Source organism: Streptomyces boetiae (genome assembly GCF_031845405.1).
Classification (GTDB): domain Bacteria; phylum Actinomycetota; class Actinomycetes; order Streptomycetales; family Streptomycetaceae; genus Streptomyces; species Streptomyces boetiae.
The window spans coordinates 1-57074 of the sequence record NZ_JAVREN010000023.1 but is presented as its reverse complement, the minus strand read 5'-3'; the positions used below and the strand labels follow the sequence as shown (position 1 = coordinate 57074).

The window sequence follows — 57074 nt, the reverse complement described above, 5'->3', positions numbered from 1 at the left end:
CCGAGACCGACAGCGAGGTCGTGGCGCACCTGCTGGCCGAGGCCTTCTCCTCCTGCGCGGACCTGGCCGAGGCGATGCGGCAGGTGTGCCGGGCGCTGCGCGGGGCGTTCGCCGTGGCGGCCGTCCACGCGGATCAGCCGGAGACGGTGGTCGGGGCCTGCCGGGGGCTGCCGCTGGCCGTGGGGATCGGGGAGGAGGAGTCGTTCCTGGCCTCGGACCCGGCGGCCTTCGACGGGCAGGACCTGGCCGAGGTGGTGGAGTGCGGGGCGGCCGGGCGGGGCGAGCGGGTGGTGGCGCTGCGGCGGGAGTGGGACGAGGTGCGCTGCGAGATCACGGACGCCGAGGGGGGCGTGGTGCGGGCGTGATCCTGGGGGTGGGCATCGACGTCGCGGAGATCGACCGCTTCGCGCGGTCGCTGGAGCGCACCCCGGAGCTGGCGGGCCGGCTGTTCGTCGACGCGGAGCTGTGGCTGCCGAGCGGGGAGCGCCGGGGGACGGCCTCCCTGGCCGCGCGGTTCGCGGCCAAGGAGGCGCTGGCCAAGGCGCTGGGCGCGCCGCCGGGACTGCGCTGGACGGACGCCGAGGTGGTCAGCGCCGAGGACGGCCGCCCGCGCCTTGAGGTGCGCGGGACGGTGGCGGCGGCGGCCGAGCGCCTTGGGGTGCGCTCCTGGCACCTGTCACTCAGTCACGACGCGGGCGTGGCCTCCGCGGTGGTCATCGCGGAGGGCTAGGGCCAGCGCGCTCAGGGGGCGGCCGGGCGCAGGGGCGGCAGGAGGCGGGCCCAGACGGCGGGCAGGGCCTCGGTGACGGTGGAGGCCATCGGGGGAGCGGCGGCCAGCCGCCCCGCCAGGCCGTGGAGGTAGGCCCCGGCCGAGGCCGCGTCCAGCGGGTCCAGGCCCGCCGCGAGCAGCGCCCCGATCAGGCCCGAGAGAACGTCCCCGCTGCCGGCCGTGGCCAGCCAGGGTGTCCCGGTGGGGTTGGCCCGCACGGGCCCGGTGGCGTTGGCGATCAGGGTTGTGGAGCCCTTCAGCAGGACGGTGGCGCCGAATCGTCCGGCCAGCTCCCGCACCGCGGCCAGCCGCGCGGCCTCCACCCGGTCCCGGCCGGTGCCCAGCAGGGCCGCGGCCTCTCCGGCGTGCGGGGTCAGGACGGTGGGTGCCGGGCGTTCCCGCACCCGGCCGGGGTCCAGCAGCCGCAGGCCGTCCGCGTCCACCAGCACCGGCACGCCGGAGTCCAGCACCTGCGCGACCGCCTCCCGGGCCTCGGGGCCGTCCCCGAGGCCGGGGCCGATCACCCAGGACTGGACGCGGCCCGCCCCGGCCGGGGGCCCGTCGCTCACCAGCGTCTCGGGGTAGCGGGCCAGCACCATCGCGCCGGCCGGGCCCGCGTAGCGCACCGCGCCCGAGCCGCCGCGCAGCGCCCCGCCCACCGCCAGCACGGCCGCGCCGGGGTAGCGGGCCGATCCGGCGACGACGCCGACCACCCCGCGCCGGTACTTGTCGGACTCGGCGCCGGGGCGCGGCAGCAGCGCGGCCACGTCCGCGTCCTCCAGGGCCACCAGGTCGGGCTCGGGCGGGAGTCGGGGCCCCAGGCCGATGTCCACCAGGTGCACCCGCCCGGCGCGCTCGCGGGCCGGGTCCACCAGCAGGCCGGGCTTGAACGCGCCGAAGGTGACCGTCAGTGCGGCCCGCACCGCGTCGCCCGCGATCTCGCCGGTGTCCGCGTCCACGCCGCTGGGCAGGTCCACGGCCACCACCGGCACCCCGCCGGCGGCGGCGGCGCGGGCCAGCCCGGCGGCCCGGGGGCGCAGCCCGCCGCGCCCGCCGATGCCGGTGATGCCGTCCACCACCAGCCGGGCGCGCGCGATCAGCGCCTCGGCACCCTCGGGGGGCGCGGTCCGCCCGCCAGCGGCCCGCAGCGCGGCCAGCCCGCCGGGGTGCGCCCGGTCGGGCGAGAGGAGCACCGCCGTGACCGCCACGCCCCGCCGGGCCAGGCGCGCGCCGGCGTACAGGGCGTCCCCGCCGTTGTCCCCGCTGCCGACCAGGAGCACCACCCGCGCACCCGAGCGGCGCGCGCCCCGCGCCCCGCCTCCGCCCTGCCCGCCGCGCCCGCCCCGCTCGTCCAGCAGGCGGGAGCAGGCCGCCGCCAGGCCCGCGGCGGCGCGCGCCATCAGCGTTCCCCCGGGCAGGCGTTCCATCAGCACGCGCTCGGCGGCCCGGACGGTCTCCACGCGGTAAGCAGTCCTCATGAGACCAGTCTGGCCGGTGCCCGCACGGCCTTCCTGCGACACTGGGGGGTGATGAACGACCATGCACGAGTCTCGGACTGGCGACCGCGCGCCGACATCGACCTGGACGCGCTGCGCGCCAACGTGCGCGCGCTCCTGGAGCGCACCACCGGCGGGGCCCGGCTGATGGCGGTGGTGAAGGCGGACGCCTACGGGCACGGCATGCTCCCGTGCGCCCGCGCGGCGCGCGAGGCGGGCGCCGCCTGGCTGGGCACCGCGACCCCCGAGGAGGCCCTGGCGCTGCGCGCGGCCGGGGACACCGGGCCGGTGCTGTGCTGGGTGTGGACGCCGGGCGGCCCGTGGCGGGAGGCCGTCGAGGCGGGCGTGGACGTCTCGGTCAGCGCGGGCTGGGCCCTGGAGGCCGCCGCCGCCGCGGGGCGCGCGGCCGGGCGCCCCGCGCGGGTGCACCTGAAGGCCGACACCGGCCTGGGGCGCAACGGCAGCCCGCCCGCCGAGTGGCCCGGCCTGGTGGCCGCCGCCCGCGCCGCCGAGGAGGCGGGCGCGGTCCGCGTCACCGGCCTGTGGTCGCACTTCGCCTGCGCCGACGAGCCGGGGCACCCCTCGATCGCCCGTCAGCAGGCCGCGTTCTCCTGGGCGCTGGAGGAGGCCGAGCGCGCCGGGCTCGTCCCCGAGGTGCGCCACCTGGCCAACTCCCCGGCCACGCTGACCCTCCCCGAGTCCCACTACGACCTGGTGCGCACGGGCGTCGCCGTCTACGGCCTCTCGCCCTCGCCCGAGATCGGCGCGCCCGAGGACTTCGGGCTGCGGCCGGTGATGACGCTGCGCGCCCCGCTCGCCGCCGTCAAGCGCGTCCCCGGCGGTCACGGCGTCAGCTACGGCCACCACTACACGACCCCCGGCGAGACCACGCTCGCGCTGATCGCCGCCGGGTACGCCGACGGAGTTCCCCGGCACGCCTCGGGCACCGGCCCGGTGCTGGTGGCCGGGAAGTGGCGGACGGTCGCGGGGCGGGTGGCGATGGACCAGTTCGTCGTGGACCTCGGCGGGGACACCGCGGCGGCCGGGGACGAGGCCGTCCTCTTCGGGCCCGGGGACGGCGGCGAGCCCACCGCCGAGGACTGGGCGCGGGCCTGCGGGACCATCGGCTACGAGATCGTCACCCGCGTCGGCCCCCGCGTGCCCCGGGTCTACCACGGCGAACGCCCGTGGGAGACGTGGACCGGGACGCCTCCCGGTCCCGGGGCCGAGCCCGGCGAACGCCCGCGGGAGACGGCGTGAACGAGTGGGCGCGGCGCCTCGGGGTGGCCGGGGCCGCGGTGGGCGCGGTCGCGGCCGGGGTGGCGGTGGACCGGCTGACGGTCAGCCGCTCGGTGCGCCGCCAGGCGCTGCTGGCGCTGGACGCCGCCGGACCCTTCGGGTCGCTGCGCGGCACGCCCGGCACGGCCCTCGCCGAGGACGGCACGGAGCTGTACTACGAGGTCGACGACGTGGACGAGCTGGACCCCGGCGAGGAAGGCGCGGACGGCGAGGACGCCGAGGGCGCCCGCCCGGTGGCCGCCGAGCCCCGGGCGGGGGAGCGCGAACGAGCGCGCCTGCCCCGGGCGTTGCGCCGCGCCCGGCGGCCGTCCCCCGCGCCGGTGCCCACCGTGGTCTTCAGCCACGGGTTCTGCCTGGCCCAGGACGTGTGGCACTTCCAGCGGGCCGCGCTGCGCGGCGTCGTGCGGGCCGTCTACTGGGACCAGCGCGGCCACGGCAGGTCCGGGCGCGGGCGCGGCCCGGTCACCGTCGGGCAGCTCGGCCGGGACCTGAAGGCGGTGCTGGACGCGGCCGTTCCCGAGGGGCCGGTCGTCCTGGCCGGGCACTCCATGGGCGGGATGACCGTGCTGGCCCTGGCCGCGCAGTACGAGGACTGGCTGGTGCGGCGGCTGGCGGGCGTCGCGCTGCTGGCCACCTCCTCCGGCGGCCTGGACGGGGTGACCTACGGCTTCCCGGCCCCGGCCGTCCGCGCGGTGCGGACCGTGCTGCCGGGCGTGCTGCGGGCGCTGGGCACCCAGCCGGGGCTGGTGGACCGCGGGCGGCGCGCGGCCGGGGAGCTGTACGCGCAGGCCGTGCGGCGGTACGCCTTCGGCGCCCCGGACGAGGTGGACCCGGGGGTGGCGCGGTTCGCGGAGCGGCTGATCACGGCGGTGCCGATGGACGTGGTCGCCTCCTTCTACCCGGCCTTCGGCGCGCTGTCCCTGGCCCCGGGGCTGCGGGTGCTCGGCGGCCTGGAGCGCGACCTGCCCACGCTGGTTGTCGCGGGCGAGCGGGACGCGGTCACCCCGGCCGCGCACGGCGAGCGGATCGCGGCGGCCCTGCCGGGCTCGGAGTGCGCGGTGCTGCCGGGCGCCGGGCACCTGCTGCTGCTGGAGCGGCCGGACGCGGTCAACGAGCACCTGGCGCGGCTGGTGGCGCGTAGCATCCGGTTCCATGAGCCGGCCGACTGAGCACACGGAGCACACGGAACGCGGGGCGCACGGGGCGACGACGGGGGAGGCGGCGGTGGAGCTCACCGTCCCGGACGCCGATCGGATGCGGGAGCTGGGGCGGCGGCTGGCCGCGTTCCTGCGCGCCGGGGACCTGGTGCTGCTCACCGGGGAGCTGGGCGCGGGGAAGACCACCCTCACCCGGGGGCTCGGGGAGGGGCTGAAGGTCCGGGGCGCGGTGACCTCGCCGACGTTCGTGATCGCCCGGGTCCACCCCTCGCTGGGCTCGGGGCCGCCGCTGGTGCACGTGGACGCCTACCGGCTGGGCGGGGGCCTGGAGGAGATGGAGGACCTCGACCTCGACGTGGCGCTGCCGGAGTCCGTGGTCGTGGTCGAGTGGGGCGAGGGCCGCGTCGAGGAGCTGGCCGAGGACCGCCTGCACGTCGTCATCCGCCGCGGCGCGGGGGACACCCCGGAGGGCTCGGCCGACCCCCGGTCGGTCACCGTCACGGGCGTCGGCCCCCGCTGGCGCGGCGCGGGGCTGGCGGCGCTGGCCGAGGACGTTGCCCCGCCGTCCTGAACGGCCGCCCGCGGGCGCGCCCTAGGGGACCACGACGACGGCAACCCCCGTCGTGGCGAAGAGCCACATCGCGTCGCCGTCCTCGCGGCTCTGGCGGATGCCGCCCGTGGAGCCCCCGGCGGAGGGGTCGGGCGTGGAGCCGTCCAGCGCGGCCGAGAAGCCGAAGACGACGCCCTCCGGCGAGACGTGGAAGACCACCGCGTGCTCCATCGGCACTCCGTCCGAGCCGGTGCCCTGCGCGGTGCGCGAGGTGACCTCGTACGTCCCCGGCGGCGGGCTGACCGCGCTGGGGTACACGCGGTAGGACTCGGCGATCACCTCGCCCGGCCCGTCCTCCGCCGGCTCCACCAGCCACACCCGCCGCTGCTCCAGCGCGTACACCACGCGCCGGCCCTCGCCCGACTCGGCCGGCAGCGGCAAAGGCCCCTCCTCGCCGCCGCCCGGTTCCGTCCCCTCCGGGGTCGCGGAGCCCGGGGCGGCCGGGGGGTCCGCGCCGAGGCGGTCGTCGGCGGAGGCGGCCTGGTACGCGAAGAAGGCGACGACGGCGAGCGCCGCGGCCGTTATCCCGGCCACGAAGCCCCCCGCGCGGGGGGCCGGGGAATGGCGCGCCATGGAAACGCCCCCGCCTTTCTCGGACTTGTCGGTGCCCGCGTTCTCCTGGAGTACCGCCGCCGACGCTACCAGCAGGCCGGGCACCCCCCGGGGCGCCGTACCCTTGCTCCCGTGCTGCTGCTCGCCCTGGACACCGCAACGCCCGCCGTCACCGCCGCGCTCCACGACGGCACGCGGGTGCTGGCCGCCGCCCGGGAGGTTGACGCGCGCCGCCACGGCGAGCTGCTGCTGCCGGCCGTGGACCGGGTGCTGGCCGAGGCCGGGCGGGAGCTTGTGGAGGTGACCGCCCTGGTGGTGGGCACCGGGCCCGGCCCCTACACGGGGCTGCGGGTCGGCCTGGCCACCGCCGCCGCGCTGGGCGCGGCGCTGGCCGTTCCGGTGCACGGGGTGTGCACGCTGGACGCGCTGGCCTGGGAGGCCGCGGAGTCGGGGCTCGCGGGCCTCGCCGGGCCGTTCCTGGTCGCCACGGACGCCCGCCGCAAGGAGGTCTACTGGGCGCGCTACGCCGACGGCCGGACCAGGACCGGCGGGCCCGCCGTGGACCGGCCCGCCGGCCTCCCCGCCGAGGCGGCCGGGCTGCCGGCGGTGGGCGCGGGGGCGCTGCTGTACCCCGAGGCGTTCCCGGGGGCACGCGAGGACGGGCCGCTGCACGCCTCGGCCGCCGCGCTCGCGGGGCTGGCGGCGGAGCGCCTGGCCGCCGGGGCGGCGCTGGAGGCGCCCGTCCCGCTCTACCTGCGCCGCCCGGACGCCCGCGTCCCCGCCGGGTACAAGGCGGTCACGCGGGGATGACCGTGCTGCGGGAGATGCGCTGGTGGGACCTGGAGGGCGTGCTCGCGCTGGAGGCCGAGCTGTTCCCCGACGACGCGTGGCCGGCGGCGACGTACTGGGCCGAGCTGGCCCGCGCCCGCGGCCCGGAGCGCGACCGCGCCTACCTGGTGGCCGAGGAGCCGGGCGGCCGGCTGGTCGGCTACGGCGGCCTGGGCGTGGCGGGCGGCACGGGCGACGTGATGACCATCGGCGTCACCCGGGACCGGCAGGGCACCGGCCTGGGCGCCCGCCTGCTGGCCGCTCTCCTGGACGCGGCCCGCGCCCTCGGCTGCCACGAGGTCCTGCTGGAGGTACGCGTCGACAACCTCCCGGCCCAGCGCCTCTACAAGCGCTTCGCCTTCACCCGCATCGGCATCCGCCGCGGCTACTACCAGCCGGGCAACCGCGACGCGCTGGTCCTGCGCCGCGACCTCGCGGCCGGCGCCCCGGAGACGGAGGCCCCTCCGGCGCGGGACGCTCCCCCCGGCGGCGCCCCGGCGGCGAACGCCTTGGGCGGACCCGCTGCGACCCGACCCGCGCCGGGGACGAACGCCCCACAGGAGACCGCCCTGTCCGGTCCCGCCCCAGGGGCGAGCGCTTCGCCGGAGGCCGCCGGGCCGGGTTCCGCCTCGTCCGGGCCTGCGCCGGGGACCGCGCCGTCCGGGGCCGACCCGGTAGCGGGCGCCCGCGCCGCGCGTTCCGGGCCGGAGGACCGGCGCGATCGCGCAGCGGGCCCCCGCGACCCCGGGGCCGGAGCAGCCTCGGGGGCGCACGCCACGGCCGGGAGCCGTCCGCCGGAGGGCCTCGCCGAGCCGGCAGGCGGTTCCGCCGCCGGTGCCACCGGCGTTTCTTCCGGGCGGGACCCGGGCGAGCCGGATGCGCCTTCCGGGAAGCCCGGCGGGATGCAAGACGCGCCTCCCGGCGCACGCGGCGCCGCCCGGGGCTTTCCCCGCGGGGAGCGCCCCGAAAGCTCCGGCGGGCCCGGTGGTGAGCCGGGCGGCGGCGAGCCGCACCCGCATTCCGATCAGCCCGGCGGGAAGCCGGGTTCGCGTTCCGGAGGGACCGTGCATGGCTGACGAACCGCTGGTGCTGGGTATCGAGACCTCCTGCGACGAGACCGGCGTCGGCATCGTGCGCGGGCACACGCTGCTCGCCGACGCCGTCGCCTCCAGCGTCGACGACCACGCTCGCTACGGCGGGGTCGTCCCCGAGATCGCCAGCCGTGCGCACCTGGAGGCGATGGTCCCCACCATCGAGCGGGCGCTGGCCCAGGCCCGCGTGTCCGCCCGCGACCTGGACGCCGTGGCCGTCACCGCCGGGCCGGGGCTGGCCGGCGCGCTGCTGGTGGGCGTGGCCGCCGCCAAGGCGTACGCCTACGCCCTGGGCAAGCCGCTGTACGGGGTCAACCACCTCGCCTCCCACGTCTGCGTGGACCAGCTCGAGCACGGGCCGCTGCCGGAGCCGACGATGGCCCTGCTGGTCTCCGGCGGGCACTCCTCGCTGCTGCTCGCCCCGGACATCACCTCCGACGTCCGCCCGCTGGGCGCCACCATCGACGACGCGGCGGGCGAGGCGTTCGACAAGGTGGCCCGCGTGCTCGGGCTCGGCTTCCCCGGCGGGCCCGTCATCGACCGGCTGGCCCGCGAGGGCGACCCGGCGGCCATCGCCTTCCCGCGCGGCCTGACCGGCCCGAGGGACGCGCCGTACGACTTCTCCTTCTCCGGCCTGAAGACGGCCGTGGCCCGCTGGGTCGAGGCCCGGCGGCGGGCGGGCGAGGAGGTGCCGGTCGCGGACGTGGCCGCGTCCTTCCAGGAGGCGGTCACCGACGTGCTGACCCGCAAGGCGATCCGCGCCTGCCGCGAGGAGGGCGTGGACCACCTGATGATCGGCGGCGGCGTCGCGGCGAACTCGCGGCTGCGGTCCCTGGCGGAGGAACGCTGCGCCGCGGCCGGCATCCGGCTGCGGGTGCCGCGCCCGGGGCTGTGCACGGACAACGGCGCGATGGTGGCGGCGCTCGGCGCGGAAATGGTCGCGCGGGGGCGCGCGCCCTCGGCGCTCGACCTGCCCGCGGACTCCTCGCTGCCGGTGACCGAGCCGCACGTCCCGGCGGGGCACCTCTGATGGCGGGCGGCGGGCCCGTGGCCCTGATGTGGGAGGCGCGCGCCCGGGAGGGGCGCGGCGCGGAGCTGCTGGCGTGGGCGCGCGGCCGGGCGCTGGAGCCGGCGCCGGAGCGGCGGGAGACGTTCACGGCCGCGGGCGAGCGGGTGCTGGTGATCACCTGGTGGCCCGAGGGGGCCGAGGCGCCACCCGAACTGCCGGAGCCGCCGGGGGAGTTGCTGCAACGCCCGGTCCACCGCTGGCGTTTCACCCCGGTCCCGGACTGAGCCCTACGCCCCGCCCTCCGCCCCGCCCTCCGCGAGGGGGTGCCCCAGCAGCATCGTGGGCGCCCCGGCGACCCGGGTGAGGAACACGGTGCACGAGGCCGGGCCCGACAGGCGCATCCGGGCCCGCAGCTCCTCGGGAACGACCGCCGAGCCGCGCTTCTTGACGGTCAGGGTGCCCACGCCGCGCTCGCGCAGCAGCGCCCGCAGCCGCTTGAGCTGGAACGGCAGCACGTCCGTGATCTCGTACCCGGTGGCGAACGCGGTGGGCCGGGGCCGGTCGGCGGCGATGTAGGCGATGGCGGGGTCGAGCAGGCGGCCCTCCAGGGCCTCGGCCACGTCCGCGACCAGCCCGGCGCGGATCACGGCGCCGTCCGGCTCGTAGAGATAACGGCCTGGCGGGCCGTCGGGGGCCTGGCGGGGGTTGCCGGCCAGCGTGGGCGGGCCGGGGGCGCCCTCGTGCGGTCCGGGGAGCAGGGTGGCGCGGCGGGGCGCGTCGGGCGGCTCGGGTCCGAACCACAGCACGGCCTCCTTGACCTCCCCGCGGTGGGAGACCCACTCGGCCTCGGCCTGGGGCGGGATGACCTCGTGAGGCAGGCCGGGGGCGGTCTTCAGCACGGTGTGCGGGACGCGGACCGCCAGCCCCAGGGCCCAGCTCAGGGGCGGGGAGTACGCCTCGGGGTCGAAGACGCGGCCACCGCCCGCGCCCCGGCGGCGGGCGGGGTCCGCGAAGGCGGCGTCGCAGCCCTCGGCCCGCGGGTCCACCTCCTGGGCCGCGGCCCGGCGGACGGTGACGCGCGAGGAGAGGCCCAGGGCCTCGGCGTTGGCGGCGGCCACGGCGCAGGCCAGGGCCGAGCGGTCCACGGCCAGGACGTCGAGCCCGGCCCGGGCCAGGGCCAGGGCGTCCCCGCCGATGCCGCAGCCGAGGTCGGCCACCCGGCGGGCGCCGCGGGCGGCGAGGCGGGCGGCGCGCCAGTCCGCGACGGGGGCGCGGGTGGCCTGTTCGAGGCCGTCGCGCGTGAAGTACATCCGCCCGGCCTCGGGGCCGAACTTGGCGGCGGCGCGCTGCCGCAGCAGGGCCTGGGCGAGCGCGGCGGCGACCAGCCGGGGCGGGTGCTCGCGGCGCAGCCGGGTGGCCTCGGCCAGCTCGCGGGCGGGTTCGACGCCGCGCACCTCCTCCAGCAGCCGCTGCCCGCGCGGGGTCAGCAGGGCGCGGAACTCCTCGGCCTCCGCCTCGTCCCGGGCGTCGGCGTCCCCGCCGCCGGCGCTGCCGGCGTTGCCCCTGGCGTTCGTCTCTCCGGTGCGTGCGGCCACACGGGTCATTCTGCCCGGCGGCCCGGAGGGGCGCGTCCGGGTCCGGGGCGGGGGGTGGCAGCATCCCGAGCCGTGAGGATTATCAGACAAGTAAGACAAAATGACTGGAGGGTGCGAGGGAAGGCGCGGCGCTGCGGCACCCTCGGCGGCGCGGCGATACTCGCCCTGATCTGTTCGGGCGCCGGGCTCCCCCCGCCCCTGGCCGCCCCCGGCCCCTCCCCGCAGCCCTGGGGCCCGTCCTCCACGGTTGACGCCAACCCCCCGCGCGCGGGCGCGAGCGCCGCACTGCTCGGCGTCTCGCAGCAGACCCAGGCGCGCACGGTCGCCAAGGCGCTGGAGGCGTACGCCACTTCGCTGAAACGCGCCGAGGCCCGCCGCCTCGCCGCGGTCAAGACCTGGAAGCTGCGCCGCGCGCCCCTGCGCGCCCCCGCGCCCCCGGCCGACAAGCCCGAGGTGACCAGCGAGCGCGGCCACCTCTCCGGGGCCGGCCTGCCGCCCGTCCTGGTGCGGGTGCCCACCGACGAGAAGGTCGTCTTCCTGACCATCGACGACGGCGCCGAGAAGGACCCGGACCTGCTGCGGATGCTGAACGACCTGCGGATCCCCTGGTCCGGCTTCCTCTCCGACCACGTGGCCCGGGACGACTACGGCTACTTCCGCGAGGCCCACCGGCAGGGCGCGGGCGTGCACAACCACTCCATCAGCCACCCCGAACTCCCCGCGCTCTCCTACCGCGAGCAGCGCGAGGAGATCTGCGAGCAGCAGGACATCCTGGAGGAGGAGATCGGCGAGCGCCCCACCCTCTTCCGCCCGCCCTACGGCGCCTACGACCGCGACACTCTGCGCGCCGCCGCCTCCTGCGGGGTGCGGGCCGTGCCGCTGTGGGCCGAGGAGGCGTTCCCCGACCGGATCGAATGGGGGCGCGAGGACCGGAAATTCCACCCCGGTGACATCATCCTGACCCACTTCCGCGGCGAGGCGGAGTGGGACGGCAGCATGACGGACATGGTCCGGCGGGTACTGGACACGGCGACCCGCCAGGGCTTCGCCGTCGCCCGGCTGGAGGACTACCTCTAGCCCGCCCGGGAGCCCTCCCGGCACGCGCCCGGCGGGGCGTTGGCACTCTAGTTGACTGAGTGCTAACGGCGGCCTAGTCTCGGAGCCGACGCTGGCACTCTCACCGTAGGAGTGCCAGCCACCCCGCGACAGGCGGATCCGGCACCCGCGACGACGGGTCCACCAGGTCGCAGTCCAGCCATTTCCATGACCCCGCGAGATCTCCGAAGGGGGAGGTCGGATCGTGACGACCGTCAGCTCCAAGGTTGCCATCAAGCCGCTCGAGGACCGCATCGTGGTCCAGCCGCTCGACGCCGAGCAGACCACGGCCTCGGGCCTGGTCATTCCGGACACCGCCAAGGAGAAGCCCCAGGAGGGCACCGTCCTGGCCGTGGGCCCGGGCCGCTTCGAGGACGGCAACCGGCTTCCGCTCGACGTCAAGGTCGGCGATGTCGTGCTCTACAGCAAGTACGGCGGCACCGAGGTGAAGTACAACAACGAGGAGTACCTCGTCCTCTCCGCCCGTGACGTGCTGGCGATCATCGAGAAGTGACCGGCGACTAGTCGAGTTGCACGCCGCGCCCCGGGACCGGATCGTCTCCGGGGCGCGGTGACGTTCCCGGACGATTCGAAAAAAGACAGAGGGACATCCACACCCATGGCGAAGACTCTGAAGTTCGACGAGGACGCCCGTCGCGCCCTCGAGCGCGGCGTCAACAAGCTCGCGGACGCGGTCAAGGTCACCATTGGTCCCAAGGGCCGCAACGTCGTCATCGACAAGAAGTTCGGCGCGCCCACCATCACCAACGACGGCGTCACCATCGCCCGCGAGGTCGAGGCCGAGGACCCCTACGAGAACCTGGGCGCCCAGCTCGTCAAGGAGGTGGCGACCAAGACCAACGACATCGCGGGCGACGGCACCACCACCGCCACCGTGCTGGCCCAGGCGCTGGTCCGCGAGGGCCTGCGCAACGTCGCCGCCGGCGCCTCCCCGGCCGGCCTGAAGCGCGGCATCGACGCCGCCGTCGAGGCCGTGGCCGAGGACCTGCGCGCCTCCGCCCGCCCCATCGACTCCAAGGAGGACATCGCCGCCGTGGCCGCGCTGTCCGCCCAGGACAAGCAGGTCGGCGAGCTGATCGCCGAGGCGATGGACAAGGTCGGCAAGGACGGCGTCATCACCGTCGAGGAGTCCCAGACCTTCGGCCTGGAGCTGGACTTCACCGAGGGCATGGCCTTCGACAAGGGCTACCTCTCGCACTACATGGTCACCGACCAGGAGCGCATGGAGGCCGTCCTCGACGACCCCTACATCCTCATCCACCAGGGCAAGATCTCCTCCATCCAGGACCTGCTGCCGCTGCTGGAGAAGATCATGCAGGCCGGCGGCTCCCACCCGCTGCTCGTGATCGCCGAGGACGTCGAGGGCGAGGCCCTGTCCACCCTCGTGGTCAACAAGATCCGCGGCACCTTCAACTCGGTGGCCGTCAAGGCCCCCGGCTTCGGAGACCGCCGCAAGGCGATGCTCGGCGACATGGCCACCCTCACCGGCGGCACCGTGATCTCCGAGGAGGTCGGCCTCAAGCTCGACCAGGCCGGTCTGGACGTCCTGGGCCGCGCCCGCCGCGTGACCATCACCAAGGACGACACCACCATCGTGGACGGCGCGGGCCGCCAGGAGGACATCGCGGGCCGGGTCGCGCAGATCAAGGCCGAGATCGAGACCACCGACTCCGACTGGGACCGCGAGAAGCTCCAGGAGCGCCTGGCCAAGCTGGCCGGCGGCGTGTGCGTCATCCGCGTCGGCGCCGCCACCGAGGTGGAGCTGAAGGAGAAGAAGCACCGCCTGGAGGACGCCATCTCCGCCACCCGCGCGGCGGTCGAGGAGGGCATCGTCCCCGGCGGCGGCGCCTCCCTGGTCCACTCCGCCAAGGTCCTGGAGGGCGACCTCGGCAAGACCGGCGACGAGGCCACCGGCGTGTCCATCGTCCGCCGCGCCGCCGTCGAGCCGCTGCGCTGGATCGCGGAGAACGCCGGCCTGGAGGGCTACGTCATCACCTCCAAGGTGGCCGACCTCGACAAGGGCCAGGGCTACAACGCCGCCACCGGCACCTACGGCGACCTGGTGAAGGACGGGGTCATCGACCCGGTCAAGGTCACCCGCTCCGCGCTGCAGAACGCCGCCTCCATCGCCGCCCTGCTCCTGACCACCGAGACCCTGGTGGTGGAGAAGAAGGAGGAGGAGCCGGAGACCGGCGGCGGCCACAGCCACGGCCACTCCCACTGACGCGGTCCCCGGGGCGCCCCTCGCGCCCCGCGGTCCCGCAGCAACGCACCCGGGCCCCGTCCCGCCCCCGCACAGGGGCGCGGCGGGGCCCGGTGGCGTTCACCCACGCCCGTGGTGTTCACCCCACGGCCGGGCCCGGCCGGCGCCGCTCACGCCTCCGGCTCGCCCCGGCGCGGGCCGTACCTGCGCCCGGCGCGCGCGGACAGCCCGCCCAGCGCCCCGCGCGGGGCCAGCTTCGCGGCCCCCATCAGCACCTTGTAGCGCGCGTCGGGCACGGACACCGTCCGCCCGCGCTCCAGGTCCTTCAGCGCCGCGTCCACCACCCGGTCCGCGTCCAGCCACATCCAGCCCGGGACGTTCTCCGTCCCCATCCCCGCCCGCTGATGGAACTCGGTGCGCACGAACCCCGGGCACAGCGCCAGCAGCCGCACCCCCTCGCCCGCCAGGTCGCGCGCCGCGCCCTGCGTGAACTGCACCACCCACGCCTTGGAGGCCCCGTAGGTGCCGCGGGGGAGGAACGCGGCCACCGAGGCGACGTTCACCACCGCCCCCCGGCCGCGCCGCCGCATCGGCCCGGCCGCCGCCGTCGTCAGCCGCAGCACCGCCTCGCAGTGCACCTTCAGCATCCGCAGCTCCTCGGCCACGGGCACGTCCAGGTAGGAGCCCTTGAGGCCGAAGCCGGCGTTGTTCACCAGCAGCTCGACGGGGCTCCCCGGGTCGGACAGCCGCGCCTCGACCGCGGCGATGCCCTCGTCGGTGGACAGGTCGGCCCGCAGCACGGCCGCCTCGATGCCGTGCCGGTCGTGCAGCTCGGCCGCCTGGCGCCGCAGCGCCTCCGCGTCCCGGGCCACCAGCACCAGGTCGTGCCGGTCCCGGGCCAGCCGGCGGGCGAAGGCGGCGCCGATCCCCGCGGTGGCGCCCGTCACCAATGCAGTTGTCATACCAAGACGGTAGACGCCCGGGCTGGTCAGCGCCGCGCATCCCGCGAGCCGGACTCCACCAGCTCGCCCCTGCGCGCCCGGCCGAGCAGCTCCTCGCGCTCGTCCTCCGTCAGCCCTCCCCACACCCCGTACGGCTCCCGCACCGCCAGCGCGTGGGCCGCGCACTCCGCACGCACCGGGCAGCGCATGCACACTTCCTTCGCCGCCTCCTCACGCGCGCTGCGGGCCGCGCCGCGCTCGCCCTCCGGGTGGAAGAACAGCGAGCTGTCGACGCCGCGGCAGGCGGCCAGCAGCTGCCAGTCCCACAGGTCCGCGTTGGGGCCCGGGAGGCGGGAGAAATCAGCCATGACAGTTGTCCCATCGTCTACGAGGCCAGCAAAGTAGATGTAAATATGACTACCAGCCGAATATAGCCGCAGGCACCCCAAGAAGGGCAATAAGGTCTAAATAGGGCAAAAACGAATGTTCGGCGTGTTTGACGGGGGCGCGCGGCTGCGTGATCGACTGCTCACGTACAGTGCTGCTGCTGTGAGGTTGGAGGCCGTAACTCTTTCGGGTGACCGTCGTTGAGAGGGCGAGGCGGTTGGCACGGCTGGTCAATCGCACAGATGACGACACACGACCTGCCTGGAGGCTCAAGGTGATGCGCATCAGCTGCGGAGGGCGACGACCATGACTTCCGTCCTTGTCTGCGACGACTCCCCGCTCGCCCGGGAGGCACTCCGCCGCGCGGTCGCGACCGTGCCCGGCGTCGAGCGGGTCACGACGGCCGCCAACGGCGAGGAAGTTCTCCGCCGCTGGGGCGCCGATCGTTCCGACCTGATTCTGATGGACGTCCGAATGCCCGGGCTCGGCGGAGTCGAAACCGTACGCCGCCTGCTCTCCGCGGACCCCGGTGCCCGCATCATCATGCTCACCGTCGCCGAGGACCTGGACGGCGTGGCCCTGGCCGTCGCCGCCGGCGCCCGCGGCTACCTCCACAAGGACGCCTCCCGCGCCGAGCTGCGCGCCACCGTCACCCAGGCCCTGGCCGACCCGACCTGGCGGCTCGCGCCGCGCCGGCTGCGCTCCTCCGACATGGGCGCGGCGCCCACGCTCACCGCCCGGGAGATCCAGGTCCTGGAGGGCATGAGCCACGGCCGTTCGAACGCCGAGATCGGCCGTGAGCTGTTCCTTTCCGAGGACACGGTCAAGACGCACGCACGCCGGCTGTTCAAGAAGCTGGGCGCCTCCGACCGCGCGCACGCCGTCGCGCTGGGGTTCCGCTGGGGGCTGGTCCGCTGATCGACGGGACCGGACGGGGAGCGCGGCCGGCGGCTGTCACCCCCGTCCGGTGAGGAGCGGGGCGGCAAAAGGTTCCCGGGTGCCGCATCCTTGAATGCATGACGCTCCTTGGGGACGAGTCGGCCAGGTGCGAGGGGAGGGCCCGGGACATGTCGTTCGGCGCTCCCGCGGCTTCCACCACACATAACGCTTCGGTGCACAACTCGGCCCGCGGCGGGGCGGACCCCGCGGCCCCGGTGCACCATGGACCGATGCGCGACGACGAGGCCACGGCGATCGGAGCCCTCGTTCACCGTGCCGCCGAGGGCGACGCCCGGGCCACGCACGACCTGCTGGCGCACGTCCACCCGCTCGCGCTGCGGTACTGCCGGATGCGGCTGGCCCGGCTGCCCGGCGAGGCCCGGCACTTCGTGGACGACCTCGCGCAGGAGGTGTGCCTCGCCGTCCTGTGCGCCCTGCCGCGGTACCGCGACACCGGCCGCCCCTTCGACGCCTTCGTCGTCGCCATCGCCCAGCACAAGGTCGCCGACCTCCAGCGCGCCGCCCTGCGGCACCCCGGGAGCTGGGCCGTTCCCTCCGACGAGATGCCCGAGCGGCCCGACGACTCCCTGGGCCCGGAGGAGCGCGCGCTGCTGAGCAGCGACGCCGAGTGGGCCAGGAAGCTGCTGGCCAACCTCCCCGACCACCTGCGCGAGCTGGTGCTGCTGCGGGTCGCGGTCGGCCTGACCGCCGAGGAGACCGGGCAGAAGCTGGGCATGTCGCCGGGCGCCGTCCGCGTCGCCCAGCACCGCGCGCTCAGCAGGCTGCGGGCCCTGGCCGGGCGCTGAGCCCCCGCCCGGCGGGCGTTCTCCGGTGCCTCCCGCGGGGCCGTAGCATGGACGGAACATTTCCCTGGCGGGGGTGCGAGGGACCCGGGATGCGCGGGAAGGCGCGGGAAGGCTGTCATGACTGACTACGCGGGAGAGCTGCCGGAGAAGTTCGCGCCCCTGGGGCTGACCTTTGACGACGTGCTGCTGCTGCCCGGGCCCGCCGACCTGGAGCCGCAGGACATCGACACCTCCTCGCGGATCTCCCGCAATGTCAGGGTGAACGTTCCTCTCATCTCCGCGGCGATGGACAAGGTCACCGAGGCCCGGATGGCCATCGCCATGGCCCGGCAGGGCGGGGCCGGGGTGCTGCACCGCAACCTCTCCATCGAGGAGCAGGCCGCCCAGGTGGACCGGGTCAAGCGCTCCGAGGCCGGCATGGTCACCGACCCGATCACCATCCGCCCCGACGCGACGCTGCGCGAGGCCGACGAGCTGTGCGGGCGTTTCCGGATCAGCGGCGTGCCGGTGACGGACGCGGCCGGGCGGCTGCTGGGCATCGTCACCAACCGCGACATGGCCTTCGAGCCGGACCGCGGGCGGCAGGTGCGCGAGGTCATGACCCCGATGCCGCTGGTCACGGGCGCGGTGGGGATCTCCGGCGAGGACGCCATGGAGCTGCTGCGCCGGCACAAGATCGAGAAGCTGCCGCTGGTGGACGAGGCGGGCCGGCTCAGCGGGCTGATCACCGTCAAGGACTTCGTGAAGGCCGAGAAGTACCCCCGCGCGGCCAAGGACGCCGAGGGCCGCCTGATCGTGGGCGCGGCGGTCGGCGTCGCCGGGGACGCCTACGAGCGGGCCGAGGCGCTGATCGAGGCGGGCGTGGACTTCGTGGTGGTGGACACCGCCCACGGGCACTCCCGGCTGGTCGCGGACATGGCCGCCAAGATCAAGTCGAACTACGACCGGGTGGACGTCGTCGCGGGCAACGTCGCCACCCGCGAGGGCGCCAAGGCGCTGGTGGACGCGGGCGTGGACGGCATCAAGGTCGGGGTCGGCCCCGGCTCGATCTGCACCACCCGCGTCGTCGCCGGGATCGGCGTGCCGCAGGTCACCGCGATCCACGAGGCCTCGCTGGCCGCCCGCGAGGCCGGCATCCCGGTGATCGGGGACGGCGGCCTCCAGTACAGCGGGGACATCGCCAAGGCGCTGGTCGCGGGCGCGGACACGGTGATGCTGGGCAGCCTGCTGGCCGGCTGCGAGGAGTCCCCGGGCGAGCTGCTGTTCATCAACGGCAAGCAGTGGAAGTCCTATCGCGGCATGGGCTCGCTGGGCGCCATGCAGTCGCGGGGCGAGCGGCGTTCGTACTCCAAGGACCGGTACTTCCAGGACGAGATCGGCGACGACGACAAGCTGATCCCCGAGGGCGTCGAGGGCCAGGTGCCCTACCGCGGGCCGCTGGCCTCGGTCGTTCACCAGCTCGTCGGCGGCCTGCACCAGTCGATGTACTACCTCGGCGGGCGGACCGTTCCGGAGATCAAGGAGCGGGGCCGCTTCGTGCGGATCACGGCGGCGGGCCTGAAGGAGAGCCACCCGCACGACATCCAGATGACGACCGAGGCGCCCAACTACACGCGGCGCTGACCCCGCCCGCCCGCCCGCCGGCCGGCCGCGCCGGACCGGCCTCGCGCGGTGCGGGGGAGGACAGGCCGGGGGCCGTTCGTTACGCTGAACAGCCGGGCCGGAGCCGTCGAGGGGATGGGTCGCATGCTCTACGCGGTGAAGTTCAGCGAGGAGGCGGCGCGGGTGCGGGACGAGCTCCCGGCCGACCGCCGCGAGCTGCTGGAGCGCGGGCTGTCCGTGCTCGCCCAGGACCCGCGCCCCAAGATGTCGATCCCCGTCTCCGGCGACGAGGCCACCCGCTCCCTGGCGCTGACCCAGAACATCGCCATCGAATACCTGGTCGGCGACGGCCTGCTGCTGGTCCTCCTGGTGCACGTGGTGGACTTCACGCACGTGCTCCTGGAGGAGTGACAGTGATCAGAAAGGTTCCCCTTCGTGACTGAGATCGAGATCGGCCGCGGCAAGCGCGGGCGGCGGGCGTACGCGTTCGACGACATCGCGGTGGTGCCAAGCCGCCGCACCCGCGACCCCAAGGAGGTCTCGATCGCCTGGCAGATCGACGCCTACCGCTTCGAGCTGCCGTTCCTCGCCGCCCCGATGGACTCGGTCGTCTCGCCGGCGACGGCCATCCGCATCGGCGAGCTGGGGGGTTTGGGCGTGCTCAACCTCGAAGGGCTGTGGACCCGGTACGACGATCCCGAGCCGCTGCTGGAGGAGATCGCCGCGCTGGACGAGGAGACCGCGAACCGGCGCCTGCAGGAGATCTACGACGCGCCCATCCGCGAGGAGCTCATCTTCCGCCGCATCCGGCAGGTGCGGGAGTCCGGCGTGGTCACGGCCGCCGCGCTCTCGCCGCAGCGGACCGCGCAGTTCTCCAAGGCCGTGCTGGACGCGGGGATCGACATCTTCGTCATCCGCGGGACCACGGTCTCCGCCGAACACGTCTCGGGGGCCGCGGAGCCGCTGAACCTCAAGCAGTTCATCTACGAGCTGGACGTGCCGGTGATCGTCGGCGGCTGCGCCACCTACACCGCCGCGCTGCACCTGATGCGCACCGGCGCGGCCGGGGTGCTGGTCGGCTTCGGCGGCGGCGCGGCGCACACCACGCGCAACGTCCTGGGCATCCAGGTCCCTATGGCCACCGCGGTCGCCGACGTGGCCGCGGCCCGCCGCGACTACCTCGACGAGTCCGGCGGCCGGTACGTGCACGTGATCGCGGACGGCGGGGTGGGCTGGTCGGGCGACCTGTCCAAGGCCGTGGCCTGCGGCGCCGACGCGGTGATGATGGGCTCGCCGCTGGCGCGGGCCTCGGACGCCCCGGGGCGCGGCCACCACTGGGGGATGGAGGCCGTGCACGAGGACGTTCCGCGCGGCAAGAAGGTGCACCTGGGGACGGTGGGGACCACCGAGGAGATCCTCACCGGGCCCTCCCACACCCCGGACGGGTCGATGAACTTCTTCGGCGCGCTGCGGCGGGCGATGGCGACCACCGGGTACTCGGAGCTGAAGGAGTTCCAGCGGGTCGAGGTGACCATCGCCCCGTCGCGGTAACGCCTCGGGTGGCGGCGCCGGGCCGGGCCGGGCCGGCGCCGGGTCAGCGCCGCCAGGGGCCGGTGATGGCCAGCAGGATGCCCGGGGCCTGGATCGAGGCGTAGAGCGTGGCGCCGTCCGGCGAGAAGGTCACCCCGGCGAACTCGCCGTACTCCGGGCGGCCCGGCCGGCCGATGTCCACCTCGTTGCGCGCCAGGGGGTACGTCGTGCCGTCCCCGGTGGCGCCGTAGAGGTGCTGGTGGCCGGCGCCGTCCTCGGCCAGGATCAGGCCCCCGTAGGGGGAGACGGTGATGTTGTCGGGGCCGTCGGCGCGGCCGGCGGCCAGCGGCTCGGGGTTGACCCCGAGGAGCACCTTCAGGGTCAGGGTGCGGCGGCGCGGGTCGTAGAACCACACCTGGCCGTCGTGCGAGGGGCCCGGGCTCTCGTCGCGGGCGTAGGAGGAGACGACGTAGCAGCCCTCGTCGCCCCACCACATGCCCTCCAGCTTCCTGGCCCGGGTGACCCGGCCCTCCCCGAACTGCTCGCGCAGGGGCAGCTCGCGCGCCTCGCGGTCGGGCACCTCCGCCCAGTCCACGCCGAAGACGGTGCCGGGGCGGGTGGCGCGGGAGAGGTCGTCCACCAGCCGGCCGCGGTCGTCGAAGCAGCGGAACGCCTGGAGGCTCCCGGCGTCGTCGGGCAGCGCGCGCAGGGCGCCGCGGCCGTGGCGGAAGCCGCTCGGCGGCACCCAGCGGTAGAACAGGCCGTTGGGCTCGCTGTCGTCCTCGGTCAGGTAGAGGTGGCCGCGGACCGGGTCGACGACCACCGCCTCGTGGTCGAAGCGGCCCAGGGCGCGCAGGGGGCGGGGGGAGAGGTTGGCCGCGCGGTCGTGGGGGTCGACCTCGAAGACGTAGCCGTGGTCGCGGGTCATGCCGTTCTCGCCGGCGCGGTCGGAGTTCTCCTCGCAGGTCAGCCAGGTGCCCCAAGGGGTGGTGCCGCCCGAGCAGTTGGTGGAGGTGCCGGCCAGGCCGACCCACTCGGCGGCGCGGTCCCCGTAGTCCGCGACCACGGTGCAGCCGCCGGCCGCGGCCGGGTCGTAGACGAGGCCGTCGGTCAGGGGAACCGGGTTCTCCCAGTCGGCGCGCGGGCCCTTCAGCTCGTGGTTGACCACCAGCAGCAGGCCGCCGTCGGGGCCGGTGAAGGTGCCGGTGCCGTCGTGCTTGCCGGGTGTGGGCTCGCCGGTGTCCAGGGTGGTGCGGCCGGCCCGGGTCACCACGCGGTAGGCGAAGCCGGAGGGGAGCGCGAGGACGCCCTCGGGGTCCGCCGCGAGCGGGCCGTAGCCGGCGGCCTCCTCCGGCCCGCCGCCGCCGTTGCCGTCCCCCGGCGCGCGCCCGGAGCGTTGGCAGGCCAGGGCGCCGGGGGCGCTGGCCAGCACGCCGGCGCTGCCCGCCAGGGCGAACCCGGCGGCGGCGCCCGCGCTGCGGCGCACGAACGCCCGTCTGCCCGGCGCGGAGGCGGGTGCGGCGCGCGGCGCGGGGGGCCGTGCGGTCGGGGGCGCGGCCCGGAGGGCGGCGCCGGGGGTCTCGGGGGCTCGCTGCGCGGGGCCGGCGTCCGGCTGGCCGGCGCCCGGCGCGGTCTGTGGCTCAGTCATGTCACTTCATCGGCTGCGCCGCGCCGGACCCCGGCAAACCTCGCGCGCAGCGCGCGCTCCCCCGTCCGGCGGAGCGCGCGGCGGGCTTCGTCCGCGCGCCCTCAGAGGCGGTGGGCCGCGCCGGCCGGGGTCGCCCCCCGGCAGTCCAGGAGGAGCTGGGCCTTGGCGGCCAGGCCCTGGAGGTCGTAGGTGCCGTGCGCGGTGAGCAGCAGCGTCAGGTCGGCCTCGGCCGCGGCCTCGTGGAGCGCGTCGGCGCGGGGGACGGGCCGCCCGGAGACCCGCCAGCCGGGGAGGAGGGGGTCGTGGAAGGAGACCCGCGCGCCCAGGGCGAGCAGGCGGCTGGCGATCTCGCGGGCGGGGGCGCCCTGGTCGCCGGGGAGGTCGGGCAGGTCGGGCAGGTCGGGCTCCGAGGTGACGCCGAGCAGCAGGATTCCGGCACCGCGGGCGGACTTGCCGTGCTCGTTGAGCAGCCGCGCGGCGCGCATCGTGACGTAGCGCGGCATCCGGGCGTTGATCTCGCGTGCGGCCTCCACCAGCCGCAGGCGCCCGCCGGGGGAGACGGGCTCCTCCTCGGCGCCGGGGCCGGGGCGGGCGGGGGAGAGGCCGCGGGACTCGGCGCAGCGCAGCACGTCCCACAGGTCGACGCCCAGCTCGTGGCAGAGAACCGCCATCTCGTTGACCAGCGCGGCGGCCACGTGCCGGGCGTTGGTCTCCAGCATGGTCACCGCCTCGGCCTCGGCCAGCCCGCGGGCCCGGACGACCCGGTCGGTCAGCCGGCCGTAGAAGGCGGCGGCGGCCTCGGTGCAGGCGGAGGAGAGGCCGCCGATCACCCGGGCGGCGGCCCGGCCGGCGGCGCGTTCGGCGGGCGCGGGACGCGCGGGGGCGTGCGCGAGGGCGAAGTCGCGCCCGGCGCGCAGGCCCGAGCCACGCTCCAGCAGCGGGCGCAGCACCTCCTCGGTGGTGCCGGGGGGCACGGCGGACTCCAGGACGACGAGCGTGCGCGGGCGCAGGCGGTCGGCGAGCGCCGTGGCTGCCTCCCGGACGGCGCCCAGCTCGGGCGCGCGCCCCGGTCCGGGCGGGGTGGGGGCGCAGATCAGGGCGGTGCGGACCCGGCCCAGGACGGCCGGGTCGCTGCTGGCGCGGAAGCCCGCGGCCAGCATCCGCCGCAGGTCGGCGGCGGACAGGGAGCTTCCGGAGGGCGGGCGGCCCCCGTTGAGCGCCGAGGCGGCGGCGGGGTCGGGCGTGAAGGCGACGGTGTCGATGGAGGCGGCGGTGGCGGCGCGGGCGGCGGCCAGGCCCGGCCGGCCCAGGCCGAGGACGGCGAGATCAGCGGGCATGCGCGGCGAGGCTCCCTTCTCCCCCGGCCGGCCCGGCCTGTCCCGGGCAGTCAGCTTAGGGGCATATATGACAGATGTAGCCGATTGACCGTTGCGGCGTACCGATGGCGCGCCAAGGAGGCGGAAATGGGGGAGCATCGGGGAGGGAGAAGCGGGGAGAAGGAGGCGCGAGCGGGGGAGGGGAAGGGGAACGGCGGCGGCGCGCGCCGCGCAGGCGGGCGCGGGCCGAGCGGCAACGAGGGCGGAACGAGAGCGGCGGGGGAACGAGAGCGGCCGGGGCGCGGGCGCCGCGAACGGCGGGCGCGCGGAGGGCGTTCCGCGGCGGGCGCGCCACACGGCGAGCGCGGCGAGCGCGGCGGCAGGCGAGCACGGCAGCACGGCGAGCACGAGGAGGCACAGCGTGAGGACGACCGCACTGGGACCGCGCGAGCGCGCGGGCGCCCTGGCCGGGATGGCGGAGCGGGAGCTGGACGTGCTGGTGGTCGGCGGGGGTGTGGTCGGCGCGGGCACCGCGCTGGACGCCGCCACCCGCGGCCTGGCCACCGGGCTGGTCGAGGCCAGGGACTGGGCCTCGGGCACCTCCAGCCGCTCCAGCAAGCTGATCCACGGCGGCCTGCGCTACCTGGAGATGCTCGACTTCGGCCTGGTCCGGGAGGCGCTGAAGGAGCGCGGGCTGCTGCTGGAGCGGCTCGCGCCGCACCTCGTGCGCCCCGTGCCGTTCCTCTACCCCCTGCGCCACCGCGCCTGGGAGCGCCTCTACGCGGGCTCGGGCGTGGCGTTGTACGACGCGATGTCCCTCTCCTCGGGCCACGGCCGCGGGCTGCCCCGGCACCGGCACCTGAGCCGCCGTCAGGCGCTGCGGATCGCGCCCGCGCTGCGCAAGGACGCGCTGGTGGGGGCGTTGCAGTACTACGACGCACAGGTGGACGACGCCCGCTTCGTGGCCACGCTGGTGCGCACCGCCGCGGGGTACGGGGCGCTGGCGGCCAACCGGGCGCGGGTGACGGAGTTCCTGCGCGAGGGAGAGCGGGTGGTCGGCGTCCGGGTGCGGGACCTGGAGGAGGACGGCTCCTACGAGATCCGTGCCCGGCAGGTGGTCAACGCCACGGGCGTGTGGACCGACGACACGCAGGCGATGATCGCCGAGCGTGGCCAGTTCCACGTGCGGGCCTCCAAGGGCATCCACCTCGTGGTCCCCAAGGACCGCATCCACTCCTCCACCGGCGTCATCCTGCGCACCGAGACCAGCGTGCTCTTCGTCATCCCCTGGGGCCGGCACTGGATCGTCGGCACCACCGACACGGCCTGGGACCTGGACAAGGCACACCCGGCCGCCTCCAGCGCCGACATCGACTACCTGCTGGACCACGTCAACTCCGTGCTGGCCGTGCCCCTCACCCGCGACGACGTGGAGGGGGTGTACGCCGGGCTGCGGCCGTTGCTCGCCGGCGAGTCGGACGCCACGAGCAAGCTCTCCCGCGAGCACACCGTGGCCCACCCGGTGCCGGGCCTGGTCGTGGTGGCCGGCGGCAAGTACACGACCTACCGCGTGATGGCCAAGGACGCGGTGGATGCCGCCGCCCACGGCCTCGACCAGCGGGTGGCGCCCTGCTGCACCGAGGAGGTGCGGCTGGCCGGCGCCGAGGGGTACGCGGCGCTGTGGAACGCCCGCCACCGGCTGGCCGCGGAGGCCGGGCTGCACGAGGCGCGGATCGCCCATCTGCTGCACCGCTACGGCTCGCTGACATCCGAGCTGCTGGAGCTGATCGCCGCCGACCCGCGCCTGGGGGAGCCGCTGCCGGCGGCCGACGACTACCTCAAGGCGGAGATTGTCTACGCCGCTTCGCACGAGGGCGCGCGTCATCTGGAGGACGTGCTCACCCGCAGGACCCGCATCTCGATCGAGACCTTCGACCGCGGGACGCGCAGCGCGCGGGAGTGTGCCGAGCTGATGGCCGGGGTGCTCGGCTGGTCCTCCGAGCAGGTCGAACGCGAGGTGGAGCACTACGAGAAGCGGGTGGAGGCCGAGCGCGAATCGCAGGTCCAGCCCGACGACAGGACCGCCGACGCGGCGCGCCTGGGGGCCCCCGACTCCGTTCCCTCGTAACGCCCTTTGTGACGCGGGCCGCTTCCCCCGTGGGCCGGTCTGTCGGCCTCATGGGTGACAATGGCCGGGGACGGAGGGGACGCGACGCATGGGCGAGGGCAAGGCCGAGAACGCTGACAACGCGGGCAACGCCGACAAGGCGCGCACCGCTGACGACGAGGCCCGGGGCGGCGACCCGCGGGGGCGCGATCCGCGCGGAGGCGATGCCCGGGAGGGTGATCCGCGCGAGGGCGCTCCGCGGGGGGACGATCCGCGTGACGGCGACGCGCGTGACGGCGGTTCCCGCGGCGGCGGTCCGCGTGACGGCGGGGAACGGCCGGCCCGTCCCGGTGACCCGGTGCCGGGCCGCCTGCTCAACGGGCGGTACCGGCTCGGCGCCGTGCTCGGACGCGGCGGCATGGGCACCGTCTGGCACGCCACCGACGAAGTCCTCGGCCGCGCCGTGGCCGTGAAAGAGCTTCGGCTGCCGCCCGAGGTGGAGGAGGCCGAGCGGAAGCGGATGATCACCCGCACGCTCCGCGAGGCCAAGGCCATCGCCGCGATCCGCAACCGCGGCGTCGTCACCATCTACGACGTGGTCGACGAGGGCGAGCGGCCCTGGATCGTGATGGAGCTGATCGACGGCCGCTCGCTGGCCGACGTCATCCGCGCCGAGGGACCGATGGAGCCGCGCCGGGCCGCCGAGATCGGCCTGGCCATCCTCGACGTGCTGCGCGCCGCGCACGACGCGGGCATCCTGCACCGCGACGTCAAGCCGTCCAATGTGATCATCGCGGAGGAGGACGGCCGCGTCGTCCTCACCGACTTCGGCATCGCCAAGGTCGAGGGCGACCCGTCCATCACCTCCACCGGCATGCTCGTCGGCGCGCCCTCCTACATCTCCCCGGAGCGGGCGCGCGGCCAGGCCCTGGGCCCGCCCGCGGACATGTGGTCCCTGGGCGCGCTGCTGTTCTGCTGCGTGGAGGGCCGCCCGCCGTACGACGCGGGCGGCGCGATCGCCACGCTGGCCGCGGTCATGCACGATCCGGTGCCCGCCGCGCGCAGCGCCGGGCCGCTGACCGGCGTGATCAACGGCCTGCTGACCAAGGACCCGAAGGCGCGGCTGGACGAGCCGGGCGCGCGTGAGGGGCTCGCGGGCGCGCTCGCCGGCGCCCCGGCGCGGCCGGAGGAGGAGCCGGAGGCGGGCGGTGGCGCGGAGCGGACGCTGATCTTCGGAGCGGGCGCGGCGGCGGGCGCCGCCGGTACGGAGTCCGGGACCAGACCCTCGCCGGAGGCGCCGGAGGCACCGGCCGCCCCCGGCACGGCCCCGTCACCCGCGACGCCGCCCGCCGCGGGCGAGGCTCCGGACGCGCGCCCCACCCCCGTTCCGGTCGGCGCGCTGCGCGCGAGCCCGCCCGGGCCTCCGGGGCCGGGCCGCCCCGACGCTGCGGGAGCCGGGCGCCGCCGCCTGGCCCTCATCGCGGGCGTCGTGATCGTTCTCCTGGCGCTGCTGGGCGCCGCGCTGGCCTCCACCCTGGGGGACGACGGCGACGGCGGCTCGGCCGGCGAGCGCTCCGGCGACACGCAGGGCCAGGGCGGCGGGGGCGAGGATCCCTCGCAGCAGCCCGGCGGCGAGGAGCCCACGCCCCGGGACGAGGGCACCGCGCAGGAGGACCCGCCCGCCGAGTCGCCCACCGCGCCCACCTCCCCGCCCGAGGAGGAGGACGAGGGCGACGACGAGGGCGACGGGGACACCCCGCCGGGCACCGGCCTGGAGAACGACCCGGACGCCACGCTTCCCGGCACCCCCGCGGGGTACGCGACGGTGGAGGACGAGCGTTTCCGGTTCCGCATGTCCCTGCCGCAGGGCTGGCAGCGCATCGACATAGCCGGGGCCAACTCCGGTGGCATCTACGCCGATCCGGACGGCGGCCTCTTCCGGGTCCAGGTGGACTTCACCGACGCGCCGGGCGACGACGCGGCGCAGGCGTGGCGCGACCAGGAGCCGGGCGTGCGCTCCCGCAGCCGGGACTACGAGCGGATCTCCATCGAGGAGATCGAGTGGCGCGGCTACCCCACGGTCGCGGACTGGACCTTCGAACGCACGCAGGACGGCCGGGTCCGCGTGCTGGACCGCGGCTTCCGCGTCGACGACGACGCGGGCTACGCGATCATGATCACCTGCCCGGCGGAGGAGTGGGACGAGGAGGAGTGCCGGACGCTCCGGGAGACGGCGTTCGACACGTTCCAGCCCCTGGACTGAGCCCGGCCCGGCGGCCATGAAGACCATGAACGGAAGCACCCACAGGAGTTGACGGACCGTAGCCGGGCGCCCCTGCGGCGCGTATGGTGAGACGGGTTCCGCTGGGGGCACGCATGCGGTGGGGAGGCATCGTGGACAGTTTCGCGGGGCGGCTGCTGGCCGATCGTTACCGGCTGCCGAGGACTCCGGCCGAGGAGTTCGAGCTGATCGAGTCGCGGGCCTTCGACACCGTCACCAATCAGGAGGTCCTGGTCCGGCAGGTGCCGCTGCCCGAGGTGGTCGACGCCGAGCCGCTGGACGGCGCCGGGCGCCGGGCCGGGCCCGCGCCGCGCGCCTCCGAACGGCCCACGCGCACGCCGGAGGACCCGGTGGTGCGGCGGGCCGTCGAGGCCGCGATCGCCGCGGCGGGGATGCCGGAGCACCCGCGTCTTGACCAGGTCTTCGACGTCTTCGTGCAGGGCGACGGCCTGTGGATCGTCAGCGAACTGCTGCCGGGCGCGCGGCCGTTGGCGGTCGTGCTGGCCGAGGAGCGGCTCGGGCCCTTCCGGGCCGCGGAGGTGGCCGCCGACCTGCTGGCCGCGCTGCGGATCGTCCACGCCCAGGGCTGGACGCACCGGAACGTCACGGCCCGATCGGTCCTGATCTGCGAGGACGGCCGCGCGGTCCTCACCGGCATGGCCGCCGGCGCCGCCGAAGAGGCCCTGTGCGGCTACGACCCCCTCCCCCCGGACGTTCCCGACACGTTCGCGCCCACCCCGCGCGAGACGCCCCCCGCGGCGGAGGGCTTCTCCGCCCCGGCTGCCCCGCGCCACGACGCTCCCGGCCTCTCGGGGCCGGCCCCTTCGGGTCCCGCCTCCCCCGGCACTGACCCGCGCGGACGCGAGGCCTCCGGCCCGGGCGCCGGACGGGATACCTCGCGGCCCGGCGCCCGGGGCTCCGGCGCATCGGAGCGCGGCTTCCCCGGCCCGCGTCCGGCGAGCCCCTCTGCGGGTGGTGGCCTCCCCGGTCCCGATGCCTCGGGTCGGGACTCCTCGGGGCCCGGCTTCCCCGGCACCGCCGACGCCCCCGGCCCGGGTTCCCGGGCACCGGGCGCCTCCGGGGCCGATGCCGCGGGCCCCGGTGCAGCCAGGGGAGGCGGCTACCCCGACCACGGCGCTCCCGGGCCGGAAGCGGGGTCCGGTTTCCCCGGCCACGGCGCCGTCGGCTCACGCTTCTCCGGCGCGGGTTCCTCGGCTCCCGGCTTCGCCGGGCCCGGCGCCGCCGGAGACGACGCCTCCGGCTCGGGTTTCCGCGCTCCGGATGCCGCCGGTGCCGGGCCCTCGGCTCCCGGCTTCCCCGAGCGAGGCGCCGCCGGGGCGGGTTCCCCGGCCCCGGGCCGCGACGGCTTCTCCGGGGTCGGCCCCCCGGGGCCGGACGCCGGTTACGGCGCCGACGAGGAGCGGGCCGGTCGGAGTCCGGACGCGCCCGACGCGTCCGGATCGCATCGGGATCTCGCCGATCGAGTGCGCGAGCACGGGGGCGTGGTGCCGTCCGCGGACGGGCCGCCGCCCGACGCGTATCGGCGGTGGGATACCGGCGCTCTGCCGCGGGTGGAGCCCGGTGCGGACGGCGGGACCGGCGCGCGTTCGGGGCGTCCGCCGGCGCCCGGCGCTGCCGAGCGCGCCGCCCGCAGCGGCGCCATCGCCGCGTACCGCGCCGGCACCCAGGCCGCCGCCGCGCGCCGCGCCGCGGCCAACGGCGCCCAGGGCCCCGGCAGCCCCGGCGTCGCCCCCACCGACCTGCCCGGCGGCGCCGCCCGCCCCAGCCACCCGGTGCGCACCGGCTGGGAGCCGGGCCCGCCCCCGGGCGCGTACGACGGCCGCGGGCGTTCCCCCGAGGAGCCCTACGGGCCGGGCGGCGCCGCCGACGAGCCCTACGACGGCCACAGCTCCCTGGACGACCTCCTCGGCCCGCGGCCTTCCGAGGGCGAGCCGTTCGACCGGGAGCGCGCCGCGGGCGAGGGGCGGCCCCCGGCCGGGGACGCGGCGGTTCCCGGGCCGCGCGAGGAGCGCCCGGCCGCGGCCGTTCCCGCCGCCGCGCCGCCGCCGCCCGCCGCCGTGCGCGCCACCGTCCCGGTGCGCGCCCGGGAGCGTTACCGGGGCCCGGACAGCGCGCTGGCGGCCGAACGCGCCCGGCAGGCGCGGATCATGACCGTCGGCGCCGTCACCGAGCGCTGGGCCCCCGAGCAGGCCGGCCCGGTCTACGAGCACTGGCGGCTGGCCCCTCCCGTCGGCCCGCCCGCCGACTTCTGGGCGCTTGGCGCGCTGCTGTTCCGGGCCGTTCAGGGCTACCCGCCCTACCCCGAGGACAGCGCCGCCGAGCTGGCCCAGGCCGTGTGCGCCGAGCAGCCGGCGTTCGCGGAGGACTGCGGCGCGCTGCGCCCCATCATCGAGTCGCTGCTGCGGCAGGACCCGACCGAGCGGCCCAGCGGGGAGGCGCTGCGCGGCTGGCTGCGTTCGCTGCTGCGCAGCGCGCCCGAGCCCGAGGCCGGCCATCACACCGTGACCGCGCCGCCGCCCGCGCTGGAGCCCGGCCGCCCGGCCGACCCGCGCCGCCTGCCGATACTGCGCCGCCGGGGCGAGTTGGTCGGCCCGCGCCGCCGCCCGCGCGCCCGCGCCCGCCGCCGCCCGCGCGAGGGCGGGAGCCGGCTGGGGCGCACGCTGGTGACGCTCGTGCTGCTCGGGCTCGCCGGCGCGGTGGCGTACGTGCTGGCGTTCATGTCGGAGGAGGACCAGCCCGGCGGCCAGGCCCGGCAGGACCCCGCCCCGCAGGAGCCGGAGGGCCGCGAGTCGCCCTCCGAGCCCTCGCAGCCGGATCCTGAGCCCTCCGGCGCGGCCGGGACCGAGCCGGAGCCGAGCGAGAGCGAGGACGACTCCAACGCCTCGCCGAACGAGGGGGACCAGCTCCCGGTCCCGCCGCCGGACGGCTTCGCCGCCCGGGAGGACGCGCGCGGCTTCGCGCTCGCCGTGCCCGAGGGCTGGGAGCGGCGGGAGACCGGCGGGGAGCAGGTGATCTACACGGACGGCACGGTGGAGATCGTGGTGGTCCCCGGGCGGGACACCACGGGCGACTTCGCGGCCGAGCCGATGGACTACCAGCTCCAGGAGCAGCCCGAGCTGGACGCCTTCCGGGCGTACCGGTACGCGGTCAGCAGCGGGCTGTACGAGCGGCGGATCGGCGACATGTCCATGGCCGAAGGCATCTTCGACTGGCAGGAGGGGGGCACGCCCACCACCGCGTACAACCGCGTGATGCTGATCGAGGGGAGCTACCACGTGGTGCTGGTCCGCGGCCCCTCCAGCGAGCGCGACCGCCTGTCCGAGATCTACGGCGTCACGGCCGGGAGCTACCGCCTGACGGGCTGATCCGGCGCCCGCGGGATCGTGCCAGTGATTGCTGGCAAAAAAGGGTTACCAACAGGTAGCCAGCGCCGGTGGGTCGGTCGTACCCTCCGCCTATGACGACAGCGCAGTCAGATCCCCCCGCCCGGGCCGCCCGGGTGGTCACGGACGGGCTGGTCGAGCGGCTGACCGACGGGGTCATCGGCGGCGGCCGGACCGCCTGCCACAGCCCCTTCACCGGCGAGCGGCTCGCGGAGCTGCCCGAGGCCGCCGCGGAGGACGTCGCGCGGGCGTTCGCCCTGGCCAGGGCCGCGCAGCCCGCCTGGGCCGCCCGCGATCCCCGGCAGCGCGCGGCGGTGCTGCTGCGCTTCCACGACCTGCTGCTCGCCCGGCAGGACGAGATCCTCGACCTCGTCCAGATGGAGACCGGCAAGGCGCGGCTGCACGCGCACGAGGAGGTGCAGGCCGTTCTCGTCGCCGCCCGGCACTACGGCCGCAAGGCCCCCGCCTACCTGGCCCCCAAGCGGCACACCGGGGTCGTCCCCGGCCTCACCCGGGTCCGCGAGCTGCGCCACCCCAAGGGCGTCATCGGCCACATCTCGCCGTGGAACTACCCGCTCGAACTCTCCGCCGGCGACGCTCTGCCCGCCTTCGCCGCCGGCAACGCCGTGGTGATGAAGCCCGACACCGAGACCGCGCTGACCGCCCTGTGGGCGCGCCGGCTGCTGATCGAGGCGGGGCTGCCCGCCGGGCTGTGGCAGGTCGTTCTCGGGGAGGGCCCGGTGATCGGGCCCGAGGTGATCCGGCACGCCGACTACGTGACCTTCACCGGCTCCACGCGCACCGGCCGCGAGGTCGCGCAGCGCGCCGCCGCCCGCCTGATCGGCGCGAGCCTGGAACTCGGCGGCAAGAACGCCATGCTGGTCCTGGACGACGCCGACCCCGACCGCGCGGCCGAAGGCGCCGTGCGCGCCTGCTTCTCCTCCGCCGGCCAGCTGTGCGTCTCCGTCGAGCGGCTGTACGTCCACGAGGCGGTGGCCGACGCGTTCCTCGCGCGGTTCGTGGAACGCACCCGCGCCCTGCGGCTCGGCGCCTCCCTCGACTACGGCACCGACCTCGGCTCCCTCACCTCCCAGGCCCAGCTCGACGCCGTCGTCCGGCACGTGGAGGACGCCCTCGTGGGCGGCGCCACGCTCCTGGCCGGCGGCAAGCCCCGCCCCGACCTGGGCCCTTACTTCCACGAGCCGACCATCCTGGAGGGCGTCCGCCCGCCGATGCTCGTCTGCGAGGAGGAGACGTTCGGGCCGGTCGTCTCCGTCTACCGGGTCGCGGACGAGGAGGAGGCCATCGCCCGCGCCAACGCCACCCCCTACGGCCTCAACTCCAGCGTCTGGTCCGGGAACGCCCGCCGCGCCCGCCGCGTCGCCGCGCGCCTGCGCACCGGCACGGTGAACATCAACGAGGGCTACGCCGCCGCCTACGGCAGCGCCCAGTCCCCGATGGGCGGCATGGGCGACTCCGGCCTGGGCCGCCGTCACGGCGCCGAGGGCATCCTGAAGTACACGGAGGCCCAGACCGTCGCCGAGCAGCGCCTGCTGCCCCTGGCCCCCTCGTTCGGCCTGGACGACCGGCGCTACGCGGCGCTGCTGAACAGCTCGATGAAGGCTCTCAAGACCCTGAGGTTCCGCTGATGACCAGCAACAAGGGCGCCGACGGCGCGGCCGTGGGCCGCAGTTCCGGGCCGGACGCCGACCAATCCGACTACTGGGACTACGACGTTCTCGTCGTGGGCTCGGGCTTCGGCGGCTCGGTGTCCGCGCTGCGGCTGACGGAGAAGGGGTACCGGGTCGGCGTCCTGGAGGCGGGCCGCCGCTTCGCCCGGCACGAACTGCCCAGGAGCTCCTGGGACATCAGGAACTACCTGTGGGCCCCCAGGCTGGGGCTCTACGGCATCCAGCGCATCCACCTGCTGCGCAACGTCATGATCCTGGCCGGCGCGGGGGTCGGCGGTGGCTCCCTCAACTACGCCAACACCCTCTACGTGCCGCCGCCCGCCTTCTTCCAGGACCGCCAGTGGCGGGACATCACCGACTGGGAGAAGGAGCTTGCGCCGTACTACGACCAGGCCAAGCGGATGCTGGGCGTGCGCCTGAACCCGACGCTGACCCCCTCCGACGTGCACCTCAAGGCCGCCGCCGAGCGGATGGGCGTGGGGGACACCTTCCACCTCGCCCCGGTCGGCGTCTTCTTCGGCGACGCCCAGGACGCCGAGGGCCGCAGCACCGCCCGGCCCGGCGAGGAGGTCCCCGACCCCTACTTCGGCGGGGCCGGGCCCGCGCGCCGCGCCTGCACCGAGTGCGGCGAGTGCATGACCGGCTGCCGCCACGGCGCGAAGAACACCCTCAACGAGAACTACCTCTACCTCGCCGAGCGCGCCGGCGCCGAGGTCCACCCGCTGACCACCGTCACCCGCATCACCGAACTCCCGGGCGGCGAGGGCCACGCGGTCACCGTCGTCCCCACCGACGCCTCGCCTCGCCGCCGCCGCTCCCGCGCCCGGACGCTGCGCGCCCGCCACGTCGTGGTGGCGGCGGGCACCTACGGCACCCAGACGCTGCTGCACCGGATGCGCGACACCGGCGCGCTGCCCCGGATCTCCGACCGCCTGGGCACCCTGACCCGCACCAACTCCGAGGCGCTGGTGGGCGCCGCGACCACGCCGCGGCGGTACCGCGCCCGTCGGGGCAAGGACGCGACCCTCGACTTCACCCGGGGCGTTGCCATCACCTCCTCCATCCACCCGGACGGGCACACGCACATCGAGCCGGTCCGCTACGGCAAGGGGTCCAACGCCATGGGCTTCCTGTCGCTGAAGCAGTTCCCGCGCACCTCGCTGCCCAAGGCGCTGTCGTACCTGCTGGACACGGTCCGCCACCCGGTGCTCTTCCTGCGCTCGATGTCGAACTACCGCTGGTCGGAACGCAGCATCATCGGCCTGGTGATGCAGACGCACGACAATTCGCTGATCACCTCGCGGAAGCGGCGCGGTCCCGGCAAGGGCTCCCTGACGGCCGTTCAGGGCCACGGCGCGCCGAACCCCGAGCACATCCCCGAGGGCGCGGAGGCGGCCCGGCGGATCGCGGAGGACATCGGAGGCTTCGCGGGGACCAACGTCGGGGAGCTGCTGGGGACCCCGCTGACGGCCCACTTCCTTGGCGGCTGCCCCATCGGCGCCGGCCCGGACCAGGGCGTCGTGGACCCCTACCACCGGCTGTACGGGCACCCGGGCATCTCGGTGGTGGACGGCGCGGCGGTCTCCGCCAACCTCGGGGTCAATCCGTCACTGACCATCACCGCCCAGGCCGAACGCGCCATGGCTCTGTGGCCGAACAAGGGCGAGGCCGACCCGCGGCCGGAGCAGGGCACGCCCTACGCCATCGTGCAGCCGGTCGCGCCGGTGCGGCCGGCCGTTCCGGAGACCGCGTTCGGCGCGCTGCGCACCACGGTGCTGCTGCCGGTGCCGCGCGTCCCCGAGAGCGTGCGGCCGGAGGCCGGGCGGGAGCAGGCCGAGCCGGCATAGGCCAGGGGCATGAACGAAGGGGCCCGTTCCCCGGGGGAATCGGGAACGGACCCCTTCGCCTTCTGCGGGTGGACCACCGCCCGTGGAGGCGAAGGCCCTCGGTGAGGAAGACCCCCGGTGGGGCTGCGGGGTTGCGCGCATCACGGTCACGAAAAAGACACGACGTGGACGCGCCGTGGATGGGGTGTTCCGACGGGTCTCGTGCGGGCGGCGCCTTGCGCGGGTGGAGCCGGGGCCCCGGCGACGCCGTGGCCGGGGCCCCGGACCGGCACAGGCGACAGGGCGACACCGGTGCCGGCGGCGGTGCCCGGGGGGAAGGCACCGCAGGAGCCGAACGGCGGCCGGCCCCCGGCGTCCCGGGAGCCGGCCGCCGTCAGGACGTGACCGGCCTGCTGTCCCCTGCTGCCCGGCCACCGCACCGGAGCGAGGTCCCACGACGCGCGGCCCCCGCCACACCGCGAAGGGCCGGAGCGTCTCATCGCCCCGGGGACAAACCCTTCAACGAAGCCCGGCGCCCGCCGTCACGCTCCGTACGGGTGACTCGCCGCGAACGAGTTCACACCCGGCCGCGGCACAGCTCCAGCAGCGTCATGGCCAGGGCGGTGCCGGGGCGGCCGAGGCCGTCCCGGTAGCGGCGCAGGATCTCCATCTCGCGGGCGAGGTGGACGCGGCGGCCCCCGGCGGAGATCCGGGCGCGCTGCACCTCGGCGGAGGCGGCCATCCGCTCCTGGATCAGCTCGACGATGCGGCCGTCGAGGGCGTCGATCCGGCCCCGGGCCCGCGCGATGACGGCGTCGGCGGCCTCGTCCCCGGTCCCCGCCGGGGTCGTGTCCGGAACGGCCGCGCCGCTCGCGACGGTGCCTGGGTCCGTGGGGGTGGTGCTGCTGGTGGTGGTGGTGTCCATGGCGGTTCTGTCTCCCGGTGCTGGTGGTGCCCCGGGGCCGGACGCCGGGCCCGGCGACGACAGCGCCCCGGGCCGCGTGTACCGGGCCCGGGGCGCTGAGGATGTCGCTGGTCAGTGGTGCGGTGCGCAGCACTCCTCGTGGCAGCCGGCCGGGCCGGTGCCATAGGTAAAGGAGCGCGGGTGCGCAGCGCACGACATGCCCGCGAGTATGCCAGCCCCCGCGGCGGGGGCCAACCGGCGCCCGGCAGCCGCCCCGCGCCCCGTCGGTAGACTCGGGACTCCCGGCGCACGCGGCCGGGAAGGCGAGAAAGGCAGCTTCCACGTGGCAGACACGGCAGGTGCGGCGGGGTCCGGCACCGACACGGTGCTGGTCGTCGACTTCGGCGCCCAGTACGCCCAGCTGATCGCCCGGCGGGTGCGCGAGGCGCGGGTCTACAGCGAGATCGTTCCCTCCACCATGCCGGTGGCCGAGATGCTGGCCCGCCGTCCGCGGGCGGTCATCCTCTCCGGCGGGCCCGCGTCCGTCTACGCCGAGGAGGCCCCGGGCATCGACGCCGCCCTCTTCGAGGCAGGGGTGCCGGTCCTCGGGCTGTGCTACGGCTTCCAGCTGATGGCCCAGGCCCTCGGCGGCACGGTGGACAACACCGGCGCCCGCGAGTACGGGGCCACCAGCCTCAGCGTCGTCCGCCCCTCCTCCACCCTCTTCGAGGGAACGCCGACGGAGCAGCAGGTGTGGATGTCCCACGGCGACGCCTGCTCGGCGGCGCCCTCCGGCTTCACCGTGACCGCCGCCACCGCCACCGTCCCCGTCGCCGCCTTCGAGAACGACGAACGGCGGCTGTACGGCGTGCAGTACCACCCCGAGGTGCTGCACTCCACCTTCGGCCAGCAGGTGATGGAGCACTTCCTCTACCGGGGGGCCGGGATCGAGCCCTCCTGGACCACCGGCTCCATCGTGGAGGAGCAGGTCGCCGCCATCCGCGCGCAGATCGGGGAGGGCCGCGCGATCTGCGGGCTCTCCGGCGGCGTGGACTCCGCCGTGGCCGCCGCCCTGGTCAACCGCGCCATCGGCGACCGGCTCACCTGCGTCTACGTGGACCACGGGCTGATGCGCGAGGGCGAGACCGAGCAGGTCGAGAAGGACTTCGTGGCCGCCACCGGCGTCCGGCTACGGGTGGTGGACGCCTCCGAGCGCTTCCTGACCGCGCTGGCCGGGGTCAGCGACCCGGAGCAGAAGCGGAAGATCATCGGGCGGGAGTTCATCCGGGTCTTCGAGCAGGCGCAGGCCGAGCTGGTCGCCGAGGCGGGCGCGGCCGGCGAGGACGTCTCCTTCCTGGTGCAGGGCACCCTCTACCCCGACGTGGTCGAGTCGGGCGGCGGCACCGGCACCGCCAACATCAAGTCCCACCACAACGTGGGCGGGCTCCCCGAGGACCTGGAGTTCGAGCTGGTCGAGCCGCTGCGCCGGCTCTTCAAGGACGAGGTCCGCATGGTCGGCCAGGAGCTGGGCCTGCCCGAGGAGATCGTCCACCGGCAGCCGTTCCCCGGCCCCGGGCTGGGCATCCGGATCGTCGGCGAGGTCACCCGCGAGCGGCTGGACCTGCTGCGCCAGGCCGACGCCATCGTCCGCGAGGAGCTGACCGCGGCGGGCCTGGACCGGGAGATCTGGCAGTGCCCCGTGGTGCTGCTCGCGGACGTCCGCAGCGTGGGCGTCCAGGGCGACGGGCGCACCTACGGCCACCCGGTGGTGCTGCGCCCGGTGACCTCGGAGGACGCCATGACGGCCGACTGGTCCCGCCTGCCCTACGACCTGCTGGCCCGGATCTCCACTCGGATCACCAACGAGGTCCGCGATGTCAACCGCGTCACCCTCGACATCACGAGCAAGCCCCCGGGCACCATCGAGTGGGAGTGACCCGCGGCAGGGCCGCGGCGCCCGCCCCTCAGACGAGGCGGCGGGCCGTGGCCCAGCGGGTCAGCTCGTGCCGGTTGGACAGCTGGAGCTTGCGCAGCACGGCCGAGACGTGGCTCTCGACGGTCTTGACCGAGATGAACAGGGCCTTGGCCACCTCCTTGTAGGAATATCCGCGGGCGATCAGGCGCAGCACCTCCCGCTCGCGCTGGGTGAGCCGGTCCAGGTCCTCGTCCACCGGCGCCGCCTCCGAGGAGGCGAAGGCGTCCAGCACGAACCCGGCCAGCCGCGGCGAGAACACGGCGTCCCCGTCCGCGACCCGGAAGATCGCGTCCACCAGGTCCGAGCCGGTGATCGTCTTGGTGACGTACCCCCGGGCCCCGGCGCGGATCACGCCGATGACGTCCTCGGCGGCGTCCGACACCGACAGCGCCAGGAAGCGCACCGGCCGCTCCGGTGCGGACATCAGCTCCGTGCTGCGGCGCAGCACCTCCAGCCCGCCGCCGCCCGGCAGGTGCACGTCCAGCAGGACCACGTCGGGGCGGGTGGCGGCGATGACGGTGATCGCCTCGTCCACGTCGCCCGCCTCGCCCTCCACCTCGACGCTAGTCTCCTCGGTGCGGCCGATCTCCGCCCGCACGCCCGCCCGGAACATCCGGTGGTCATCGACCAGGACCACACGGGCGCGGCGCGCGCCCGGGTCCGCCTGGGGTGTCTCGCTCATTCGGATCGCTCCATCGTCAGCTCTACTTCGGTGCCCTCACCCGGCGCGGACCGTACCCGTGCCGAACCCCCTTTGCGCTGCATCCGGCCGATGATGGACTCGCGCACGCCCATCCGGTCCGTGGGCACCGATTCCGGGTCGAAGCCGGGCCCGCGGTCCCGGACGGATATGAAGACGGTACGCCCCTCCACCTCGGCGAAGACCCGCACGGGCCCGCCGTCCCCGCCGTACTTGGCGGCGTTCACCATCGCCTCGCGGGCGGCCTGCAGCTGGGCGCTCAGACGCTCGTCCACCGGGCAGTCGCCGACGCACACCACCTCGATCGGCACCCCGTGGTGGTCCTCCACCTCCGCGGCCGTGCCGCGCACCGACTCGGCGAAGGTCCGCGGCGTCTCCTCCTCGGGCTCACCCGCCCCGGCGGGCCGCTCCGCCGACTTGTACAGCCACTCCCGCAGGTCCCGCTCCTGCGCGCGGGCCAGCCGGGCCACCTCGCGGGGGCTCTCGGCGTTGCGCTGGATCAGGGTGAGGGTGTGCAGCACCGAGTCGTGGACGTGCGCCGCGACCTCGGCCCGCTCCTGGGCGCGGATGCGCATCGTGCGCTCCGCCGACAGGTCCTGCACCATCCGCACGACATAGGGGCCGGCCATCAGCGAGATGCCGACCAGCAGCGCCACGGAGGCCTGGAGCGCCAGGCTCAGGCCCTCCGTGGACTCCTGGGTGGAGCGGGCGAAGACGAAGCTGCCCACGCCCAGGCAGACCAGGGCGGCGCCGGCCGCCCCGCGCAGCAGCGGCAGCCAGCGCCCGCGGCGGGTGGCCTCGGCCCAGCGGGCGCGGCGGGAATTGTCCGCCTGGCGCCAGACGACCGCGGCGCCGACGCCGATGATCAGCAGGGGCCAGACGTACCCGTCGCCGTCGCGCACCGGGAGCCGGACGTTGGAGCCCAGGACGACGAGGGTGGCGGCGAGCCCGAGGAGGGCCAGCAGCCGCCGCTTGTCCGGGCGGCGCAGCAGGCGGCGGGCGGCGGCGGGCTGGCCCGCGGGCGGGCCGGCCGGGGTGCCCAGCGGCACGACGAACCAGAACAGGCCGTAGAGCAGGATGCCCAGGCCGTTGGCCATCAGCAGGACCAGCAGCACCACGCGCACCCAGGAGACCGGGACGCCCAGGTGCCCCGCCAGGCCCTGCGCGACGCCGCCCAGCCAGCGGCCCTCGGCGCTGCGGTACAGCTTGCGCACGGGGGCCTCGTCCAGGCCGGGGGTCGCGGTCGTCATGAGGGGATCGTCACACGCCGGCCCCGCCCGGCACATCAGGGATGTCCCCCCAAGAGTCCCTTCCTCCGTCCGGGTGAAAAGGTCAGGGGCCGGGTCAGGGAAGGATGGGGGCGGATCCCGGATGCCGCGCCGGGCGGGCGGGGGCGACGATGGGGAGCATGACGGAGGACGTGGAGACCCGGGAGACGGGCCGCGAGGCCAGGCTGACGCGCAGCCGCCGCCACAAGGTGGTCGGCGGCGTGTGCGGCGGCCTGGGCCGTCACTACGACCTCGACCCGGTCATCTTCCGCGTGCCGCTGGCCGTGCTGTCGGTGGTCGGCGGCCTCGGCCTCGTCGTCTACGGCCTGGCCTGGCTCCTCATCCCCTTCGAGCGCGAGGAGGAGAACGAGGGCCGGCGGATGCTCTCGGGCCGGGTCGAGGGCCCTGGACTGACGGCCCTGCTGTTCATCGTCGCGGGCTGCGGTCTGCTGCTCGCCTCGCTGGGCTCCCAGGGCGCGGCGACCTGGTTCTCCGTCATGGTCCTGGCCGCGCTGGCCGGAGCGGCCTACTGGTCGCGGCACCGGCGGGGCGTGGCCGCCGTGGACGCCACGGCCCAGGAGGTGCAGCCGCCCCCGGCGCCGGCCGGCCCGGCCGGGTGGCAGGCCGCCGCGCCCACGGCCACGGCCGCCGAGCGCGCGGTGGGGGGCTACCTGTGGGGACCGGCGGACTACCGGCCGCCGCCCGCCCAGGGCCGGCCCTCTGCCGCGGGGGAGGAGCCGTTCGGGGTGTGGCGCCCGCGCGAGGCGGCGCGTCCCCCGGCCGCAGGGCACGTCCCGGAGGGAGCCGGGGAAGGGCCGCCGCTTGCGCCGCCCGAGCCGCGGGAGTTCAGGCTCGGAGGGCTGGTGCTGCTGCTGGCCGCCGCCGCCTTCGCCGCGGCCACCGCCCTGGCCTGGGAGTACCACCCGCTGGGCACGGTCCTGACCATCGGCTTCGCCGCGGCCCTGGCGGTCTTCGGCGCCGGGTTCGTGGTGAGCGCCTTCGCCGGGAGGCTAGGGCTGGGCTCGCTGGTGTGCGTAATCCTCACCGGCGCGCTGCTGACCGCCTCGGCGGCGCTGCCGGACACGATCGCGACGAGCTGGACCGAGACCGAGTGGCACCCGGAGGCGGTCTCGGAGGTGCGCCCCTCCTACGAGCTGGGCTCGGGCGACGGCGAGTTGGACCTGGCCTCGCTGGAGCTGCCCCCGGGCCGGACGCTGCGCACGGCCGTGGAGGCGGGCGCGGGGCAGGTGCGGGTGCGGGTGCCGCGCTACGCGACGGTGACGGTGGTCGTGGAGATCGGGGCCGGCGCCTTTACCTATGAGTCGTGGTCCCCGGCGGACGCCCGGCGGGTGGAGGACTCCTGGGGCGGCATAGGCCAGGAGCGGACCCGCACGTACGGGCCGGAGAGCGGCGAGGACGGCCGGGCGGGCCGCGGCGGGCACATTGAGCTGCGGCTGGAGATGGGCGTGGGGTACCTGGTGGTGGAGCGGGCATGAAGCGCGGACACGAGGCGCGGGCGGTCGTCATGAGGCGGCATCGGTTCGAGCCGGCGCGGCTGGTGCTGGGGCTGGCGCTGCTCGGAATGGCGGCGCTGTTCCTGGCGCGGGCGGCGGGCGGGGAGGTGCCGCTGCCGCTGCTGGCCGCCCTGCTGCCCGCGGCGCTGCTGCTGACCGCGGGGGTGGCGGTGTCGGTGTTCGGCGTCCGCCGGGCGCGGGCCCGGGCTAGCGGAAGAGAGGACGGTTCCTGGGCGGGAGAAGGATCCGGTAGTTGACCGTCCGGTCCACCGCCCAGGGACCACTTCCGGTCAGGAGGAGGGTGACGAAGCACAGCAGGTAGGGCAGGCCCGGGCCGAGGTAGGAGGGGTCGGTGGCGGAGCCGACCGTCAGCCAGAACGACAGGGCCAGGACCGCGCCGCCCGCGGCGGCCACCCGGGTCAGGGCGCCGAGCAGGACCCCCGCGCCCACCACGATCTCCGCGGCGCCCACGCCGTGGGTGACCGTGCCGGAGTGGTCCAGGGCCAGGGCGGAGAGCCAGCCCGCGGTGGCCTCGGGCTCGGTGGCCCGGATCATCCGCTCCATGACGTCGGGGCTCATGTTCTCGCCGAGGGGGCCGGCGTCGCTGAAGGTGTCGAGACCGGCGTAGAGGAAGGTGAGGCCGAGGAGGATCCGCAGGGGCAGGAGCGCGTAGCGGGGCGCCACCTCCCGCAGTCGGCCGGGGCCGCGGGTGCCCGGCAGGGGGCCGCGGGCCGCCGGGCCGCCCAGCTTCTCGGTCACTGACATGGCCTTGCCACCTTTCGTCGGGGCAGGGGATGCAGGTGATGGACCGCCAGTCTGTCACGCACGCCTCCCCGCGGCAGGTCGGCCGCGCCCGGCGTGGCGGCCCGGCGCCGAGAGGCTCCCGGCCGGGCGGCGGCTCAACGGGGGGTCGCACGGCCGGGGTTGGGAGGTTTCGCGCTCAGGCGGGGCGTGCGGCGCCGGCGAACGGCATGGAGTCCACCGGCGCCAGCCGCACCGGCGTGCCGGGCCGGGAGGCGTGGACGATCCGGCCGTCGCCGACGTACAGCCCGACGTGGCTGACGCCGGAGTAGTAGAACACCAGGTCGCCGGGTGCCAGTTCGCCGCGGGAGACCCGGCGCCCGGCGCCGGCCTGGGCGTAGCTGGTGCGGGGCAGGGAGACCCCGGCGGCCCGCCAGGCTGCCTGGGTGAGCCCGGAGCAGTCGAAGGCGTCGGGCCCGGTGGCGCCCCAGACGTAGGGCTTGCCCTGCTGTGCGAGGGCGAAGGCCACGGCCGCGGCGGCGCGTTCGGTCGGGGCGGCCCGGTCCGGCAGCTCGGCGACGGGGGCACCCCCGGCGTTGCCCCGGCCGTCCGCGAGGAGGCGGCGGCGCTCCTCGGCTGTCCGGGAGGCCAGCAGCGCCTCGGCCTCAGCGAGCCGGTCCTGGGCCAGCTCCCGCTGGCGGCGGGCGCGTTCGCGGGATTCCGTCAGCCGGTCCGCCTGGACCCGCGCCTCCGCCCGCAGCCGCTCCAGGTCGCGCAGCCGGGAGCCGACCTCCCGCACGGCGTGCGCCTGGCGTTCGCCGAGCCGGTCCAGCAGCCCGGCGCGGCCCAGGAAGTCGTCGGGGTCGGCGGAGAGCGCCAGCCGCAGGGAGCCCGGCAGCGTCCCCGCGCGGTACTCGGCGCGGGCGTGGGCGCCGAGCGCGGCGCGGGCGTCGTTCAGCTCCGCGGCGCGGCGCTCGGAGCGGTCGGTCAGCCGCTCCAGCGTGGCGTCGGCCTCGGCCGCCGCCTCGTTCGCCGCGTGGTACGCCTCCGCGGCCTCCTCCGCCTGCCGGTGCAGGGTGTCCACCCGGGCCTCCACCTCGGCCGGGGCGGCGGGCGGACCGGCGGCCGGGTCCGCGAGAGCGGCCCCGCCCAGCGTGGCCGCCGAGGCGGCGCCGGCCAGGGTCAGGGTGGCGGCGGCGCGCAGGGCCGCGGGCACCGGTTTTCGGCGCGCCGCCCGCCACGGGCGGCGCGTGCGTTGCTCAGCCATGGCCCCGGACGCTAGCCCCGGCGCGGGACCGGTCCGCGCCGTCCGACCGGTATTGGTCTCAAAGCATCGGATACTGACGGGAGTTGACCATTTGCCCGTCGACGGGATCGCGCCGGGTGACCGCTCCTGCGCGGTCCGTGCGCTACTGCGACGCCTCGTACAAGGGGTCGATCAGCTCCTGGAACTCGGCGAACGGGCGCGCGCCCTGGAGCGGATGCCCGTTGACGAGGAACGACGGCGTACTGGTGATCCCCAGCCCGTACGCCTCCTCGGCGTCCCGCGCCACCGCCTCCCCCGCCTCCTCGGACTCCATGTCCGCGACGAACCGCTCCAGGTCCGGCACCCCCGCCTCCTCGGCCAGCTCCCGCACCCCCTCCTCCGAGAAGCGCCCCGAGTCCCGGTGGAACTCCTCGCCCAGCGCGGCCCGGTAGAAGGCCCAGAAGCAGTTCTGCCGCCCCGCCGCCCAGGACGCGCGGGCGGCGGCGTCCGACTCCGGCCCGAAGATGGGGTAGTTGCGGAACTCGATCCGCAGCACCCCCGTCTCCACGTACTCCCCGACCAGGTCGTCCCACGTCTCCCGGGCGTGGATCCCCGCGAAGGCGTCCTGGAAGTCCACGTACTCGATCATCACCACCGGCGCGTCCGCCGGGCCCAGTGCCAGCGGGTCCTCCGCGTCCCGCCGGGCCAGCTCCAGCGCCGGGTGCCCCTCCGGCAGCGTCCGCACCCCGCCCCCGCCCTCCCCGTCGTCGCCCGGGCGCAGCACAGCCAGCGCCCCCAGTGCGAGAACGCACACGAGAACGCCCGCCAGCAGCGCCGCCGCCAGCCGGCGGCGCCCGCCGCTCTCGCCCGGGCCCCGCCCGGGGCGCGGGCCGCGGCCCCGGCCGCCCCCGCCGGAGTCGTTCCGCGCGCGCTGCGTCCCCTGAGCCTTCCGGCTCCTCCGCGCCTTCTGCGCCTTCTGCGCCTTCTTCGGCTTCCTGGTCCGTGCGACGGGCATGGCGCCCAGCCTAGGGCGGCCGTTCCGAGGGCGGCGGCGGGGGCGGCCGGGGGCGGGGATAGGCTCCGGTCATGGCCGTGCTGACCGACATCGTCCTCGCGCTCCACATCGTGGGCATCGGCGCCCTGCTGGGCGGGTTCCTGACCCAGACCAAGGCGATGAGCGCCGGAAACGCCCGGATGAGCCCGGCCATGCTGCACGGCGCGCTCACCATGCTCGTCACCGGCCTCGCCCTCGTCGGGCTCAACCAGGCCGACGACCAGGAGGTCAACAACCCCAAGATCGCCGTGAAGACCGCCGTGCTCGTGGTCATTCTGCTGCTGGTCTACCTGCGCCGCGACGACGAGCGCGTCCCCGCCCCCGTGTTCGGCACGGTCGGCCTCCTCACCACCGCGAACATCTTCCTCGCCACCGTCTGGTAGTCCCCCGGCTACCGCTGGGAGGTGCCCCCAGCCGCCGCCACCTCCCCCCACGGAGAACGGCCGCCGCACGCGGTCTGAACGGCGGCGGAAGAGTTCCCGGCGGCCCGGTGGCGCCCCCCGCCCCCGGGGTGTTTCCCCGGGGCGGACCGATCATAGGTTTGCGGTCATGAGCCGCCACCCTTCGCACGCGCCCCCGCGCCCGTCCCCGGCCGCACGCCCGGCCCGCACGCCCCTCGCCACCCTGGCGGCCTCCGCCACCTCCACCCCCCGGCGCGCGCTCGCCGCGAGCGCACTGGCCTGCCTGGTCTCCTTCGCCGCGTTCTGGATCGCCCAGCGCGCCGCCGGCGTGACCCTCATCGACCTCGACGTCTACCGCGCCGAGGGCTGGGCGGTGCGCACCGGCCGCGACCTTTACGACCTGCGCGTGGGCCGCTACGAGCTCCCGGCGACCTACCCGCCCTTCGCGGCCCTGCTGTTCATCCCCCTCACCTGGCCCGGCATCGAGGCCGCCCGCGCCCTGGTCACGGCCGGGAACCTCCTGCTGGTCATCGCCCTCGTCCACCTCTCGCTGCGCCTCATCGGCCGCCGCCCCCGCCGCGCCCCGCTGCTCGCCGCGAGCCTGGCCGTCGCGGCACTCGCCGTCTGGTGCGAGCCGGTGTGGACCACCCTGCGCTACGGCCAGATCAACCTGCTGCTGGCCGTTCTCGTCCTGTGGGACCTCACCCGCCGCCCCGGCCACCGCTGGGCCGGCGCCGGCACCGGCATCGCCGCCGGGATCAAGCTCACCCCGGCCCTCTTCGCCGTCTTCCTGGCCCTGGTCGGCGCCGCGGTGGCCGTCCGCCGCCTGCGCCGCGGCCTGCCCGCGTGGAACGACCACCTGCGCCGCGCCGCCGTGGCCGCCGCGGCGTTCGCCGGCTCCGTGCTGCTCGCCGCGCTGGCCGCGCCGCGCGCCTCCCGGCGGTTCTGGACCGAGGTGGTCTTCGAGCGCGACCGCGCCGGGGACGGCGAGTCCACCGCCAACCAGTCCCTGCGCGGCGTCCTGGCCCGCGCCCTGCACACCGGCGACCCCGGTCTGTGGTGGGCGCCCCCGGCCCTGCTCGTCGCCGCGGCCGGGCTCGCCGTGGCCGCCGCCGCCCTGCTCGCGGGCCGCCGCCTCCCGCACGCCCACGCCTGGGCCGCGGTCACCTGCGGCGTCACCGCGCTGCTGATCAGCCCCGTGTCCTGGTCCCACCACTGGGTCTGGGCCGTCCCGCTGGTGATGCTGCTGTCCGCCGAGGCCCTCGCGCGCCGGGACGCGCGCCCCGGGGCGAACGCCCCCACGCGCGCCGTCGCGAACGCCGGTGCACGCGCCGTCGCGAACGCCCGCCCCGTCGCCGTCGCGAACGCCCCCGCCGACGCGGGTCGCTGGGTGGCCGCCGCCGTCGGCGCGACGGTGGTGTTCTGCTCCTTCGCGCTGTGGTTCGTCCCGCACGACGGCAGCCGCCCGGAACTGCACCAGAACGCCGGCCAGATGGCGCTCTCCGCGATCTACCCGGCGGCCGGCCTGCTCTTCCTGGCCCTGGCCGCCACGGTCACGGCCCGCGCCTGGCTGCGCCACCCCCCGCCGCCCGTCACGGCGGCCCGCGCCCGCGTGCCACGCCAGGCACGGCGGTCCCTCACCGGCGCGGGAACGCGGAGCTGACCGGGAGCAGCCGGACTCAGCCCGGGCGCCGGGCGCTGTGGATCGGCATGACGTCGATGGCCTCGTACCGGATCACGGCGCCCGGCCTCGGCGCGTGGATCATGATCCCGTCGCCCACGTACATCCCGACGTGGCTGATGTCCGAGTAGAAGAAGACGAGGTCCCCGGGCTGGAGCTGGTCCAGCGGGACGGCGGCGCCGAAGTTCACCTGGTCCCAGGTGACGCGCGGGATCTCCACGCCCGCCGCCCGCCAGGCGGCCTGCGTCAGCCCGGAGCAGTCGTAGGAGTTGGGGCCCGTCCCGCCCCACACGTACGGCTTGCCGAGCTGGGCCTCGGCGAACGCGATCGCCTCCGCCGCCAGGCCCGTGGCGGACCCGCCGCCCGCGGGCGGGGCCACGTCCCCCGCCCCGCCGCCCGCCGCCTCGGCGGCCTCCTGCTGCTGCCGCGCGCGCTCCTCGGCCGCCCGGCGCGCCTCCTCGGCGGCCCGCTCCGCCTCCTCGCGCTCCAGGCGCTCCAGCTCCTCGAACTCCGCCTCCTCCTCGGCGGACAGCTCCTCCATCAGCACGCGGGCCTCGGCCAGCCGGCTCTGCACCGCCTCCTGCTGCTCCCGCAGCTCGGCCTCGCGCCGCTCCAGCTCGGCCAGGGCGTCCGCGGCCTCGCCGCGCTCCGCCTCGGTCTCCTCCTGCCGCTCGGTGAACTCCGCGACGGCCTGCCGCTGCGTCTCGGTCAGCCGGTCCAGCGCGTGGCTGGTCGCGAACAGGCTCTGCGGGTCGGGGGCCAGCAGCAGGGCCGCCGTCTCCGACAGGCCCCCGGCGCCCGCCCGGTACTGGGCCGCGGCGTAGGTGCCGAGCGTGCGGCGGGCCTCGTTCAGCTCCTCGGCCGCGCGCGTGGCCTCGTCCATCCGCTCCTCCGCGACCGCCTGCTGCTCCTCGGTGGCCTCCTGGGCGGCGTTGAAGTGCTGCGTCGCGGTGCCGGCCTCGCGGTAGAGCGCGTCCACCTGCTCGCGCACCTCGGCCGCGCGCTCCCGCGCGTCCCCCGCGCGCTCGCGCTGCTCCTCTATGGAGGGCGTGTCCTCGTCGTCGGCGTACGCCGCCTGCGTCAGCAGGGTGGCCGACAGCAGCGCCGCGGCGCCCACGCCGACAGCGCCCCGGCGCATGCCGGGGCGTTCGAGAATGCCGGTGCGCGGTTTGCGGTGGGTGCCCACTGCCGTGTCCCTTCGCTTCGCCTTCCCGTGCGCGGCCCACGCGGTGCCGCTGGTACCCGTGGGGCGCCGGGGCCGCCTGCCGCAGCACGCTAGCCACCCCCGGCCCGCTTTGGGAAGGCCAATGCGCGATCCGACCGAAACCATTTCGTGACCAACTGCCGTACAACCCCGGCCCAAACGGGCATCCCGGAAGGCCCTCGCGGCCCCGCCCGCGCCCCGCCGCCGGGCGTCCTAGACTCGGACCCACGATGAGCGGCCTCTTCGACGACAACGCGCTGGCGGGCTTCGGCCCCCTCCAGGACCCGCCCCCGGGCTCGGGCGAGGACTCCGGCGAGCCCTACGACGGCCCGGCCCACGGCGGCGAGCCCTACGATGCCCCCGCCCCCGAGGGCCCGCCCGACGAAGAGGCCCCCGACGACCTGTTCGCCGGCACCTTCGCCGAGCCCAAGGCCGCCGACGAGGACGCCTTTTACCGCAACGGCGCCCGCAAGCCCGTCATCGACCCCGCCGCCCTGCTGGCCGGGCTGAACGAGGAGCAGCGCGCCGCCGTCACCCACAGCGGATCGCCCCTGCTCATCGTCGCCGGCGCCGGCTCGGGCAAGACCCGCGTCCTCACCCACCGCATCGCGCACCTGCTGGCCGCCCGCTCCGTCCACCCGGGGCAGATCCTCGCGATCACCTTCACCAACAAGGCCGCCGGCGAGATGAAGGAACGCGTCACCGAGCTGGTCGGCCCGCGCGCGAACGCGATGTGGGTGATGACGTTCCACAGCGCCTGCGTGCGCATCCTGCGCCGCGAGAGCAAGCTGCTGGGCTTCACCTCCAGCTTCTCCATCTACGACGCCGCCGACGCCCGGCGCCTGATGGCCCTGGTCTGCCGCGACCTCGACCTGGACCCCAAGCGCTTCCCGCCCAAGTCCTTCTCCGCCAAGGTCTCCAACCTCAAGAACGAGCTGATCGACCCCGAGGATTTCGCGGCGCAGGCGACCGACGGCTATGAGAAGTCGCTGGCCGAGGCGTACGTCCTCTACCAGTCGCGGCTGCGCGAGGCCAACGCCCTGGACTTCGACGACATCATCATGACCACCGTCCACCTGCTGGACGCCTTCCCGGACGTGGCCGAGCACTACCGGCGCCGCTTCCGCCACGTGCTGGTCGACGAGTACCAGGACACGAACATCGCCCAGTACACCCTCATCCGCCAGCTCGTCGGCGAGCAGGACCCGGCCGAGCTGTGCGTGGTGGGCGACGCCGACCAGTCCATCTACGCCTTCCGCGGCGCGACGATCCGCAACATCCTCCAGTTCGAGCAGGACTACCCCCAGGCCACCACCCTGCTGCTGGAGCAGAACTACCGCTCCACCCAGACCATCCTCTCCGCCGCCAACGCCGTCATCGCGCGCAACGAGGACCGCCGCCCCAAGAACCTCTGGACCAACGAGGGCGCCGGCGCCCGCATCACCGGCTACGTCGCCGACACCGAGCACGACGAGGCCCAGTTCGTCGCGGACGAGATCGACCGCCTCTCCGACGCCGGCAGCGCCCGCCCCGGCGACGTGGCCGTCTTCTACCGCACCAACGCCCAGTCCCGCGTCTTCGAAGAGGTCTTCATCCGCGTCGGCCTGCCCTACAAGGTCGTCGGCGGCGTCCGCTTCTACGAGCGCCGCGAGGTCCGCGACGTCCTGGCCTACCTGCGCGTCCTGGCCAACCCCGAGGACACCGTGCCGCTGCGCCGCATCCTCAACGTCCCCAAGCGCGGCATCGGCGAGCGCGCCGAGGCGATGATCGAGGCCCTGGCCCTGCGCGAGCGGATCTCCTTCGCACAGGCCCTGCGGCGGGTGGACGAGGCGTACGGCATGGCCGCGCGTTCGGCCAACGCCGTCAAGCGGTTCAACGTCCTGCTGGAGGAGCTGCGTACGGTCGCGGAGTCGGGGGCCGGGCCGGCCACCGTGCTGGAGGCCGTCCTGGAGCAGACCGGGTACCTCGCGGAGCTCCAGTCCTCCAGCGACCCGCAGGACGAGACCCGGGTGGAGAACCTCCAGGAGCTGGCGGCCGTCGCCCTGGAGTTCGAACAGGAGCGCGGCGGCCCGGAGAACCCCGGCACGCTGGCCGACTTCCTGGAGCAGGTCGCGCTGGTCGCCGACTCCGACGAGATCCCCGACGACAACCAGGACGGAAGCGGCGAAGGGGGCGAAGGGAGCGGGGTGATCACGCTGATGACCCTCCACACGGCCAAGGGCCTGGAGTTCCCCGTGGTCTTCCTCACGGGCATGGAGGACGGCGTCTTCCCCCACATGCGCTCCCTGGGCAAGACCAAGGAGCTGGAGGAGGAGCGCCGCCTCGCCTACGTCGGCATCACCCGCGCCCGGCAGCGGCTCTACGTCACGCGCTCCGCCCTGCGCAGCGCCTGGGGCCAGCCGCAGCACAACCCGCCCTCCCGCTTCCTGGACGAGATCCCCGACGCGTACGTGGACTGGCGCCGCACCGGCATCACCGCTAAGTCCCCGGCCGCGCCGACCCCCGCCTCCGCCGCGGCGGTCGGCTCGCGCGGGACCCGCCGCGGCGCCGGCGGCTTCGCCACCGGGCGCCTGGGCGACCGGCCCGTGGTGGCCCTGGAGCCGGGGGACCGGGTCACCCACGACAGCTTCGGCATGGGCCGCGTGGTCGCGGTGCGCGGCGAGGGCGACCGGGCCGAGGCGACTATCGACTTCGGCGGCGAGAAGCCCAAGCGGCTGCTCCTGCGCTACGCCCCGGTGGAGAAGCTTTAATGATTACCCTGTAGTGTCGCCGCTATGTCACAGACCGGGGATAGGGCTTGTGGTACAGACCTCGGGGGCGATTAGCTGCGGGGAGCAACGTTCGTACTCCACGTCCTCGCGTCCCCGGAGTACGTACCATCTCCGCGATTCCCAGGGGGAACACACATGAGCCAGCCCTGGCAGCCTCAGCAGCCGAATCAGCCAGGCGGCTACGGCCAGCCCAACCCGTACGGACAGCAGCAGCCGCCGCAGGGCGCCCCCTACGGGCAGCCGCAGCCGGGCTACGGTTACCCGCAGCAGCCCCAGCCCTACGGCGCCCCCGGCGGGTACCCCGCCCCGGCCCCCGCTCCCCAGGGCAAGAACAACATCCCTCTGGGCATCATCCTCGCCCTGCTGATCTCGCTCGGCCTGGCCGTCGCCTACGGATACGCCATGGGCGCCACCGTGGACGTCGAGGAGTCGCTCCGGAACGGCACGGGCATCGAGTACCCGCAGTTCACCTTCGTCGCCTTCATCATCGGCGCGCTGGTCGCCCTGCCGATCGGCCGGCTCGCCCCCAAGGGCAACTGGGGCCTGTACATCGTCGGCGCGGTGCTGGCGTTCGGCTCGATCTTCCTCGGCGAGGTCTTCACCACCTCGGTGATCGCCGCCGAGTACAACTCGGTCGCCGCCGACATGGCGGCCCAGCAGAGCGGCATGACCGCCGAGCAGCTCGGGATCGAGGACAAGGGCGCCTTCGGCTTCTTCTTCGAGGACTTCGCCGACATGGTGGACGCCTGGTCCGAGACCGCCGAGGTCCTCAACTGGATCTTCCTCTTCGCCGCCCCGGCCGCGGCGCTCGCCGTCGCCTACCGCGTCGGCGCCTCCAAGCACTGACCCGCGCCCCGGCCCGGCAGGACCGGGCCGGGGGGAGCGGCCGGCCGGGGACCCGGCCGACGCGGAGACGGGGCAGCACGCACGCCCCCCAGGAGATACGCGGCACCACACACGGATGAAACGCCCCCGCGCCACGCGGCGCGGGGGCGCTTCCACGTCCCGGGGGCGGGCGTTCGGCCCTCAGGTGGGCTCAAGACCGTGGCTGCGCAGCCAGGTCAGGGGGTCGACGGGGGAGCCGCCGCCGGGCCTGACCTCGAAGTGGAGGTGGGGGCCGGTGGAGTTGCCGGAGTTGCCCGAGTAGGCGATCACCGTGCCGGCCTGGACCGAGCCGGAGGTGTAGACCGTGCTGTCCAGGTGCGTGTACCAGGTCTCGGTGCCGTCGGGGGCGGTGACGATCAGCATGTTGCCGTAGCTGGGGTGCCACTGGGTGGTGACCGTGCCGTCCGTGGCGGCCCGCACCGAGGTGCCGTAGCTGACGGGGAAGTCGATGCCTGTGTGGCTGGACATCCAGTTGATGCCGGACTGGCCGTAGTAGGCGCTGATCCCGTGCTGCTCGACGGGGAGGAAGAACTTGGGCCGGGCCGCCTCGATCCGGGCGGCCTCGGCGGCGGCGGCCCGGGCCTCGGCCTCCTGCTGCTCGGCCAGGTCGATCCGGCCCTGGGTGCGGCTGGCACGGTCGGCGTAGTCGTCGGCGGCCTGGGTGAGCCCGGCCAGCTGGGTGTCGAACCGCTCGTTGGCGGCCACGGGCTCGACCTCGGCCGGGTCGGGGGCGGCCACCGGCGCCGGCTCGTTCGCCGGGCCCCGGCCCGTCCCCGAGTCGGAGACCGTCGCGGCGGCGGCCACGGCCGTGACGCCGAGCACCGCGAGGGAGGGGGCCGCCACGCTCAGGAAGGCCGAGCGCCTGCGGGGCCGCCGGGCCGCCCTGCTGCGCCTGGCCGCGGCCCTGCGCCCGGGGGCGGGCGCGGAGGCGGGCTCCTCCTCCGCCTCCGCCGGCTCGGGCACCTCCGCGGCGTCCTCGACACCCTCCTGGACGCCGAACCTCTCGTGCGCGCCCTCCGGTTCAACGTCCGCGGCGGGCCCGTAGGGGTCGGCGGGGTCCGGATCGGGACCGGGGCCGTGGGCGGCCTCCGCCTCCCAGGGGAGGTCGGCCGCCGGCTGTCCGGGGCCCGCCTGCCAGGCCGGGTCCGCCCCGGCCTCCCAGGCCGCCTCCGGCTGCCAGGCCGTGGCCTCCTGTGGCGCGTAGCCCGCGCCCGTGCCGTACGCCGCCTCGTGCCCGTACCCGGGCTCGGCCGGTGCCCCGTAGGGGAACGCCCCCTGCCGGCCGCCGTCGCCGTGCGCGGCGGCGTGTCCCTCCTGCTGCCCGGGCCAGTAGCCCTGCGTGGGAACGCCGGGGTGGTAGGCGTGCGGGGTCTGCTCCGCGTGCGGATAACCCGGATAACCCGGATAACCGACGTGTTCCGCATAAGCGTTGGGGAATTCGGGAAGAGGGAGAGAGGAACCGTAGCCGGGGCCGAGGGGGTCGAGCGTGTCCTGTGCGGCGTAGTAGCCGATGCCGGAATAATCCGAATGCCCGGAGACTTCCGACAGGAGACGTTCGCTCACCGACAAGGCCCTTCGGCTCGACAACAGGAGCCGAGGTGGGGACCCGGCGGCTGTAGTTCGGCCGTGACTGTACCCGGCGGTGCACGACGGCGACAATCTTCAGCGGGCTGTTCGACGTTTTGTGAGTCCGTAAAACGGGCCATAGGCCGCTATTTGGCGAGGGGCCCCACGAGTGCCCCACGGCGCGTTCGATATCCGTTCGAATTCCGGTGCGTGCGGCCGTGTGATCTGCCCGGCGGAAGGTGCCCGCTTCGCCCCGCGTGAGCGATGCTGGGGGCATCGTCCGTTTCCCGGCAGCCCTTGGGAGGCAGCAGATGGGTGCGTCAGGCCCGATCCGTGTGGTGGTCGCCAAGCCCGGCCTCGACGGCCACGACCGGGGAGCGAAGGTCATCGCCCGCGCGCTGCGCGACGCCGGCATGGAGGTCATCTACACCGGCCTCCACCAGACCCCGGAGCAGATCGTCGACACGGCGATCCAGGAGGACGCCGACGCGATCGGCCTCTCCGTCCTCTCCGGCGCGCACAACACGCTCTTCGCCCGCGTCCTGGACCTGCTGCGCGAGCGCGACGCCGCGGACATCACGGTCTTCGGCGGCGGCATCATCCCCGAGTCCGACATCCCGCCCCTGAAGGCGGCGGGCGTGGCCGCGATCTTCACCCCCGGCGCCCCCACCGACGAGATCATCACCTGGGTCCGCGCCCACGCCCGCGCGTAACGCCCCGGCGGCCGTCGGGGGTCGCGGAGGCCCCCGGCGGGGGGCGCGCATTGTGACGGGATTCACCGCTCCGGTGTGACCCGCGATTTATGCGGCCTGAGCGGGCGCGGATACGCTCGACTCCGGACTTGCCGCGGGCACCGAGCGCTGCGCGGCCATGCGGCACGCCCACGCAGACACGACCGAAGAACGACCGACTGTAGGGACGGACGCGCGTGGACCTGTTCGAGTATCAGGCGAGGGACCTCTTCGCCAAGCATGGCGTACCGGTGCTGGCCGGCGAAGTGATCGACACCCCCGAGGCCGCCCGCGCGGCGGCCGAGCGGCTCGGCGGTCGCGCCGTCGTCAAGGCTCAGGTGAAGACCGGCGGTCGCGGCAAGGCCGGCGGCGTGAAGCTCGCCTCCGACCCCGAGGACGCGGTGGCCAAGGCCGGGGCGATCCTGGGCATGGACATCAAGGGGCACACGGTGCACCGCGTGATGCTGGCGCAGACCGCCGACATCGCCGAGGAGTACTACGTCTCCTTCCTCCTGGACCGCACCAACCGGACCTTCCTGGCCATGGCCTCCGTCGAGGGCGGCATGGACATCGAGGAGGTCGCCGCCACCAACCCCGACGCCCTGGCCAGGATCCCGGTGGACGCCGTGGACGGCGTGACCGCGGACAAGGCCCGCGAGATCGTGCAGGCCGCGCGCTTCCCCGCCGAGGTCGCCGACCAGGTCGCCGAGGTGCTCCAGCAGCTGTGGACCGTCTTCGTGGCCGAGGACGCCCTCCTGGTCGAGGTCAACCCGCTGGTGAAGACCAGCGACGGCCGGATCATCGCCCTGGACGGCAAGGTCACGCTGGACGCGAACGCCGAGTTCCGCCAGCCCGGCCACGCCGCCCTGGAGGACCGGGCCGCGGCCAACCCCCTGGAGGCCGCCGCCAAGGAGCGCGGCCTGAACTACGTGAAGCTGGACGGCGGCACCGTCGGCATCATCGGCAACGGCGCGGGCCTCGTGATGAGCACCCTGGACGTCGTCGCCTACGCCGGCGAGGCCCACGGCGGCGCCAAGCCCGCCAACTTCCTCGACATCGGCGGCGGCGCCTCAGCCGAGGTGATGGCCAACGGCCTGGAGATCATCCTGGGCGACCCGGACGTGAAGTCCGTGTTCGTGAACGTCTTCGGCGGCATCACCGCCTGCGACGCGGTCGCCAACGGCATCGTGCAGGCCCTGGAGCTGCTGAAGTCCAAGGGCGAGCAGGTCACCAAGCCGCTGGTCGTCCGCCTCGACGGCAACAACGCCGAGCTGGGCCGCAAGATCCTCACCGACGCCGACCACCCGCTGATCGAGCAGGTGGACACCATGGACGGCGCCGCCGACCGCGCCGCCGAGCTGGCCGCCAAGTAAAGGACAACCACACCACCATGGCTATCTTCCTCACCAAGGACAGCAAGGTCATCGTCCAGGGCATGACCGGCTCCGAAGGCCAGAAGCACACCCGGCGGATGCTCGCCTCGGGCACGAACATCGTCGGCGGCGTCAACCCGCGCAAGGCCGGCCAGAAGGTCGACTTCGACGGCACCGAGGTCCCGGTCTTCGGCGGCGTCAAGGAGGCCATCGAGGCCACCGGCGCGGACGTGACCGTGATCTTCGTCCCGGAGAAGTTCACCAAGGACGCGGTCATCGAGGCGATCGACGCCGAGATCCCGCTGGCCGTCGTGATCACCGAGGGCATCGCGGTCCACGACACCGCCTCCTTCTGGTCCTACGCGGGCAAGAAGAGCAACAAGACGCGCATCATCGGCCCGAACTGTCCCGGGCTGATCACCCCCGGCCAGTCGAACGCCGGCATCATCCCGGCCGACATCACCAAGCCGGGCCGCATCGGGCTGGTCTCCAAGTCCGGCACGCTGACCTACCAGATGATGTACGAGCTGCGCGACCTCGGCTTCAGCTCCTGCGTCGGCATCGGCGGCGACCCGATCATCGGGACCACCCACATCGACGCGCTCGCGGCCTTCGAGGCCGACCCCGACACCGACCTGATCGTGATGATCGGCGAGATCGGCGGCGACGCCGAGGAGCGCGCGGCGGACTTCATCAAGGCCAACGTCTCCAAGCCGGTCGTCGGCTACGTGGCCGGCTTCACCGCGCCCGAGGGCAAGACGATGGGCCACGCCGGCGCCATCGTCTCCGGCTCCTCCGGCACGGCGCAGGCCAAGAAGGAGGCCCTGGAGGCCGCCGGCGTCAAGGTCGGCAAGACCCCCTCCGAGACCGCGCGCCTGGCCCGCGAGCTCCTCGCGGCCTGACCGCCCCGGCGGCACACGCCCCGCTGACACCCCGGCCCGGGTGGCGCTCCGTGCGCCACCCGGGCCGTGTTGCCTCCGGGCCCTCGCGCGCTGGCGCGGCCCGGCCTCAGGAGTGGGCGAGGACGGCCGCCGTCAGGGCCGCCGCGGCCGTCACGGTCAGGGCCGCGGCGGCGAGGGTCCACAGGTGGGCCGTGCGCCGGCCCCAGCGGCGGACGACCGGGGCGGGCGGGGGGTGGAACGGCTGGCCGGCGGCGAACTCGGCCAGCACCTCGGGCAGCGGCTCCCCGGCCAGGCGCGGCAGGCGCGCTGCCAGCGCCGCGCGGGCGCGTTCCACCCGGCTCGCCGCGGCGCGCGTGCTCGACTCCGTCTCGGCCGCCGTCTCCGGCAGGCCCAGGCCCACGCCGTCGTGCAGCACCAGGCTGCGCCGATAGCAGCGCGGCAGGCTCAGCAGCGCCTCCAGCAGCACCCTGTCCTCCGGCGGAACGGCCCGCGGATCGCCGCCGCGGCGGCCCGGCACCAGGCCGTGCCAGGGCGAGAGCGCGTACTCGTGGACGGCCGCGCGCACCCACCCGGCCGGGTCGCGGTCCCCGGCCACCTCCGGCCAGCGCTGCCAGGCGAGGCCGAACGCGTGCCGCACCGAACGCTCGGCCAGGCGCCGGTGCCCGCACAGCAGGAACGCCTGCCGGGTCAGGGGCGCGGCGTGGCGGACGTACAGGTCGTCGAACGCCCCGACCGCGTCGGTCACGCCACGCATCCGCGGCGGTGTGTAAAGACGTACATACGGACATATTGAGCGACACAGCGGCGGAAACGGCGTTACGGCGCCGCCCGTGGCGTTCTTGGCAGCATGGCCGCGTGCGACTCCTGGTGCGAAACCGCGTCCGCCGGCTCCTGGAGGGGCTGCTGGCGGCCGTCCTCGGGCTCGGCACGCTGGCCGTGCTCGTGCTGCTCCTGTGGACGTTCTCGCCCCACGCCGACGGCGGCCTCACCGGCGCGCTGCGGCTGGCCGCCGACCTGTGGCTGCTCGCCCACGGCGCCGAGCTGCTGCGCCCCGGGCCGCCCGGCGCGCCGCCCGCCCCGGTCGGGGTGACCCCGCTGCTGCTGACCGCGCTGCCCTGCTGCCTGCTGCTGCGCGCCGTCCGCGTCGCCGGGGCCGAGCCCGGGCCGCCCGGCGGCACCCGGGGCGCGCTGTGGGTGGCCGGCGGCTACCTGCTCGGCGTGGCGGCGGCCGTCGCGTGGACCGCCTCCGCGCCGATCGCCGTGCGTCCCGCGCACGCGGCGCTGCACGTGCCGCCGTTCGTCCTGCTGGTCGCGGTGGCCGGGGCCTGGGCGACGGGCGGGGCGCCCGCGGCCCGGGGCCTGGCCCGGCGCCTGCCGCCCGGGGTGCGCCGGGCGCTGACCCGCCGCCGGCTGCGGGACGCGGTCCGCGTGGCGACGGCCGGGCTCCTCGCGTACTGCGTCGCCGGGGCCCTGCTCGCCGCCGGGGCGCTGCTGGTGCGGGTGCGGGCCGCGCAGGAGAGCTTCGGGGAGCTGGGGGGCGACGGCACCGGGCGGCTGGCCGTGCTGCTGCTGACCCTGACGCTGATGCCCAACGCGGCGCTGTGGGCGGTGAGTTACGGCCTCGGACCCGGCTTCGCGCTCGGGGCGGGGGCCGCGGCGGGGCCCCTGAGCGCGCCCGGCGGGGGCGTTCCCGGGCTGCCGCCGTTCCCGCTGTTCGCGGCGCTGCCCGCTCCGGGCCCGCCGGAGCACGCGTGGGCCTGGGCGGCGGCGGCCGTCGTGCCCGCCGCCGGGCTGGCGGCGGCCGTCCGGTGCGCGATCCGGGCGGCCGTCCCCGTCCCCCGGCAGCGGGCCGCCGCGGGGTGGGCCGGGACCGCGCTCACCGTGCTGCTGGCCGCCTGCCTCCTCGGCCTCGCGCTGGGGCTGCGGGCCGGGCTGGCGGGCGGGCCGCTGGGGAC

At 75.7% G+C, this 57074-nt stretch carries 47 protein-coding genes and 2 pseudogenes (1 of these 49 running past the window's edge); 33 read left to right on the top strand and 16 right to left on the bottom strand.

Annotated features, from left to right (window positions below; translation table 11 throughout):
- Positions 1-347, top strand: a pseudogene (locus tag RM780_RS16520) (glutamine--fructose-6-phosphate transaminase (isomerizing)); its annotated part reaches 367 nt to the left of the window's first position; the annotation flags it as partial.
- Positions 348-361: 14 nt separating this feature from the next.
- Positions 362-730, top strand: a complete 369-nt coding sequence (locus tag RM780_RS16515; RefSeq protein ID WP_311631497.1) for a holo-ACP synthase — start codon at positions 362-364, stop codon at positions 728-730.
- Positions 731-741: 11 nt separating this feature from the next.
- Here RM780_RS16515 and RM780_RS16510 read toward each other — a convergent pair whose 3' ends face one another.
- On the bottom strand, positions 742-2247 hold the full coding sequence (locus RM780_RS16510) for an NAD(P)H-hydrate dehydratase (protein ID WP_311631496.1): 1506 nt from the start codon (positions 2245-2247) through the stop codon (positions 742-744).
- Positions 2248-2298: 51 nt separating this feature from the next.
- On the opposite strand from RM780_RS16510, the gene alr reads away from it, so the two are divergent.
- The 3 genes from alr to tsaE are packed head-to-tail and all read left to right on the top strand — an operon-like array spanning position 2299 to position 5292.
- Positions 2299-3525, top strand: coding sequence for an alanine racemase (alr, locus tag RM780_RS16505; protein ID WP_311631495.1), 1227 nt, complete (start codon positions 2299-2301; stop codon positions 3523-3525).
- Positions 3522-4733 carry an alpha/beta fold hydrolase gene (locus RM780_RS16500; protein WP_311631494.1) on the top strand — a complete coding sequence of 404 codons (1212 nt, stop codon included), beginning with the start codon at positions 3522-3524 and terminating at the stop codon, positions 4731-4733. The genes alr and RM780_RS16500 overlap by 4 nt, the downstream gene beginning before the upstream one ends.
- Complete coding sequence (gene tsaE, locus RM780_RS16495) at positions 4717-5292, top strand: tRNA (adenosine(37)-N6)-threonylcarbamoyltransferase complex ATPase subunit type 1 TsaE (RefSeq protein ID WP_311631493.1); 576 nt, start codon at positions 4717-4719, stop codon at positions 5290-5292. The genes RM780_RS16500 and tsaE overlap by 17 nt, the downstream gene beginning before the upstream one ends.
- 21 nt (positions 5293-5313) lie before the next feature.
- On the opposite strand, the gene RM780_RS16490 is transcribed toward tsaE, so the two are convergent.
- Positions 5314-5904 carry a hypothetical protein gene (locus RM780_RS16490; protein WP_311631492.1) on the bottom strand — a complete coding sequence of 197 codons (591 nt, stop codon included), beginning with the start codon at positions 5902-5904 and terminating at the stop codon, positions 5314-5316.
- A 111-nt stretch (positions 5905-6015) separates the two neighbouring features.
- On the opposite strand from RM780_RS16490, the gene tsaB reads away from it, so the two are divergent.
- From tsaB to RM780_RS16470, 4 genes and pseudogenes are all read left to right on the top strand, one after another.
- Positions 6016-6693 carry a tRNA (adenosine(37)-N6)-threonylcarbamoyltransferase complex dimerization subunit type 1 TsaB gene (gene tsaB, locus RM780_RS16485; protein ID WP_311631491.1) on the top strand — a complete coding sequence of 226 codons (678 nt, stop codon included), beginning with the start codon at positions 6016-6018 and terminating at the stop codon, positions 6691-6693.
- Positions 6690-7139: pseudogene (gene rimI / locus RM780_RS16480) on the top strand (ribosomal protein S18-alanine N-acetyltransferase); the annotation flags it as partial. The gene tsaB and the pseudogene rimI, both read left to right, overlap by 4 nt.
- Before the next feature lie 640 nt (positions 7140-7779).
- Positions 7780-8832, top strand: coding sequence for a tRNA (adenosine(37)-N6)-threonylcarbamoyltransferase complex transferase subunit TsaD (tsaD, locus tag RM780_RS16475; protein ID WP_311631490.1), 1053 nt, complete (start codon positions 7780-7782; stop codon positions 8830-8832).
- Positions 8832-9095, top strand: coding sequence for a hypothetical protein (locus RM780_RS16470; protein WP_311631489.1), 264 nt, complete (start codon positions 8832-8834; stop codon positions 9093-9095). The genes tsaD and RM780_RS16470 overlap by 1 nt, the downstream gene beginning before the upstream one ends.
- A gap of 3 nt (positions 9096-9098) precedes the next feature.
- Here the strand turns inward: RM780_RS16470 and RM780_RS16465 are convergent, their stop codons facing one another.
- Entirely contained in the window at positions 9099-10415 is a 1317-nt protein-coding gene (locus tag RM780_RS16465; protein ID WP_394812992.1) for a class I SAM-dependent methyltransferase, read from the bottom strand.
- A gap of 102 nt (positions 10416-10517) precedes the next feature.
- On the opposite strand from RM780_RS16465, the gene RM780_RS16460 reads away from it, so the two are divergent.
- The 3 genes from RM780_RS16460 (at position 10518) to groL (ending at position 13746) form a co-directional block, all read left to right on the top strand.
- The gene (locus RM780_RS16460; RefSeq protein WP_311631488.1) at positions 10518-11483 is read left to right on the top strand and encodes a polysaccharide deacetylase family protein; all 966 of its coding nucleotides are present in this window, start codon (positions 10518-10520) and stop codon (positions 11481-11483) included.
- Positions 11484-11706: 223 nt separating this feature from the next.
- Entirely contained in the window at positions 11707-12015 is a 309-nt protein-coding gene (gene groES, locus RM780_RS16455) for a co-chaperone GroES (RefSeq protein ID WP_311631487.1), read from the top strand.
- 105 nt (positions 12016-12120) lie between these two features.
- The gene (gene groL / locus RM780_RS16450; RefSeq protein WP_311631486.1) at positions 12121-13746 is read left to right on the top strand and encodes a chaperonin GroEL; all 1626 of its coding nucleotides are present in this window, start codon (positions 12121-12123) and stop codon (positions 13744-13746) included.
- 149 nt (positions 13747-13895) lie between these two features.
- On the opposite strand, the gene RM780_RS16445 is transcribed toward groL, so the two are convergent.
- Entirely contained in the window at positions 13896-14687 is a 792-nt protein-coding gene (locus RM780_RS16445; RefSeq protein ID WP_311631485.1) for an SDR family NAD(P)-dependent oxidoreductase, read from the bottom strand.
- 26 nt (positions 14688-14713) lie between these two features.
- Entirely contained in the window at positions 14714-15034 is a 321-nt protein-coding gene (locus RM780_RS16440) for a WhiB family transcriptional regulator (RefSeq protein ID WP_311631484.1), read from the bottom strand.
- Between the two features lie 325 nt (positions 15035-15359).
- Between RM780_RS16440 and RM780_RS16435 the strand changes: the two genes are divergently transcribed.
- The 5 genes from RM780_RS16435 (at position 15360) to RM780_RS16415 (ending at position 19951) form a co-directional block, all read left to right on the top strand.
- On the top strand, positions 15360-15971 hold the full coding sequence (locus RM780_RS16435) for a response regulator transcription factor (RefSeq protein WP_019431595.1): 612 nt from the start codon (positions 15360-15362) through the stop codon (positions 15969-15971).
- 251 nt (positions 15972-16222) lie between these two features.
- On the top strand, positions 16223-16798 hold the full coding sequence (gene shbA / locus RM780_RS16430) for an RNA polymerase sigma factor ShbA (protein ID WP_311631483.1): 576 nt from the start codon (positions 16223-16225) through the stop codon (positions 16796-16798).
- Between the two features lie 117 nt (positions 16799-16915).
- A complete protein-coding gene (gene guaB, locus RM780_RS16425) occupies positions 16916-18421 on the top strand; it encodes an IMP dehydrogenase (protein WP_311631482.1) in 1506 nt (501 codons plus the stop codon).
- 123 nt (positions 18422-18544) lie between these two features.
- Complete coding sequence (locus RM780_RS16420; RefSeq protein WP_311631481.1) at positions 18545-18811, top strand: hypothetical protein; 267 nt, start codon at positions 18545-18547, stop codon at positions 18809-18811.
- A 24-nt stretch (positions 18812-18835) separates the two neighbouring features.
- On the top strand, positions 18836-19951 hold the full coding sequence (locus RM780_RS16415; RefSeq protein WP_311631480.1) for a GuaB3 family IMP dehydrogenase-related protein: 1116 nt from the start codon (positions 18836-18838) through the stop codon (positions 19949-19951).
- A gap of 43 nt (positions 19952-19994) precedes the next feature.
- Here the strand turns inward: RM780_RS16415 and RM780_RS16410 are convergent, their stop codons facing one another.
- A complete protein-coding gene (locus RM780_RS16410) occupies positions 19995-21578 on the bottom strand; it encodes an alkaline phosphatase PhoX (RefSeq protein WP_311631479.1) in 1584 nt (527 codons plus the stop codon).
- A gap of 101 nt (positions 21579-21679) precedes the next feature.
- Positions 21680-22915 carry a nucleotide sugar dehydrogenase gene (locus tag RM780_RS16405; protein WP_311631478.1) on the bottom strand — a complete coding sequence of 412 codons (1236 nt, stop codon included), beginning with the start codon at positions 22913-22915 and terminating at the stop codon, positions 21680-21682.
- A 400-nt stretch (positions 22916-23315) separates the two neighbouring features.
- Here RM780_RS16405 and RM780_RS16400 point away from each other — a divergent pair, with 400 nt between their 5' ends.
- The 5 genes from RM780_RS16400 to RM780_RS16380 all read left to right on the top strand — a co-directional run bounded on the left by RM780_RS16400 (position 23316) and on the right by RM780_RS16380 (position 34224).
- Positions 23316-25022: a glycerol-3-phosphate dehydrogenase/oxidase gene (locus RM780_RS16400; protein WP_311631477.1), complete on the top strand. Its 1707-nt coding sequence runs from the start codon at positions 23316-23318 to the stop codon at positions 25020-25022.
- A 337-nt stretch (positions 25023-25359) separates the two neighbouring features.
- Complete coding sequence (locus tag RM780_RS16395; protein ID WP_311631476.1) at positions 25360-27264, top strand: serine/threonine-protein kinase; 1905 nt, start codon at positions 25360-25362, stop codon at positions 27262-27264.
- 131 nt (positions 27265-27395) lie between these two features.
- Positions 27396-30668: a hypothetical protein gene (locus tag RM780_RS16390; RefSeq protein WP_311631475.1), complete on the top strand. Its 3273-nt coding sequence runs from the start codon at positions 27396-27398 to the stop codon at positions 30666-30668.
- Positions 30669-30760: 92 nt separating this feature from the next.
- Entirely contained in the window at positions 30761-32335 is a 1575-nt protein-coding gene (locus RM780_RS16385) for a succinic semialdehyde dehydrogenase (protein WP_311631474.1), read from the top strand.
- Positions 32335-34224 (top strand): GMC family oxidoreductase, encoded by a 1890-nt coding sequence (locus RM780_RS16380; RefSeq protein WP_311631473.1) that lies wholly within the window; start codon positions 32335-32337, stop codon positions 34222-34224. The genes RM780_RS16385 and RM780_RS16380 overlap by 1 nt, the downstream gene beginning before the upstream one ends.
- Positions 34225-34780: 556 nt before the next feature.
- Here the strand turns inward: RM780_RS16380 and RM780_RS16375 are convergent.
- The gene (locus RM780_RS16375; RefSeq protein ID WP_311631472.1) at positions 34781-35128 is read right to left on the bottom strand and encodes a chorismate mutase; all 348 of its coding nucleotides are present in this window, start codon (positions 35126-35128) and stop codon (positions 34781-34783) included.
- 322 nt (positions 35129-35450) lie between these two features.
- Between RM780_RS16375 and guaA the strand changes: the two genes are divergently transcribed.
- Positions 35451-37043: a glutamine-hydrolyzing GMP synthase gene (gene guaA, locus RM780_RS16370; protein WP_311631471.1), complete on the top strand. Its 1593-nt coding sequence runs from the start codon at positions 35451-35453 to the stop codon at positions 37041-37043.
- A gap of 28 nt (positions 37044-37071) precedes the next feature.
- Here guaA and RM780_RS16365 read toward each other — a convergent pair whose 3' ends face one another.
- Positions 37072-37764: a response regulator transcription factor gene (locus RM780_RS16365; protein WP_311631470.1), complete on the bottom strand. Its 693-nt coding sequence runs from the start codon at positions 37762-37764 to the stop codon at positions 37072-37074.
- Positions 37761-39032: a PspC domain-containing protein gene (locus tag RM780_RS16360; protein ID WP_311631469.1), complete on the bottom strand. Its 1272-nt coding sequence runs from the start codon at positions 39030-39032 to the stop codon at positions 37761-37763. Before RM780_RS16360 ends, RM780_RS16365 begins: the two co-directional genes overlap by 4 nt.
- Before the next feature lie 158 nt (positions 39033-39190).
- Between RM780_RS16360 and RM780_RS16355 the strand changes: the two genes are divergently transcribed.
- Both RM780_RS16355 and RM780_RS16350 read left to right on the top strand, forming a co-directional pair.
- On the top strand, positions 39191-40546 hold the full coding sequence (locus RM780_RS16355; RefSeq protein ID WP_311631468.1) for a PspC domain-containing protein: 1356 nt from the start codon (positions 39191-39193) through the stop codon (positions 40544-40546).
- Positions 40543-40821, top strand: a complete 279-nt coding sequence (locus tag RM780_RS16350; protein WP_311631467.1) for a hypothetical protein — start codon at positions 40543-40545, stop codon at positions 40819-40821. Before RM780_RS16355 ends, RM780_RS16350 begins: the two co-directional genes overlap by 4 nt.
- Here RM780_RS16350 and RM780_RS16345 read toward each other — a convergent pair.
- The 3 genes from RM780_RS16345 to RM780_RS16335 form a co-directional block, all read right to left on the bottom strand.
- Entirely contained in the window at positions 40772-41329 is a 558-nt protein-coding gene (locus RM780_RS16345; RefSeq protein WP_311631466.1) for a DoxX family protein, read from the bottom strand. The genes RM780_RS16350 and RM780_RS16345 overlap by 50 nt on opposite strands.
- A 175-nt stretch (positions 41330-41504) precedes the next feature.
- Positions 41505-42572: a C40 family peptidase gene (locus tag RM780_RS16340; protein ID WP_311631465.1), complete on the bottom strand. Its 1068-nt coding sequence runs from the start codon at positions 42570-42572 to the stop codon at positions 41505-41507.
- A gap of 142 nt (positions 42573-42714) precedes the next feature.
- Entirely contained in the window at positions 42715-43566 is an 852-nt protein-coding gene (locus RM780_RS16335; RefSeq protein WP_311631464.1) for a DsbA family protein, read from the bottom strand.
- 71 nt (positions 43567-43637) lie between these two features.
- On the opposite strand from RM780_RS16335, the gene RM780_RS16330 reads away from it, so the two are divergent.
- Complete coding sequence (locus RM780_RS16330) at positions 43638-43988, top strand: hypothetical protein (RefSeq protein WP_311631463.1); 351 nt, start codon at positions 43638-43640, stop codon at positions 43986-43988.
- A 166-nt stretch (positions 43989-44154) separates the two neighbouring features.
- Positions 44155-45669, top strand: coding sequence for a glycosyltransferase 87 family protein (locus RM780_RS16325; RefSeq protein ID WP_311631462.1), 1515 nt, complete (start codon positions 44155-44157; stop codon positions 45667-45669).
- 16 nt (positions 45670-45685) lie between these two features.
- Here RM780_RS16325 and RM780_RS16320 read toward each other — a convergent pair whose 3' ends face one another.
- A complete protein-coding gene (locus RM780_RS16320) occupies positions 45686-46873 on the bottom strand; it encodes a C40 family peptidase (protein WP_311631461.1) in 1188 nt (395 codons plus the stop codon).
- Positions 46874-47121: 248 nt separating this feature from the next.
- Here RM780_RS16320 and pcrA point away from each other — a divergent pair, with 248 nt between their 5' ends.
- The gene (gene pcrA / locus RM780_RS16315) at positions 47122-49641 is read left to right on the top strand and encodes a DNA helicase PcrA (RefSeq protein ID WP_311631460.1); all 2520 of its coding nucleotides are present in this window, start codon (positions 47122-47124) and stop codon (positions 49639-49641) included.
- A 156-nt stretch (positions 49642-49797) separates the two neighbouring features.
- Positions 49798-50508: a hypothetical protein gene (locus RM780_RS16310; RefSeq protein WP_311631459.1), complete on the top strand. Its 711-nt coding sequence runs from the start codon at positions 49798-49800 to the stop codon at positions 50506-50508.
- Positions 50509-50688: 180 nt separating this feature from the next.
- On the opposite strand, the gene RM780_RS16305 is transcribed toward RM780_RS16310, so the two are convergent.
- Complete coding sequence (locus RM780_RS16305; RefSeq protein ID WP_311631458.1) at positions 50689-52110, bottom strand: M23 family metallopeptidase; 1422 nt, start codon at positions 52108-52110, stop codon at positions 50689-50691.
- 314 nt (positions 52111-52424) lie between these two features.
- Between RM780_RS16305 and RM780_RS16300 the strand changes: the two genes are divergently transcribed.
- From RM780_RS16300 to sucD, 3 genes are all read left to right on the top strand, one after another.
- Positions 52425-52826 carry a cobalamin B12-binding domain-containing protein gene (locus RM780_RS16300; RefSeq protein ID WP_311631457.1) on the top strand — a complete coding sequence of 134 codons (402 nt, stop codon included), beginning with the start codon at positions 52425-52427 and terminating at the stop codon, positions 52824-52826.
- 215 nt (positions 52827-53041) lie between these two features.
- Positions 53042-54217, top strand: a complete 1176-nt coding sequence (gene sucC, locus RM780_RS16295) for an ADP-forming succinate--CoA ligase subunit beta (protein WP_311631456.1) — start codon at positions 53042-53044, stop codon at positions 54215-54217.
- Positions 54218-54234: 17 nt separating this feature from the next.
- On the top strand, positions 54235-55119 hold the full coding sequence (gene sucD, locus RM780_RS16290) for a succinate--CoA ligase subunit alpha (protein WP_311631455.1): 885 nt from the start codon (positions 54235-54237) through the stop codon (positions 55117-55119).
- 106 nt (positions 55120-55225) lie between these two features.
- Here sucD and RM780_RS16285 read toward each other — a convergent pair whose 3' ends face one another.
- Complete coding sequence (locus tag RM780_RS16285) at positions 55226-55864, bottom strand: sigma factor-like helix-turn-helix DNA-binding protein (RefSeq protein WP_311631454.1); 639 nt, start codon at positions 55862-55864, stop codon at positions 55226-55228.
- 110 nt (positions 55865-55974) lie between these two features.
- Between RM780_RS16285 and RM780_RS16280 the strand changes: the two genes are divergently transcribed.
- On the top strand, positions 55975-57074 hold a 1100-nt coding region (locus tag RM780_RS16280; protein WP_311631453.1), incomplete at its 3' end, for a cell division protein PerM.

Excerpts from the sequence above, each read along its gene's own strand:
- RM780_RS16510 (WP_311631496.1), bottom strand. The coding sequence starts at position 2,247 with ATGAGGACTGCTTACCGCGTGGAGACCGTCCGGGCCGCCGAGCGCGTG.
- alr (WP_311631495.1), top strand. The coding sequence starts at position 2,299 with ATGAACGACCATGCACGAGTCTCGGACTGGCGACCGCGCGCCGACATC.
- tsaE (WP_311631493.1), top strand. The coding sequence starts at position 4,717 with ATGAGCCGGCCGACTGAGCACACGGAGCACACGGAACGCGGGGCGCAC.
- RM780_RS16490 (WP_311631492.1), bottom strand. The coding sequence starts at position 5,904 with ATGGCGCGCCATTCCCCGGCCCCCCGCGCGGGGGGCTTCGTGGCCGGG.
- tsaD (WP_311631490.1), top strand. The coding sequence starts at position 7,780 with ATGGCTGACGAACCGCTGGTGCTGGGTATCGAGACCTCCTGCGACGAG.
- RM780_RS16470 (WP_311631489.1), top strand. The coding sequence starts at position 8,832 with ATGGCGGGCGGCGGGCCCGTGGCCCTGATGTGGGAGGCGCGCGCCCGG.
- RM780_RS16465 (WP_394812992.1), bottom strand. The coding sequence starts at position 10,415 with ATGACCCGTGTGGCCGCACGCACCGGAGAGACGAACGCCAGGGGCAAC.
- groL (WP_311631486.1), top strand. The coding sequence starts at position 12,121 with ATGGCGAAGACTCTGAAGTTCGACGAGGACGCCCGTCGCGCCCTCGAG.
- RM780_RS16445 (WP_311631485.1), bottom strand. The coding sequence starts at position 14,687 with ATGACAACTGCATTGGTGACGGGCGCCACCGCGGGGATCGGCGCCGCC.
- RM780_RS16440 (WP_311631484.1), bottom strand. The coding sequence starts at position 15,034 with ATGGCTGATTTCTCCCGCCTCCCGGGCCCCAACGCGGACCTGTGGGAC.
- RM780_RS16435 (WP_019431595.1), top strand. The coding sequence starts at position 15,360 with ATGACTTCCGTCCTTGTCTGCGACGACTCCCCGCTCGCCCGGGAGGCA.
- shbA (WP_311631483.1), top strand. The coding sequence starts at position 16,223 with ATGCGCGACGACGAGGCCACGGCGATCGGAGCCCTCGTTCACCGTGCC.
- guaB (WP_311631482.1), top strand. The coding sequence starts at position 16,916 with ATGACTGACTACGCGGGAGAGCTGCCGGAGAAGTTCGCGCCCCTGGGG.
- RM780_RS16420 (WP_311631481.1), top strand. The coding sequence starts at position 18,545 with ATGCTCTACGCGGTGAAGTTCAGCGAGGAGGCGGCGCGGGTGCGGGAC.
- RM780_RS16410 (WP_311631479.1), bottom strand. The coding sequence starts at position 21,578 with ATGACTGAGCCACAGACCGCGCCGGGCGCCGGCCAGCCGGACGCCGGC.
- RM780_RS16405 (WP_311631478.1), bottom strand. The coding sequence starts at position 22,915 with ATGCCCGCTGATCTCGCCGTCCTCGGCCTGGGCCGGCCGGGCCTGGCC.
- RM780_RS16385 (WP_311631474.1), top strand. The coding sequence starts at position 30,761 with ATGACGACAGCGCAGTCAGATCCCCCCGCCCGGGCCGCCCGGGTGGTC.
- RM780_RS16380 (WP_311631473.1), top strand. The coding sequence starts at position 32,335 with ATGACCAGCAACAAGGGCGCCGACGGCGCGGCCGTGGGCCGCAGTTCC.
- RM780_RS16375 (WP_311631472.1), bottom strand. The coding sequence starts at position 35,128 with ATGGACACCACCACCACCAGCAGCACCACCCCCACGGACCCAGGCACC.
- RM780_RS16365 (WP_311631470.1), bottom strand. The coding sequence starts at position 37,764 with ATGAGCGAGACACCCCAGGCGGACCCGGGCGCGCGCCGCGCCCGTGTG.
- RM780_RS16360 (WP_311631469.1), bottom strand. The coding sequence starts at position 39,032 with ATGACGACCGCGACCCCCGGCCTGGACGAGGCCCCCGTGCGCAAGCTG.
- RM780_RS16355 (WP_311631468.1), top strand. The coding sequence starts at position 39,191 with ATGACGGAGGACGTGGAGACCCGGGAGACGGGCCGCGAGGCCAGGCTG.
- RM780_RS16350 (WP_311631467.1), top strand. The coding sequence starts at position 40,543 with ATGAAGCGCGGACACGAGGCGCGGGCGGTCGTCATGAGGCGGCATCGG.
- RM780_RS16345 (WP_311631466.1), bottom strand. The coding sequence starts at position 41,329 with ATGTCAGTGACCGAGAAGCTGGGCGGCCCGGCGGCCCGCGGCCCCCTG.
- RM780_RS16340 (WP_311631465.1), bottom strand. The coding sequence starts at position 42,572 with ATGGCTGAGCAACGCACGCGCCGCCCGTGGCGGGCGGCGCGCCGAAAA.
- RM780_RS16335 (WP_311631464.1), bottom strand. The coding sequence starts at position 43,566 with ATGCCCGTCGCACGGACCAGGAAGCCGAAGAAGGCGCAGAAGGCGCAG.
- RM780_RS16330 (WP_311631463.1), top strand. The coding sequence starts at position 43,638 with ATGGCCGTGCTGACCGACATCGTCCTCGCGCTCCACATCGTGGGCATC.
- RM780_RS16325 (WP_311631462.1), top strand. The coding sequence starts at position 44,155 with ATGAGCCGCCACCCTTCGCACGCGCCCCCGCGCCCGTCCCCGGCCGCA.
- pcrA (WP_311631460.1), top strand. The coding sequence starts at position 47,122 with ATGAGCGGCCTCTTCGACGACAACGCGCTGGCGGGCTTCGGCCCCCTC.
- RM780_RS16310 (WP_311631459.1), top strand. The coding sequence starts at position 49,798 with ATGAGCCAGCCCTGGCAGCCTCAGCAGCCGAATCAGCCAGGCGGCTAC.
- RM780_RS16300 (WP_311631457.1), top strand. The coding sequence starts at position 52,425 with ATGGGTGCGTCAGGCCCGATCCGTGTGGTGGTCGCCAAGCCCGGCCTC.
- sucD (WP_311631455.1), top strand. The coding sequence starts at position 54,235 with ATGGCTATCTTCCTCACCAAGGACAGCAAGGTCATCGTCCAGGGCATG.